The 53,970-nt window shown below is 70.8% G+C and carries 55 protein-coding genes and 3 pseudogenes (1 of these 58 running past the window's edge); 25 read left to right on the plus strand and 33 right to left on the minus strand.

Translation table 11 applies throughout. The features are described from left to right. The 4 genes from ACFY1H_RS16170 to ACFY1H_RS16185 all read right to left on the minus strand — a co-directional run. Nucleotides 1–99 carry the beginning of a toxin gene (locus tag ACFY1H_RS16170; protein WP_366583098.1) on the minus strand. Its footprint begins 432 nt before the window's first position, so 99 of the gene's 531 nt are visible here — the first part of the coding sequence; it begins with the start codon at nucleotides 97–99; the stop codon falls past the left edge of the window. Nucleotides 100–101: 2 nt separating this feature from the next. After that, complete coding sequence (locus ACFY1H_RS16175; RefSeq protein WP_366583099.1) at nucleotides 102–548, minus strand: helix-turn-helix transcriptional regulator; 447 nt, start codon at nucleotides 546–548, stop codon at nucleotides 102–104. A gap of 226 nt (nucleotides 549–774) precedes the next feature. After that, nucleotides 775–1,311, minus strand: coding sequence for a hypothetical protein (locus tag ACFY1H_RS16180; protein WP_366583100.1), 537 nt, complete (start codon nucleotides 1,309–1,311; stop codon nucleotides 775–777). Nucleotides 1,312–1,591: 280 nt separating this feature from the next. Continuing rightward, nucleotides 1,592–2,014: a hypothetical protein gene (locus ACFY1H_RS16185; RefSeq protein ID WP_366583101.1), complete on the minus strand. Its 423-nt coding sequence runs from the start codon at nucleotides 2,012–2,014 to the stop codon at nucleotides 1,592–1,594. A 329-nt stretch (nucleotides 2,015–2,343) separates the two neighbouring features. On the opposite strand from ACFY1H_RS16185, the gene ACFY1H_RS16190 reads away from it, so the two are divergent. Continuing rightward, a complete protein-coding gene (locus tag ACFY1H_RS16190; RefSeq protein WP_366583102.1) occupies nucleotides 2,344–2,985 on the plus strand; it encodes a GNAT family N-acetyltransferase in 642 nt (213 codons plus the stop codon). Beyond that, a complete protein-coding gene (locus ACFY1H_RS16195; RefSeq protein WP_386947161.1) occupies nucleotides 2,927–3,439 on the plus strand; it encodes a TetR family transcriptional regulator C-terminal domain-containing protein in 513 nt (170 codons plus the stop codon). The genes ACFY1H_RS16190 and ACFY1H_RS16195 overlap by 59 nt, the downstream gene beginning before the upstream one ends. Here ACFY1H_RS16195 and ACFY1H_RS16200 read toward each other — a convergent pair. After that, a complete protein-coding gene (locus ACFY1H_RS16200; RefSeq protein WP_386947163.1) occupies nucleotides 3,436–4,170 on the minus strand; it encodes an enoyl-CoA hydratase-related protein in 735 nt (244 codons plus the stop codon). The genes ACFY1H_RS16195 and ACFY1H_RS16200 overlap by 4 nt on opposite strands. A 180-nt stretch (nucleotides 4,171–4,350) precedes the next feature. After that, the gene (locus ACFY1H_RS16205; protein ID WP_386947165.1) at nucleotides 4,351–5,547 is read right to left on the minus strand and encodes a cysteine desulfurase-like protein; all 1,197 of its coding nucleotides are present in this window, start codon (nucleotides 5,545–5,547) and stop codon (nucleotides 4,351–4,353) included. 117 nt (nucleotides 5,548–5,664) lie between these two features. On the opposite strand from ACFY1H_RS16205, the gene ACFY1H_RS16210 reads away from it, so the two are divergent. The 4 genes from ACFY1H_RS16210 to ACFY1H_RS16225 all read left to right on the plus strand — a co-directional run bounded on the left by ACFY1H_RS16210 (nucleotide 5,665) and on the right by ACFY1H_RS16225 (nucleotide 8,845). Further along, nucleotides 5,665–6,231 carry a TetR family transcriptional regulator C-terminal domain-containing protein gene (locus tag ACFY1H_RS16210; RefSeq protein ID WP_364061162.1) on the plus strand — a complete coding sequence of 189 codons (567 nt, stop codon included), beginning with the start codon at nucleotides 5,665–5,667 and terminating at the stop codon, nucleotides 6,229–6,231. 15 nt (nucleotides 6,232–6,246) lie between these two features. Next, nucleotides 6,247–6,873: a peptide deformylase gene (locus ACFY1H_RS16215; RefSeq protein ID WP_366583106.1), complete on the plus strand. Its 627-nt coding sequence runs from the start codon at nucleotides 6,247–6,249 to the stop codon at nucleotides 6,871–6,873. A gap of 68 nt (nucleotides 6,874–6,941) precedes the next feature. Continuing rightward, nucleotides 6,942–7,958 carry an alcohol dehydrogenase catalytic domain-containing protein gene (locus tag ACFY1H_RS16220; protein ID WP_386947167.1) on the plus strand — a complete coding sequence of 339 codons (1,017 nt, stop codon included), beginning with the start codon at nucleotides 6,942–6,944 and terminating at the stop codon, nucleotides 7,956–7,958. A gap of 62 nt (nucleotides 7,959–8,020) precedes the next feature. Then, nucleotides 8,021–8,845 carry an isocitrate lyase/phosphoenolpyruvate mutase family protein gene (locus tag ACFY1H_RS16225; protein ID WP_386947169.1) on the plus strand — a complete coding sequence of 275 codons (825 nt, stop codon included), beginning with the start codon at nucleotides 8,021–8,023 and terminating at the stop codon, nucleotides 8,843–8,845. A gap of 797 nt (nucleotides 8,846–9,642) precedes the next feature. Here the strand turns inward: ACFY1H_RS16225 and ACFY1H_RS16230 are convergent. After that, nucleotides 9,643–11,106 (minus strand): DNA-3-methyladenine glycosylase 2 family protein, encoded by a 1,464-nt coding sequence (locus ACFY1H_RS16230; protein ID WP_386947170.1) that lies wholly within the window; start codon nucleotides 11,104–11,106, stop codon nucleotides 9,643–9,645. Nucleotides 11,107–11,393: 287 nt separating this feature from the next. Between ACFY1H_RS16230 and ACFY1H_RS16235 the strand changes: the two genes are divergently transcribed. From ACFY1H_RS16235 to ACFY1H_RS16245, 3 genes are all read left to right on the plus strand, one after another. After that, nucleotides 11,394–11,777 carry a peptidase inhibitor family I36 protein gene (locus ACFY1H_RS16235; RefSeq protein ID WP_386947172.1) on the plus strand — a complete coding sequence of 128 codons (384 nt, stop codon included), beginning with the start codon at nucleotides 11,394–11,396 and terminating at the stop codon, nucleotides 11,775–11,777. 341 nt (nucleotides 11,778–12,118) lie between these two features. Then, on the plus strand, nucleotides 12,119–13,699 hold the full coding sequence (locus ACFY1H_RS16240) for an alkaline phosphatase D family protein (RefSeq protein WP_386947174.1): 1,581 nt from the start codon (nucleotides 12,119–12,121) through the stop codon (nucleotides 13,697–13,699). Nucleotides 13,700–13,711: 12 nt separating this feature from the next. Beyond that, nucleotides 13,712–14,557 (plus strand): hypothetical protein, encoded by an 846-nt coding sequence (locus ACFY1H_RS16245; RefSeq protein WP_386947176.1) that lies wholly within the window; start codon nucleotides 13,712–13,714, stop codon nucleotides 14,555–14,557. 319 nt (nucleotides 14,558–14,876) lie between these two features. On the opposite strand, the pseudogene ACFY1H_RS16250 reads toward ACFY1H_RS16245, so the two are convergent. Both ACFY1H_RS16250 and ACFY1H_RS16255 read right to left on the minus strand, forming a co-directional pair. Further along, nucleotides 14,877–15,890 (minus strand): annotated as a pseudogene (locus tag ACFY1H_RS16250) (MFS transporter); the annotation flags it as partial. Nucleotides 15,891–15,926: 36 nt separating this feature from the next. Continuing rightward, a complete protein-coding gene (locus tag ACFY1H_RS16255) occupies nucleotides 15,927–17,021 on the minus strand; it encodes a VanZ family protein (RefSeq protein WP_386947178.1) in 1,095 nt (364 codons plus the stop codon). Between the two features lie 121 nt (nucleotides 17,022–17,142). Between ACFY1H_RS16255 and ACFY1H_RS16260 the strand changes: the two genes are divergently transcribed. Then, nucleotides 17,143–17,559 (plus strand): DUF5709 domain-containing protein, encoded by a 417-nt coding sequence (locus tag ACFY1H_RS16260; protein ID WP_386947180.1) that lies wholly within the window; start codon nucleotides 17,143–17,145, stop codon nucleotides 17,557–17,559. Between the two features lie 699 nt (nucleotides 17,560–18,258). Here ACFY1H_RS16260 and ACFY1H_RS16265 read toward each other — a convergent pair. Beyond that, nucleotides 18,259–19,650: a hypothetical protein gene (locus ACFY1H_RS16265; RefSeq protein WP_386947182.1), complete on the minus strand. Its 1,392-nt coding sequence runs from the start codon at nucleotides 19,648–19,650 to the stop codon at nucleotides 18,259–18,261. 69 nt (nucleotides 19,651–19,719) lie between these two features. Continuing rightward, on the minus strand, nucleotides 19,720–21,189 hold the full coding sequence (locus ACFY1H_RS16270) for an aldehyde dehydrogenase (RefSeq protein ID WP_386947184.1): 1,470 nt from the start codon (nucleotides 21,187–21,189) through the stop codon (nucleotides 19,720–19,722). A 356-nt stretch (nucleotides 21,190–21,545) separates the two neighbouring features. On the opposite strand from ACFY1H_RS16270, the gene ACFY1H_RS16275 reads away from it, so the two are divergent. From ACFY1H_RS16275 to ACFY1H_RS16285, 3 genes are all read left to right on the plus strand, one after another. Continuing rightward, nucleotides 21,546–22,736: a S1C family serine protease gene (locus tag ACFY1H_RS16275; RefSeq protein WP_386947186.1), complete on the plus strand. Its 1,191-nt coding sequence runs from the start codon at nucleotides 21,546–21,548 to the stop codon at nucleotides 22,734–22,736. A gap of 312 nt (nucleotides 22,737–23,048) precedes the next feature. Next, entirely contained in the window at nucleotides 23,049–23,588 is a 540-nt protein-coding gene (locus ACFY1H_RS16280) for a sigma-70 family RNA polymerase sigma factor (RefSeq protein ID WP_285973083.1), read from the plus strand. After that, a complete protein-coding gene (locus tag ACFY1H_RS16285; RefSeq protein ID WP_366583120.1) occupies nucleotides 23,589–24,314 on the plus strand; it encodes a zf-HC2 domain-containing protein in 726 nt (241 codons plus the stop codon). It abuts the gene before it with no gap. Nucleotides 24,315–24,442: 128 nt separating this feature from the next. Here ACFY1H_RS16285 and infA read toward each other — a convergent pair. From infA to ACFY1H_RS16305, 4 genes and pseudogenes are all read right to left on the minus strand, one after another. Beyond that, nucleotides 24,443–24,664, minus strand: a pseudogene (infA, locus tag ACFY1H_RS16290) (translation initiation factor IF-1). Continuing rightward, nucleotides 24,654–25,436 carry a GNAT family N-acetyltransferase gene (locus ACFY1H_RS16295; protein ID WP_366583121.1) on the minus strand — a complete coding sequence of 261 codons (783 nt, stop codon included), beginning with the start codon at nucleotides 25,434–25,436 and terminating at the stop codon, nucleotides 24,654–24,656. The pseudogene infA and the gene ACFY1H_RS16295 overlap by 11 nt, the downstream one beginning before the upstream one ends. A 187-nt stretch (nucleotides 25,437–25,623) precedes the next feature. Beyond that, nucleotides 25,624–26,304: a prolyl oligopeptidase family serine peptidase gene (locus ACFY1H_RS16300; RefSeq protein ID WP_366583122.1), complete on the minus strand. Its 681-nt coding sequence runs from the start codon at nucleotides 26,302–26,304 to the stop codon at nucleotides 25,624–25,626. A gap of 25 nt (nucleotides 26,305–26,329) precedes the next feature. Next, nucleotides 26,330–27,757, minus strand: a complete 1,428-nt coding sequence (locus ACFY1H_RS16305) for an FGGY-family carbohydrate kinase (RefSeq protein WP_386947190.1) — start codon at nucleotides 27,755–27,757, stop codon at nucleotides 26,330–26,332. A gap of 35 nt (nucleotides 27,758–27,792) precedes the next feature. Here ACFY1H_RS16305 and ACFY1H_RS16310 point away from each other — a divergent pair, with 35 nt between their 5' ends. The 3 genes from ACFY1H_RS16310 (at nucleotide 27,793) to ACFY1H_RS16320 (ending at nucleotide 30,492) form a co-directional block, all read left to right on the plus strand. Next, the gene (locus tag ACFY1H_RS16310; protein WP_386947192.1) at nucleotides 27,793–28,611 is read left to right on the plus strand and encodes a class I SAM-dependent methyltransferase; all 819 of its coding nucleotides are present in this window, start codon (nucleotides 27,793–27,795) and stop codon (nucleotides 28,609–28,611) included. Nucleotides 28,612–29,084: 473 nt separating this feature from the next. Continuing rightward, a complete protein-coding gene (locus ACFY1H_RS16315; protein ID WP_386947194.1) occupies nucleotides 29,085–29,657 on the plus strand; it encodes a methyltransferase domain-containing protein in 573 nt (190 codons plus the stop codon). Nucleotides 29,658–29,679: 22 nt separating this feature from the next. Then, nucleotides 29,680–30,492, plus strand: a complete 813-nt coding sequence (locus tag ACFY1H_RS16320; RefSeq protein WP_386947196.1) for a class I SAM-dependent methyltransferase — start codon at nucleotides 29,680–29,682, stop codon at nucleotides 30,490–30,492. Here the strand turns inward: ACFY1H_RS16320 and ACFY1H_RS16325 are convergent. The 4 genes from ACFY1H_RS16325 to ACFY1H_RS16340 form a co-directional block, all read right to left on the minus strand. Beyond that, nucleotides 30,476–31,993, minus strand: a complete 1,518-nt coding sequence (locus ACFY1H_RS16325) for an FAD-dependent monooxygenase (protein WP_386947198.1) — start codon at nucleotides 31,991–31,993, stop codon at nucleotides 30,476–30,478. The two genes, ACFY1H_RS16320 and ACFY1H_RS16325, sit on opposite strands and share 17 nt — an antisense overlap. A gap of 35 nt (nucleotides 31,994–32,028) precedes the next feature. Beyond that, complete coding sequence (locus ACFY1H_RS16330) at nucleotides 32,029–32,631, minus strand: TetR family transcriptional regulator (protein ID WP_366583128.1); 603 nt, start codon at nucleotides 32,629–32,631, stop codon at nucleotides 32,029–32,031. A 106-nt stretch (nucleotides 32,632–32,737) separates the two neighbouring features. Continuing rightward, nucleotides 32,738–32,914 carry a CsbD family protein gene (locus ACFY1H_RS16335; RefSeq protein WP_220243533.1) on the minus strand — a complete coding sequence of 59 codons (177 nt, stop codon included), beginning with the start codon at nucleotides 32,912–32,914 and terminating at the stop codon, nucleotides 32,738–32,740. Nucleotides 32,915–32,985: 71 nt separating this feature from the next. Next, complete coding sequence (locus ACFY1H_RS16340; RefSeq protein WP_366583129.1) at nucleotides 32,986–33,546, minus strand: NAD(P)H-dependent oxidoreductase; 561 nt, start codon at nucleotides 33,544–33,546, stop codon at nucleotides 32,986–32,988. A 168-nt stretch (nucleotides 33,547–33,714) separates the two neighbouring features. Between ACFY1H_RS16340 and ACFY1H_RS16345 the strand changes: the two genes are divergently transcribed. Beyond that, a complete protein-coding gene (locus ACFY1H_RS16345; RefSeq protein WP_386947201.1) occupies nucleotides 33,715–35,217 on the plus strand; it encodes an amidohydrolase family protein in 1,503 nt (500 codons plus the stop codon). 1 nt (nucleotide 35,218) lies between these two features. Here the strand turns inward: ACFY1H_RS16345 and ACFY1H_RS16350 are convergent, their stop codons facing one another. After that, nucleotides 35,219–35,365, minus strand: coding sequence for a hypothetical protein (locus ACFY1H_RS16350; RefSeq protein WP_366583131.1), 147 nt, complete (start codon nucleotides 35,363–35,365; stop codon nucleotides 35,219–35,221). A gap of 37 nt (nucleotides 35,366–35,402) precedes the next feature. After that, nucleotides 35,403–36,133, minus strand: a pseudogene (locus tag ACFY1H_RS16355) (DNA glycosylase AlkZ-like family protein). Between the two features lie 387 nt (nucleotides 36,134–36,520). On the opposite strand from ACFY1H_RS16355, the gene ACFY1H_RS16360 reads away from it, so the two are divergent. The 4 genes from ACFY1H_RS16360 (at nucleotide 36,521) to ACFY1H_RS16375 (ending at nucleotide 38,593) form a co-directional block, all read left to right on the plus strand. Continuing rightward, nucleotides 36,521–36,730, plus strand: a complete 210-nt coding sequence (locus ACFY1H_RS16360; RefSeq protein WP_220243528.1) for a molybdopterin-binding protein — start codon at nucleotides 36,521–36,523, stop codon at nucleotides 36,728–36,730. Nucleotides 36,731–36,820: 90 nt separating this feature from the next. Beyond that, a complete protein-coding gene (locus ACFY1H_RS16365; protein ID WP_366583133.1) occupies nucleotides 36,821–37,318 on the plus strand; it encodes a MarR family winged helix-turn-helix transcriptional regulator in 498 nt (165 codons plus the stop codon). A 50-nt stretch (nucleotides 37,319–37,368) separates the two neighbouring features. Beyond that, nucleotides 37,369–37,764, plus strand: coding sequence for a hypothetical protein (locus tag ACFY1H_RS16370; RefSeq protein ID WP_386947204.1), 396 nt, complete (start codon nucleotides 37,369–37,371; stop codon nucleotides 37,762–37,764). A gap of 109 nt (nucleotides 37,765–37,873) precedes the next feature. Next, nucleotides 37,874–38,593, plus strand: a complete 720-nt coding sequence (locus ACFY1H_RS16375) for a hypothetical protein (RefSeq protein WP_386947206.1) — start codon at nucleotides 37,874–37,876, stop codon at nucleotides 38,591–38,593. A 6-nt stretch (nucleotides 38,594–38,599) separates the two neighbouring features. Here the strand turns inward: ACFY1H_RS16375 and ACFY1H_RS16380 are convergent, their stop codons facing one another. Genes ACFY1H_RS16380 through pdhA form a run of 3 tightly spaced genes read right to left on the minus strand, consistent with a single transcriptional unit; the run spans nucleotide 38,600 to nucleotide 41,990 of the window. Continuing rightward, entirely contained in the window at nucleotides 38,600–39,844 is a 1,245-nt protein-coding gene (locus tag ACFY1H_RS16380; protein WP_386947208.1) for a dihydrolipoamide acetyltransferase family protein, read from the minus strand. Beyond that, on the minus strand, nucleotides 39,844–40,890 hold the full coding sequence (locus tag ACFY1H_RS16385) for an alpha-ketoacid dehydrogenase subunit beta (protein ID WP_366583137.1): 1,047 nt from the start codon (nucleotides 40,888–40,890) through the stop codon (nucleotides 39,844–39,846). Before ACFY1H_RS16385 ends, ACFY1H_RS16380 begins: the two co-directional genes overlap by 1 nt. After that, nucleotides 40,887–41,990: a pyruvate dehydrogenase (acetyl-transferring) E1 component subunit alpha gene (gene pdhA, locus ACFY1H_RS16390; RefSeq protein ID WP_386947210.1), complete on the minus strand. Its 1,104-nt coding sequence runs from the start codon at nucleotides 41,988–41,990 to the stop codon at nucleotides 40,887–40,889. Before pdhA ends, ACFY1H_RS16385 begins: the two co-directional genes overlap by 4 nt. Before the next feature lie 150 nt (nucleotides 41,991–42,140). Between pdhA and ACFY1H_RS16395 the strand changes: the two genes are divergently transcribed. After that, on the plus strand, nucleotides 42,141–42,593 hold the full coding sequence (locus ACFY1H_RS16395) for an Lrp/AsnC family transcriptional regulator (RefSeq protein WP_360595072.1): 453 nt from the start codon (nucleotides 42,141–42,143) through the stop codon (nucleotides 42,591–42,593). Nucleotides 42,594–42,597: 4 nt separating this feature from the next. On the opposite strand, the gene ACFY1H_RS16400 is transcribed toward ACFY1H_RS16395, so the two are convergent. Continuing rightward, a complete protein-coding gene (locus ACFY1H_RS16400) occupies nucleotides 42,598–43,425 on the minus strand; it encodes a helix-turn-helix transcriptional regulator (RefSeq protein ID WP_386947212.1) in 828 nt (275 codons plus the stop codon). Between the two features lie 100 nt (nucleotides 43,426–43,525). Between ACFY1H_RS16400 and ACFY1H_RS16405 the strand changes: the two genes are divergently transcribed. Continuing rightward, the gene (locus ACFY1H_RS16405; RefSeq protein WP_386947214.1) at nucleotides 43,526–44,566 is read left to right on the plus strand and encodes an LLM class flavin-dependent oxidoreductase; all 1,041 of its coding nucleotides are present in this window, start codon (nucleotides 43,526–43,528) and stop codon (nucleotides 44,564–44,566) included. Nucleotides 44,567–44,765: 199 nt separating this feature from the next. Here the strand turns inward: ACFY1H_RS16405 and ACFY1H_RS16410 are convergent, their stop codons facing one another. The 8 genes from ACFY1H_RS16410 to ACFY1H_RS16445 all read right to left on the minus strand — a co-directional run bounded on the left by ACFY1H_RS16410 (nucleotide 44,766) and on the right by ACFY1H_RS16445 (nucleotide 52,438). Then, nucleotides 44,766–46,466: a hypothetical protein gene (locus ACFY1H_RS16410; RefSeq protein WP_386947216.1), complete on the minus strand. Its 1,701-nt coding sequence runs from the start codon at nucleotides 46,464–46,466 to the stop codon at nucleotides 44,766–44,768. A 132-nt stretch (nucleotides 46,467–46,598) separates the two neighbouring features. Beyond that, nucleotides 46,599–47,567, minus strand: a complete 969-nt coding sequence (locus ACFY1H_RS16415) for an alpha/beta hydrolase family esterase (protein ID WP_386947218.1) — start codon at nucleotides 47,565–47,567, stop codon at nucleotides 46,599–46,601. Then, complete coding sequence (locus ACFY1H_RS16420) at nucleotides 47,568–48,341, minus strand: amino acid ABC transporter ATP-binding protein (protein WP_366583144.1); 774 nt, start codon at nucleotides 48,339–48,341, stop codon at nucleotides 47,568–47,570. Next, complete coding sequence (locus tag ACFY1H_RS16425) at nucleotides 48,338–49,093, minus strand: amino acid ABC transporter permease (RefSeq protein ID WP_366583145.1); 756 nt, start codon at nucleotides 49,091–49,093, stop codon at nucleotides 48,338–48,340. The genes ACFY1H_RS16420 and ACFY1H_RS16425 overlap by 4 nt, the downstream gene beginning before the upstream one ends. Before the next feature lie 12 nt (nucleotides 49,094–49,105). After that, the gene (locus tag ACFY1H_RS16430) at nucleotides 49,106–49,963 is read right to left on the minus strand and encodes a transporter substrate-binding domain-containing protein (protein ID WP_366583146.1); all 858 of its coding nucleotides are present in this window, start codon (nucleotides 49,961–49,963) and stop codon (nucleotides 49,106–49,108) included. Next, nucleotides 49,960–50,787, minus strand: a complete 828-nt coding sequence (locus ACFY1H_RS16435) for a creatininase family protein (protein ID WP_220243516.1) — start codon at nucleotides 50,785–50,787, stop codon at nucleotides 49,960–49,962. Before ACFY1H_RS16435 ends, ACFY1H_RS16430 begins: the two co-directional genes overlap by 4 nt. A gap of 14 nt (nucleotides 50,788–50,801) precedes the next feature. Continuing rightward, nucleotides 50,802–51,488: a FadR/GntR family transcriptional regulator gene (locus ACFY1H_RS16440; RefSeq protein ID WP_386947221.1), complete on the minus strand. Its 687-nt coding sequence runs from the start codon at nucleotides 51,486–51,488 to the stop codon at nucleotides 50,802–50,804. A gap of 122 nt (nucleotides 51,489–51,610) precedes the next feature. Beyond that, a complete protein-coding gene (locus tag ACFY1H_RS16445; protein WP_386947223.1) occupies nucleotides 51,611–52,438 on the minus strand; it encodes a LysR family transcriptional regulator in 828 nt (275 codons plus the stop codon). Between the two features lie 93 nt (nucleotides 52,439–52,531). Here ACFY1H_RS16445 and ACFY1H_RS16450 point away from each other — a divergent pair, with 93 nt between their 5' ends. Both ACFY1H_RS16450 and ACFY1H_RS16455 read left to right on the plus strand, forming a co-directional pair. Beyond that, nucleotides 52,532–52,978, plus strand: a complete 447-nt coding sequence (locus ACFY1H_RS16450; RefSeq protein WP_386947225.1) for a nuclear transport factor 2 family protein — start codon at nucleotides 52,532–52,534, stop codon at nucleotides 52,976–52,978. Continuing rightward, nucleotides 52,975–53,895: an NADP-dependent oxidoreductase gene (locus tag ACFY1H_RS16455; RefSeq protein ID WP_386947227.1), complete on the plus strand. Its 921-nt coding sequence runs from the start codon at nucleotides 52,975–52,977 to the stop codon at nucleotides 53,893–53,895. Before ACFY1H_RS16450 ends, ACFY1H_RS16455 begins: the two co-directional genes overlap by 4 nt. The last annotated feature ends 75 nt before the right edge of the window (nucleotides 53,896–53,970 follow it).

A 53,970-nucleotide genomic window follows, 5' to 3' on the forward strand; every position in this document is an offset into this window, starting at 1 on the left:
GGTCGGGAGGTCGCAGCCCTCCGGCAGGTCCAGCTCGGCGATCCGCCGGGCGCCCTCCTCGCGCATCCGCTTGAGCTGGTCGCGACGCTCCTCCGCCATGCTCAGCCCGCCGCTTCGTCGCTGACCGGCGGCAGGCCCTGCATCTGGCGGTACTGGTCCATGATCGTGGTGATCGCCTGCAGGTTCTCCTCACGCATGCCCGCCGCGCGCATCGCGACCGCGCGCACGCCCGCCTGCCGCATCGCCTCGATGGCGGCCAGCTCGCTCAGGACGTCGCCCGCCACCTTCTCGTCGAAGAAGTACGCGACGGACACCCCGAAGAACTTCGCCAGCGCCGCCAGCAGCTCCTGCGACGGGTTGGTGCGCTTGCCCGACCGCAGCTGCGACAGGTACACCGAACCGACCTTCAGCTCCGGCGACTCGCGCTTCAGCTCGGTGGCCACCTCGGCGTTCGTCCAGTGCTTGCCCTGCGGGCGCACCGTGCGGAACAGATCGTCGAGCCTGGAGGCCAACGTCGGCCGAGTGTCATCACTCGAGTCACTGGACATGTCCGCCCCCTCCGGTCAGCGACTGATTGCTCTCAGCTAGGTCGACTATCCCAGATTAGCTGACAGTTGACAATCAGGGCTCCCCTACACAAGACTGTGCGCAGGGCGAATTAGCTGATAGTTAACTCGCCAACACAGGCTTAGCGGTAGGCGTTGCACTGCCGCGGGGCGGCGCTGGGGGTGTCGCTCCGCCGGTCCGCCGGCCGGGGCCCGGAGGCAGCCGGTTTCAGCGAACTGCCTCCGGGCCGGCGAGCTGCGCCCATTCGTCGGCCCAGCGCACCGCGCGCCGGTGGTCGAGCACGCGCCGGGCGATCCAGAACGCGCCGGCCAGCAGGCCGATCGCGCAGAGCCACGTGAAGGTGCCCACGAGCACGCCGTTGGTCACCGCGTCGGCGTGGGTGAGCGGGGCGGTCGTCTGCTTGCCGTTGTCGTCCAGCCAGATCGTGGCCTGCGAACCGGGGTTGCCGGCGCCCGCGGGCACCGTCACGACACCGGTCTGGGGCGAGCCGTTCGCCAGCCGCCAGCTGGCGGTCACGCGAGAGCTGTGGGCGATCGGGGCGCTGTCGCCCATCGACGCCGGCTTCGGCGCGGGCGCGAGCACGGTCGCGGTCACCTGATGGCGCGCGCGCAGCTGCGCGTCCGACGCCGCGGTCTCGTGGGAGACATCGGCTTTGCCGAGCATCACCACGAGCGGGAGCGCCAAGATCGCGATCAGCGCGGCCAGGCCGGCGAGGAGACCCTCGATCCGGTCGGAGCGCCGCACGAGCGGATTGCGCGCGAACCCCAGTCGTCGCAGGAAACGGGTGAAGAGAAGAGGTGGTCTGCCAGCCCGGGCCTTGTTCCGCATGAGCTCCATGGTCCTCTTACACGCCCGCGCGCGCTGTGTCCAGCACAACGTTTTCTTTGATTTTCATGGGAAAACGGTGTGTTCCTCAGCACGCTCAAGGTGGTCACCCCACTTGTGGGTGAACGCCGTCACTTCACGTCGCGATCGACTTGCCCGATGCTCGCCGCGCGTTGAATGCGAAGAGTCGAAACCGGTGTCAGTCCACGAGCCGGACGGTCGCCGTGGTGCTGTACGACTTTCGTCGCGTGATGCCGTGCTCGGCCACGATGCTCAGCTGGATCGACCGGTCCGCCGGGGCCCAGTAACCGGTGCGCACGAAGTACCCGTCCATCGTGCAGAGGCGGTTGGCGGTCTTGCGCGAGCTGATCGGCTCCCAGCCCCAGTGCCGTCCGCTCGCTTCCACTCCGTTGCGCCGGACGTACAGGCGCGGGTTGCCGACCTCGCGGCAGTACTCGGCGCCTTCGGCGATGTAGAGCACGCCGTCGACCTTGTAGAAGCGGTTGCCGTCGAGCAGGCTCACCTGACCCGACAGCGTCACGTTCACGCGGCCGCCGTCGTTTCCCTCCATCTCCCAGTCGACGCAGAATTCCTTCGCCGGAGCTTCGATCGACTGGGTCATGACCGCGTCCCCTTCGTGCGCTGTTTGGAGAAGATTCGATTAGAAGATAGGGAAGAATCACGAGGTCGGAAGGTTTTGGGAACGGTTTTCACCCGATAAGGCTCACGGCCTGACGGATTGTGTTCCACGCATGAATTGGCGGCATTTTTCAGCGCACCGGGTGATGGCGGACACGGGAAGTGAAATCGCATTACCCGGAACCGGTCATGTCCCACCGTTCGGCTGGGCGGTGTGGGTCTCGGTCGAGGCTCGCCGTGTCGGGAGCGTGAGCACTCACTATGACGGCTGTCATAGTGAGTCGATCAGGGAAACCGTGCTACCCATGGGTCATGACAGCTGTCATAACGATCGTCGAGCCGGCGACCGCCGGTGCCGTCGAGAGTCTCGTGCGAGCTTGCTCGCCGGAGAGCCTCGCGTGGCGCTTCACGCTGCCCGGGCGCCCGGCGCCGGACTGGATCCTGGTGCGCTACCGCGCGTTCCTGCTCGCCGGTGCCGCGCTCGTCGCGAAGGTCGGCGACGTCGCGGTCGGCTTGGTCAACCTCGTGCCGGAGGGCGAGTGCCGGGCCGAGCTCGGGGTGCTCGTGGCCGACGCCTGGCACCGCCGCGGGATCGCGAGCGCGCTCGTGCGCGAATTGGCCGACGACCCGCGCTGGGCCGGCTGGACGCTGCACGCCGCCGTCCAGGCCGGCAACGCGCCGGCGGAGGGCCTGCTGCGCGCCCACGGCTTCCGCCCGGTCCCGACGTTCGAGCGGGGCGAGAAGGAGTTCGAACGGGTCGTGCCGACTAGCATGACCAGCGTCATGAAGGAGGTCGTCGATGGCGGAGTCGGAGAGGCCGGCGCGGGACCGGATGGTGTTCAGCGCCGCGCAGCTGCTGCGGACGCAGGGCGTCGGCGGTACGGGCCTGCGGGACGTGGTGGCCCACGCGAACGCGCCGCGGGGGTCGCTGCAGCACTACTTCCCCGGGGGTAAGGAGCAGCTCGTCGCCGAAGCGGTCGCCTGGGCCGGCCGCTACGCCGCGCGCCGCGTGCGCCGCAACGCCGAATCGCTGGAAGACGCGACGCCGGGCAACCTCTTCGCCGCGATGGTCGAGCCGTGGCGCTCCGAATTCGCCGATCAGGGATTCGGGAACGGCTGCCCGATCGTCGCCACGGTCGCCGATTCCGCCGCACTGAGCGAAAAGCTGCGGGAGAGCGCGGCCGGCGCATTCGCCGAATGGCGTAAACCGCTCGTCGAAGCACTGGAGCAGATGGGCGTATCTCCCGCTCGCGCCGCTTCACTGGCCGTGCTGATGATCAGCTCGCTCGAAGGCGCGATCGTGCTCGCGCGCGCCGAACACGACGTCGCCCCGCTCGACTCGGTCGTCGAGGAGCTGCGGCCCCTGCTGGACGGCGCCGTGGACAAGCGCCGCCGCAAGCTCGCCTAGCGGCGGCCGAGCTTCGCGCGCAGGTTGGCGACCGTCGCGGGGTCGTGCAGCAGCTTCGCGAAGTGCTGCGACTCCACGTCCATCCGCCCGCGCACGCTGGTGTCCTCGGTGTCGCGCAGCAGCTCGCGGGTCAGCGCCAGCGACGAGGCCGGCTGCGCGGCCAACGCGGCCGTCCGGTCGGCGACTCGGGCCTCCAGCGCCGCCGCGTCGGGCAGCACCTCGTTCACGAGCCCCAGCCGGTGCGCCTCGGCGGCCGGCACGCGGTCGCCGAAGAGCAGCAGCTCGGCGGCGCGCTGCGGGCCGAGCAGACGCGGCAGCACGAAGCTGCTGCCGTACTCCGGCACGAGCCCCAGCGACGTGAACGGGAACTGCAGGTAGCTGCGCTCGGTCGCGTACACGAGGTCGCAGTGCAGCAGCAGCGTCGCGCCGATGCCGACGGCCGGGCCGTCGACGGCCGCGACCACCACCGCGCGCGTGGCCAGCAGGGCTTCCTGGAACCGCCGCACGGGTGTGTCGTCTCCGGCACCGGAGTCGTGCGCCAGGAAGTCGCCCAGGTCGTTGCCCGCGGTGAACGTGCCACCGGCGCCACCGAGGACGACGATCGGCCTGGCCGCGGTCTCCAGCGCTTCGGCCAGGGCCGAGTACATGGCCGTGGTCAGCGCGTTCCGCTTGTCCGGACGGTTGATCGTCACGCTGGTGACGGCTTCGCCGGCCACGACGTCGATGCTCATGCTCCGAGAGTTCCACAACGGAACTCAGCCGGTCAACGCCGTCTCAGCGAGGCTGCTCGCCCGCGCGCTGCCGGGGATGTCCACAGTGGACACCTTCCGCGCCTTGCGGCGGCCGGCAACCCTTCACCGACCCGGCCGCCCTCCACGACATCCGCGCGGTCTACGTGCGCGGCACGGCGGTCACAGCTCCGCCACCGCGCTGACCAGGCGGTCGACCTCGGCCGCCGTCGTATACGGCGCGATGCCCGCGCGGACGGCGCCCGTGTCGCCGAGGCCGAGGTGGCGGGAGCACTCGATGGCGTAGAAGCTCGCGGCCGGCGCGTTGACGTTGTGGCTCGCCAGGTGCTCGTACACGGCCTTGGGTTCGTGGCCCGTCACGGAGAACAGGACGGTCGGCGTGCGTTCGCGGCCGGGGGAGCCGTAGCGGACGACCTGGGGCAGCGCGGCGAGCCCGTCGTCGAGGCGCTGCAGCATCTCCTGCTCGTGCACTTCGAGCGCGGCCAGCGACGTGGCGAGCCGCTCGCGCCGGGTGCCCTCGGCCGGGACCAGGTTCGCGAGGAAGTCGATGGCCGCGGTGGTGCCCGCGAGCAGCTCGTAGGGGAGCGTGCCGAGCTCGAACCGCTCCGGCACGGCATCGCTGGACGGCACGAGCTTGTCCGGCCGCAGCGTCTCCAGCAGCTCGGGCGCGGCCGCGAGCAGGCCGAGGTGCGGGCCGAGGAACTTGTACGCGGAGCAGGCGTAGAAGTCGGCTCCGAGTGCTGCGATGTCCACGGTGGCGTGCGGCGTGAGGTGCACCCCGTCGACGTAGCTGAGCGCCCCGGCTTCGCGCGCCTTCGCCGTGATCGCCGCGACGTCCGGCCGCGTGCCCAGCAGATTGGACGCCGCCGTCACGGCCACCAGCCGCGTCTTGTCCGTCAGCAGCGACGTGATCGCCTCGACCGGCAGCTCACCCGTCGCCGGGTCGAAGTCGGCCCACCGCACGGTGACCCCGCGCGTGGCCGCTGCCTGCACCCACGGCCGGATGTTGGCGTCGTGGTCGAGCCGCGTGACCACGACCTCGTCCCCGGCTTCCCACGTCTTCGCCAGCGTGCGTGAGAAGTCGTACGTCACCTGGGTCATGCTGCGTCCGAAGACCACGCCTTCGGCCTTCGCGCCCAGCAGATCGGCCACTGCCTGGCGTGCTTCCCGCACGATCCCGTCGGCGCGCCGCTCGGCCGGCGTCACGGTGCCCCGGTTGGCGATCGCGGAGCAGAGGACTCCTGCCACGGCTTCCCCCACCACGTCCGGCACCTGCGAGCCCCCGGGCCCGTCGAAGTGCGCGGCGCCTTCGGAGAGGGCGGGGAAGTGCTTGCGGATCGCGTTCACGTCATAGGCCACGGAGCCCAGCATGCCGGAAGCGATCAGGCGGGTGCGAGATCGGCCGGGGATCTCGGCCGGAGCCCTGGTCGGAACGGCTTGGTCGACAGCTGAGACGACCGGTCATATAATTGGTGGATGCCACGTCCCAGCGTTCGTGAGGTGATCGTCGACACCGCGGTCACCGAGTTCCACCGCTACGGCTTCGCCGCGTGTTCCGTCGACACCATCACCCGGGCGGCCGGCGTGCCCAAGGGGTCGTTCTACAACCACTTCAAGAGCAAGGAAGACCTCGGCGCCGAAGTCGTCGCGCGCTACGCCGAGAGCTCCGGCTGGCGTGACGGCCACGGCGACCTCGGGCCGCTCGACACGTTGCGCGCGCGGTTCACCGTGATGCGCGACGTGCTGGTGGACAACGAGTTCACCCGCGGCTGCCTCATCGGCAACATGGGGTCCGAGCGCGCCGACCACAGTCCCGTCATCCGCAAGCAGGTCGGGGAGAGCCTCACGCACTGGTCGGACAGCATCACCGACTCCATCCGCCAGGCGCAGGCCGCCGGCGAGGTCAAGGGCGACAAGGACCCGGAGCTGCTCGGGCGGTTCGTGCTCGACGCGTGGGAGGGTGCGATCATCCGTACCAAGGTGGCCAAGAGCGTCGCCCCGCTGGACGACTTCTTCGACGTGGTGTTCGGCTCCCTGCTGTAGGAAGGTGCCCCCAGCGTGCTCGCCGACCTGGTGGACGAACTGCTCGCCCAGCCGCTCCCGTGGCCCATCGTCCAGGCCGGTGACCCGGTCCTGCGCACGGCCGCGGCGCCGTATGAAGGCGAGCTGAGCGAAGCCGCGCTCGCTGGGCTGATCGAGGGCATGAAGGAGACGATGCACGCGGCGCCCGGTGTCGGGCTGGCCGCGCCGCAGATCGGGCTCCCGCTGCAGCTCGCCGTGATCGAGGACTACGAGCGGCCGAACACGCCGCCGGAGGTGCTGGCGGCGCGGGGGATCGGGCCGTTGCCGTTCCGCGTGCTGGTGAACCCGCGGTACACGGCGCTGGGCGCCGAGCGGGTCGCGTTCTTCGAGGGGTGCCTGAGCGTGAACGGATGGCAAGCCGTGGTCGCGCGGCCATTGCGCGTCCGGCTCGAGGCGCAGGACGAGACGGGCGCGGCCGTCGACGAGGAGTTCGCCGGCTGGCCGGCGCGCATCGTCCAGCACGAGACCGACCACCTCGGCGGAGTGCTCTACCTCGACCGCGCGGAGCTGCGTTCGCTGTCGACGCACCAGGCCGTGGCGCAGCGGTGGGCGCAGCCGACGCCGGTCGACGCCGCGAAGGAACTGGGCTTCGACCTGCCCTGAAAAACCTGGGTGCCTGATTCGGGGGTCGGCGCTTGACAGTGACTAAGACGACCGGTCATATTCGTGACATGACAACTTACCGAGCTCTGGAAGTCACCGGAACCCGCCAGTTCGCGCTCAGCGAGCGGGAGCTCGTCGCGCCGTCGTTCGGGCAGGTCCGGGTCAAAGTGGAGTACTGCGGCGTCTGCCATTCCGACGTGCTCGCGGTGGACGGGCTGCGCGCCGACCCGGATGTGCCGCGGGTGCCCGGCCACGAGATCGTCGGGGTGATCGACGCCGTCGGCGAGGGGGTGCGGGCGTGGCACGTCGGCGAGCGCGTCGGCATCGGTTACCTGGGCGGGCAGGACGGCGAGTGCGAGTACTGCCGCCGCGGCGACTTCGTCAACTGCACCGACCAGCCGTGGACCGGCACGCACGTCGACGGCGGTTACGCCGAATACGCCTATGCCCGCGCCACCGGCCTCGTGCGCATCCCGAGTGGACTGTCCTCTTCGGACGCCGCGCCGTTGCTGTGTGCGGGAATCACCACGTACAGCGCGTTGAGCAAGCTGGACGCGCGACCCGGTTCGCTGGTCGCGGTGCAGGGGATCGGCGGGCTGGGCCATCTTGGTGTGCAGTACGCGAAGGCGCTGGGCTACCGCGTCGCCGCGATCGCGCGGGGAACGGACAAGGCCGACCTGGCCATGCGGCTCGGCGCGGACGAGTACCTCGACAGCACTGCCGCCGACCCCGGCGCGGAGCTGCAGAAGCTGGGCGGCGCGGCGGCGATCGTCGCGACGGCCTCGAGCGGCGCGTCCATGTCGCCGCTGGTCGCGGGGCTTGCGCCGCGCGGGCGGATGGTGGTCGTCGGCGCGGCGCCCGACCCGCTGTCGATCGGCACCGCGGACCTGATCTTCGGCACGCACACGGTGGCCGGCAGCCTCACCGGTTCGGCCATCGAGAACGAGGACGGCCTCGCCTTCGCCGAGGCCCGCGGCGTGCGGCCGATGAACGAGATCGTCCCGTGGACCGACGCCCCGAAGGCCTACGAGCGCATGATGTCGGGTCAGGCGCGCTTCCGGATCGTCCTCGACCTCGCGGCCTGAGCTTTTTGTCGGTGGCCGCTGCTAGCGTCCTCCCTTGTTCGAGTCCGACTGGGAGGGATCACATGGAATCGTTGCAGGACAAGGCAAAGGCGTTCAGAGAGCTGCACGCCCAGCCGATGCTGGTACTGCCGAACGCCTGGGACGCCGGCAGCGCGGCTGTCATCCAGCACGCCGGCGCACCGGCCATCGCCACCACGAGCGGCGGCGTCTCGTGGGCCCTCGGCCGCGGCGACGGCCAGAGTCTCACGCGCTCCGAGATGACGGCGGCCGTGCGGCAGATCACCCGCACCGTCTCGGTACCGGTGACGGCCGACATCGAAGGCGGCTACGGCCCGGACCCCGCCGACGTCGCCACCACCGTCGCCGAGGTCATCGACGCCGGCGCGGTCGGCGTCAACCTGGAGGACTCCCGGGCGGGCACGCTCTCGCTGTTCGCCCCGGACGTCCAGGCTGAGCGTCTGGCGGCGGCCCGCGCGGCTGCCGCCTCGGCGGGCCTGCCGGTGCTGTGGATCAACGCCCGCACCGACGTGTACCTCTTCGGCATCGGCGAGCCCGCGGGCCGCTTCGCCGACGTGCTCGCCCGCGCCCACGCCTACGCCGAGGCCGGCGTGGACAGCATCTTCGTGCCGGGCCTGGTGGACCTGGCCGTACTCCGCGAGCTCACGGCCGCCTCCCCGCTCCCCGTCGCCGCCATGGCCGGCCCGGGCGCTCCTTCCGTGGCAGACCTCGCGTCGGCCGGCGTCCGCCGCGTCACCGTCGGCACGGCCCTGGCCCAGGCCGCCTACGCCGCGGCCCTCCGCTCGACCCGGGAACTCCTCGACGCGGGCACCTACGCCGAGCTGGGCTCCGCCATGGACTTCGGCACGCTGAACGGCTTGTTCGCGTGACGGCCTTCGACTGCGCGGAGGTGGGTGCCGTGTAGCCCCGCGCTTCTGTCCTCACCCCTCTCGGGCGGCCGGGGACGATACTGAACCGCGTGGATCACGCGGGACCACCCGATGCCGATCCCGCGGGTTCGAACTGCGTGGATTTCGGGGGACTGGACCGTGTGGGCCGTGCGGGCCCGAATCGCCTGTACTCCGAGGGCCCTCACCCCGGAGGGTGCGACTCCGGGCCGTGTCGCCTACGGAGGACCTCACCGCGCGGATCAGGCGGTTTCGGACCGCGCGGATTCCGCGGGCGTGGGTCGCGCGGGCGTGGGTCGCGCGGGCCACGCGGGTTCGCGCCCCATGAATCACGAGGTGCCGAACCGCGCCGACCAGGCAGTCTTGGACCACGAGGATTCCGGGTGGACGGATCACGTGGATCTGGAAAGGCCGGCTCGCAGGGATCGTGTGGGTTTGGATCGCGCGGATTCCGAGGGGCGCGACCGCGCGGATCTCAGAGATGCGGACCGCGTGGATCCCGAGGAGCCGGGTCGCTCGGATCATGCGGGTTCGGACCGCGTGGACCACGAGGAATCGAGCAGCGTGGTTCGCCCGGCGCGGACCGACATGGATGACGCGGGGCTAACCGGCGTGGAATATCCCGCCGGGAACGCCGTCGTGGAACCCGGTCACCCGCGGCACCATGATCCCGGCCGACGATGGCTGTCGCCTCTGGGCGGATGCCGTTGGGAGGGTGAGTCGGTCGTTCTGCGTCGCCGGGGCCGTCCTGGATTTCCTCGCCCCACAGCGACAAACACCTACGCGGGCAGATAGTTGATCGGATGATCACCCGTCGCCCACAGGTACTGCACCGCGTAGGCCCGCCACGGCTGCCACGCCGCCGCATGGCGGGTCAGGGCGGAGGGCGACGTCGGCAGTTCCAAAGCAGCAGCAGCCAGCTTCACCCCCAGATCCGTGGGCACAAAAGCATCCGGATCACCCAGCGCTCGCATCGCGATGGTCTCCACCGTCCACGGCCCGAACCCCGGCAGCGCCGACAGCTCGGCGCGGGCGCGAGCCCAGTCACCGCCCGGCGAAAGGTCGAGGTCACCTGCGGCGAGAGCGGCGATGAGGCCCAGCAGCGTCCGGCGGCGGGACTGCGGCATCGCGAGCGTCGAAGGATCCAGGTCCACGAGGTCGGCCGGCGTGGGAAAGAGAAATCCGAGGCCGCCCTCGCGATCGTCGACGGGCGTGCCGTGGGCCGTGACCAGGCGGGCGGCGTGGGTGCGGGCCGCGGCGGTCGACACCTGCTGCCCCAGCACGGCCCGCATCGCGAACTCCTCCGGATCAGTCGTGCGCGGCACCCGGCGCCCCGGGTTCTTCGCGACCAACGGGGCCAGCGCCGGATCCGAGGAGAGCTGCGCGTCGACGGCGATGGGATCCGCGTCGAGGTCTAGGAGGCGGCGGCAGCGGCTGATGGCGGCCGACAGGTCACGCAGGTCGGTGAGGTTGAGGCGGCACGCGATGTGGTCGGGCGTCGGCGCCAGCGAAACGAGGCCGTGGCCGTGCGGCAGGCGCAGGGTGCGCCGGTACGCGCCGTCGCGCCATTCCTCGACACCCGGCACGGCCGTGGCCGCCAGGTGGCCGAAGAGGTTGTCCGGGCACAGCGGCGCGCGGAACGGCAGCCGCAACGACAGCGCCCCCGGCGAAGACGGCGCGCCGGACGCCCGCGCCCGCAGTTCGCTCGGCGTCAGGGCGAACACCTGCCGCACGGTGTCGTTGAACGTCCGGATGCTCGAGAACCCCGCGGCGTGCGCGATGTCGCCCATCGGCATGTCGGTGGTCTCGACCAGCAGCCGCGCCGTTTCCGCGCGCTGGGCCCGCGCGAGCGCCAGCGGCCCGGCGCCCAGCTCCGCGTGCACCTGGCGCTCGAGCTGCCGCACGCTGTACCCGAGCCGCGCCGCGAGCCCGCTCACGCCCTCGCGGTCGACCACCCCGTCGGCGATCAGCCGCATGGCGCGGGCGACCACGTCGGCGCGCTCGTTCCACAGCGGCGATCCCGGCGTGACGTCGGGCCGGCAGCGCTTGCACGCGCGGAACCCGGCCGTCTGCGCCGCCGCCGCGCTGCCGTAGAAGCGCATGTTCTCGACCTTCGGTGGCACGACCGGGCAGCTCGGGCGGCAGTAGATACCCGTGGTGACGACGGCGGTGAAGAACCACCCGTCGAACCGGGCGTCCTTCGACTGCACCGCGCGCACGCAGCGTTCGATGTCCTCGTACACCCCGCCAGTCTGCCCGGTGGCACCGACAGAACCTGGCGGGAATGCGACATCACCCCACCGAGCGTCACACTCGGCGAAGGTAATGCCTCACTTTTTCCCGATCACCGAAACACCATACCGGCTGGTCGGTGACGATCACCACTTCGGCGGTGTGCACCGAAGAGCAGTCGCTATAGTTTTTCGCACTGGCGGGAATTCTGGGGAAGTTCGCCATACGCGTCTGGGGACGTTCCCGCCTGTTCGAATCCGGTCCGTCGGCCGGGTTTTCTCCACCGAAAGGCGATTGAATGAAGAAGCACATTTCGCTGGTCCTCGGCATGCTCGTGGGCGCCGGCTCGATGCTCGCGCTGGCCCCGTCCGCCGGCGCGGCCGGGACCTGCGCGTCCGGGCACTTCTGCCTGTTCGAGGACGACGACTACAAGGGTCAGCACATCGAGTTCGCCTACCGCGCGGGCGCCATCGACCTGTCCAAGACCAAGTGGGCGGGCGGCAACGGCTTCGTCACCAACGGCGCCAGCTCGATGAAGAACAACACCAGCCACGTCGTGAAGCTGTACGACGCCGCCGACTGCGGCGGCAACCAGGGTTACGAGGCCAAGAAGAACTCGGTGGACACCGACTTCTCGAACAACAACTTCGACAACAAGGCCAGCTGCGCACTGTTCGTCTGATCTGAAAAAAAACCACAAATAGTGCCACCGGAAAACAATTCCGGTGGCACTATTTGTCGTCTCCGATGGTCACTCAGCGCTACCGCCGACAACCTTCCCCAGACTTCAGCTCGAATTCACCCCCGTGATCGTTCACGGCGCGCCGGGACCCGGATAACGTGCCCAGCGCGGGACGAACCACGCACGAACCGGCCCGTGTTGAGACGTGTCACCACCCGCTCCACCGGCGAAGAAGCGACTGGGGAAGCCGCCGACGGTGAGCACAACCACCGTGCCGCACCTGTGCGGCCGTCCGCCCTCCCGCGGGCACGACCGCCGGGACCGCACTGGATCGGAGCGACGTGGAAAACCCGACGCGACGCAAGTTCCTCACCGTCACGGGAGCCGCCGCCGCGCTGGCGCTCGCCGGCACCTTGCCCGGCATCATCGCTTCCGGCGCCACCACCGTGGACACCGACCGCGTGCCCGGCTACCCGTTCACGCTCGGCATCGCCTCGGGCGACCCGCTGCCCGACGCGGTGGTGATCTGGACGCGCCTGGCGCCGAAGCCGCTCGATCCGTTCGGCGGCATGAACGACCGCCCGGTGTCGGTGCGCTGGGAGGTCGCCGAGGATGAGCGGTTCCGCCGGGTCGTCCGCTCGGGCAACGCGCTCGCCCGGCGCGAGGAGTCCCACAGCGTGCACGTGGACGTCCGCGGGCTGCGGCCGTGGCGGCACTACTTCTACCGCTTCCACGTCGGCGGCCACACCAGCCCGGTCGGCCGCACCCGCACGTCGCCGACCGCGCACCAGTCGGTGCCCGCCGTCGCGCTGGCGTACGCGAGCTGCCAGGCCTGGTACGAGGGCTTCTACACCGCCTACCGCGACATGGCGGCGAAGGACCACGACGTCGTGTTCCACCTCGGCGACTACATCTACGAGTACGGCGTGGGCGCCGACGGCGGCCTGCGCAAGCAGGACATGGCCGTGGACTTCCAGCGCGAGACCACGACGCTCGACGACTACCGCGGCCGCTACGCCCTCTACAAGACCGACCCCGACCTGCAGGCCGCGCACGCCGCCGCGCCGTGGATCGTCACGATCGACGACCACGAGGTCGAGAACAACTGGGCCGGCGACATCTCCGAGAACAACGACCCCGTCGCGCAGTTCCTCGTGCGGCGCGCCAACGCGTTCCGCGCGTGGTGGGAGCACCAGCCCGTGCGCGTCTCGCAGCTGCCGACCGGGCCGGACATCCAGATGTACCGCCGCTTCCAGTACGGCGACCTGATCCGCTTCAACGTGCTGGACACCCGCCAGTACCGCGACGACCAGGCCGCGGGCGACGGCACCAAGGCCCCGAACCCGGACTCGCTCGACCCGAACCGCACGATCACCGGTGCGGCGCAGGAGAAGTGGCTGCTCGACGGCATGGCGCAGCACTCCGCGCGCTGGGAGGTGCTCGCGCACCAGACCGCGATCGCGCAGCTCGACACCGCCGCGGGCGCGCCCGTGCTCGTGCCGATGGACACGTGGGACGGCTACGTCGCCTCCCGCAAGCGCATCCTCGGCGGCGCGCAGGACCGCAAGGTGCGCAACCTGGTGAGCATCGCGGGCGACCTGCACCGCAGCGTCGCGTCGGAGCTTCGGCCCGACTACGCGGACCCGGCCTCGCCGGTCGTGGCGACGGAGTTCGTCGGCACCTCGATCACGTCGGGCCAGGACGGCATGGACCTCGACGCCGGCGGCCAGACCATCCTCGACGAGAACCCGCACGTCAAGTTCGGCAACTTCCAGCGCGGCTACGTGCGCTGCGAGGTCACCCCGCGCGAGTGGACCGCCGACTACCGCGTGGTCGACAAGGTCTCCATCCGCGACGGCAAGGTCACCACGCGCGCGAAGCTGACCGTCGAAGACCGCGTCCCCGCCATCCACGTCCACTGACAGGAGTTCCCCATGCAGCGACGTCACCTCGCGGTGGCCGCCGGCGCTGTCGTCGTGCTCGGCGTGGCACTCGCGAGCGCCGCGCAGAGCACCCCGGCCACGCCCGCTTTGCAGCTGACCGCCACGCCTGCGCAGATCCAGGTCGTCGGCCTGCCCTGCCTGCCGAGCGCCCTCACCGTCGGCATGACGAACAACGGCAAGGGCCCGGTGTACGCGGACATGGAGCTCTCCGCGCCTCGGCCGCTGTCCCTCGACCGGCGGGTGTTCTCGTCCTGGCTTCCCGTCGGCCAGCCGGTGTCGGTCCGGGTCGGCGTCACCGTGCCGCGCTCCGCCCGCCCCGGCCACTACACCGTGGACCTCTTCTCCGACCGCGCCCACTTGCCCGTCCCCGTCGACGTCCTTCCCTTACCTCCCAAGGGCCCCGGCGACAACCTCCTCCTCGGCGAACAAGCCACGCCCTCCTCGACCAACGGCAGCTTCTCCCCCTGCGGCGCCGTCGACGGCGATGCGAACGGCGACCACTGGTCCACCACCACCGGCTGGAACGACGGCACGAAGTCCGCGTTCCCGGACACCTACGCCGTGACCCTGCCCGCTGCTGCCGCGGTCAGCCGCGTCGTCACCGACACCCTGGACTCCACCAAGTACCCGGCCGCCAAGTACGGCCTCCGCGACTTCGACATCCAGGCCCACATCGCCGGCGCCTGGACCACGGTCGCCTCGGTGCGCGGCAACACCTCGGGCGCGGTGACGTCGACGTTCCCGGCTGTGCAGGCCGATGGGGTGCGGGTTGTGGCTTTGGATTCGAATGATCATGCTTATTCGCGGATCGTGGAGCTGGAGGCTTTCTCGAGCTGAGGGGTTTGAGGCGCTGGACCCGGCTCGGGTTCAGGCGGGGTGATTTCGCTCGGGTCGGGCTCCGCGAAGTCGGCGACACGGCTCGGCGAACTCGGGAAGTGCTGCCGGGACCGGCAAGTGCGGTGGTTACTTCGGCTACAGCTCCCGCACCCGGCTCAACCGGGCAGCGGACACAGTCGCGAGGGCCATCACCGCCGCACCCGTGATCAGGGTGGCGCGGAGACTCACGGAGCCGAGCAGCCCGCCGGGCGAGGGCGCCCAGGGGTTGCATGCCGTAGACGAGGAACCGCCATGTCGCAGTGGCGCGGGAGAGCAGGTCGGGCGCGATGAGGGTTTGACGCAGAGTCTGCTGGTTCACGCCGTACAGCGAGGGCCCCGCGCCGCGCAGCACCTGGCCGGCGACAGCGGGGACGGCCCCACCCCCGGCGATGACCAGACCAGCGGCGCTGGCGAGTGTCATGCCCGCCAGATAGGCGCGGCCGGGGCCGAGGCGGCGCGTGATCGGATGCGCGACGAGCGCGCCGAGCATGCCGGCGGCGCCGGCCACAGTCACGGTGAGACCGACGGCCGCGGGAGAGAACCCGAGTTCTCGCACCAGGTACAGCACCAGCACGGTGTTCTGCAGCTGCCCGGCGAATGCGCCGAGCGTTGCCGACAGCGTGACCACGCGCAGCACCGGATGCCCGAACACCGCGTGCAAGCCTTCGAGGACGTCCTTCACGAGGTGGTGCTCGCGCGCTGCACGCGGCGGGCGGGGTACCCGGATGCGCGCCTTGAGCAGGGCGGCCACGAGGAACGACGCTGCGTCGGCGACTATCGCGAACGGCGCGGTGAGCAATGCGACCAGCGCCCCACCCAGCGCGGACCCGGTGGTGGCGACCGTGGTGGTGCTCAGCATCAGTGCACTGTTGGCGGGCAGGAGTTCCTCGCGTGGCACCAGTGCTGGCGTGAATGATTGCGCCGCAACGGTTTCGAACAGGTTCGCGACGCCGGCGAGAAGCGCGACAACCAGCAGCTGCACCAAGGTCAGCACCCCGAACGCCGCGGCGACAGGGACCGAGCCGATGAGCACCAGTTGCCCGATGTCGGCTGTCACCAAAATCTGCCGGTACGGCAGACGGTCCACCCAAACACCGGCGGGCAGGCCTAGCAGGAAGTGTGGCAGGAGGGCCGCCGCGCCCAGGAGTCCCATGTAGATGGACGAAGCGTGCAGCGTCAGCACGGCCGCCAGCGGCAGCGCGACAGTGGTGACACTCGAACCCAGCAGCGACACCGAGTTGCCGACAAAGAGCCGGCGGAAGTCGGCGTGTCGTTGGAGGATGTGCCGCGCCACGCGGGCGAGATTACGCCGAATCGCGATGAAGCCGGATCACGTGGCCGAAACCCGTTCCCGCTCACGGCGAGCATCCACAACCCGCAACCCCGCCAACAGTCCCGTCAGGCCGCGGTGCCCGCGGGTGAAGATGGCGAACAGGCCGCTCACCACGATCCACACGCCGGTGAACGTCGAAGGCTGTGCGCTGGCCGTCGCGGCGCCCAGGGCGAGGAAATAGCCGCCCGACCCGAAGACGAACCGCACCACCATCTGCAGAGCCGAAGGCTTGTCATCGCCAGAATTCACCACCGTCAGCAGCACCGCGCGTTGTCCAGGTGTCGCGCCGTTGCCGGCCAGAGGGACCATCAACAGCAACATCAACGCGGGCAACCACTCGCCGAGAATCGCGTTCACGACGGGATTGCCCGGCCCGCGGAGGCTGTCCGGGTCGCGCAGGAGCTGGACGGCGACCACGGCGACGTTCAGCGCCACGCCGAGCAGCATCACCGCGATGAGGTCGAGCAGCATGCCGAACAGGCGACGTCCGCTGCGGACGGGGCGGGGGGCCTTGGCGTCGAGGCGTTCGTGGGGGCGGCCGAGGACCGGGGCGACCAGGGCGCCGACCGCGGCGCCGGCGGTGTTGGAGAGGAGGTCGCCCGTGTCGAAGAGGCGGTAGGGGCAGTCGACGAGGAACCAGACGCCCGTGAGCTGCGTGGTTTCGATGAAGAGCGAAACGAGGAACCCGCTGGCGATCGCGAAGGCCGGGCCCTTCCGGTAGAGGCGGCGCATGAACACGCCCCACGGCACGAACAACGCGACGTTGAACAGGACCTGCCGCAGCGCCGGGTTGCTGAGCAGTCCCGTGTGGAACTGTTGCATGTCCGAAATGAACTGCAGTGGGTTCACGACGGGGTGGCGCAGCGACTCGTGGCTCGCGCAGAAGGCGGCGTCGACCACGGGCGTCGGCACGAGCGTGTACGTGATCAACGCGCAGCAGTAGACGAGGAACCCCAACGCCGCGATCGCGCGTCCCGGGCCGAACTCGCCGCGGCGGCGGTAGCTGAGGACGGCGTAGGGCACCACCAGCACGAACGCCAGCCCGAAGCCGCCGAACAGGGCCAGCAACGTCGGCCCGCTCCACTGTGTCACTGACCCCTCCACCTCCGTAGGCGCGCCCGAGGGTAGCGATCTTCGCCGGGACCCACCGTTCGAGGGACACTGGCAGCGGTGCGTAATCTGCACGCGGAGGGCACGGAGAGAGGAGCCGTTCGTGGACGACGACATCGAGGACAACGCCGACACCGGCGTGCTCGACCCCGAAGACACCCTCGAGGACGGCGACCCGTACGACGAGGCCTACTCGCCGCCGGAGAAGCCGCTGGCTGTGCGCGAGTGGGGCATGACCGCCGCGGAGGAGCTCGCCGGCGAGAGCTGGGAGGGCCGCCTCGCGCGCGAGCTGCCGGACCTGGCGTACGACGACAGCGACGACCTCGGCGACACCACCGACACCGACGGCGAACTCCTCGACGACGAAGTCGGCGACGCCCGCGCGGGCCGCCTGGTCGCCCAAGACGCGGGCTTCGGCCCGGACACCGACGAAGAGCTCTACGCCTCCGACGCCGGCATCGACGGCGGCGCCGCGTCCGCCGAAGAGGCCGCCGTGCACATCGTCACGCCCCGCGACTGATCCGGGAGGTGACGGACCGGTCACGACGTGCTCGAGTCGGGTGTCGGCAGGTGGCCGGGGGTGACTTGCCGGGCTGACGTGGGCAGTCGCGAACGGTCCCTTCGCGACGTGCTCGGGTCGGTGACCGGTCTGGGCACGTGTTGGGGAAGTTTCGCGGGCTGATGTCACCGTCGCGAACGGCCTTTTCGAGACGCGCTCGGGTTGGTGACCGGCCTCGGCAGGTGGCCGGGTGTCTTCGTGGGCTCGTCTTGGCCGTCGCGAACGGCCGTCTCGCGACGTGCTTGCTGGGTGACCGGTTCCGGTACGTGTTCGGGGAGCTTTGGCGGGCTGATGTCACCGTCGCGAACGGCCCTTTCGAGACGCGCTCGGGTTGCTGATCCCGGTTAGGCGGGCGTCGGGGTGGTTCGCGGCTGGCTGCCGCCAAGGGGCCTTTCGTGACGGGTTCACGGTTGCTGGGTGGGTCTCGGCGGGTGGTTGGGGTGAGTTGTGGGCTCGCCTTGGCTGTCGTGAACGGTCTCTTCGCAACCGGTCGGATTGGCGAGTGGAGTTCCAGCAGTCGTCGCGCAGGCGGGCGTGACTCTGCGGAGTCGACGGCGTCGTGAAGGGACCGCTCGACCGGGCGGCGGCGGATGGCGGGCGCTTGCGGGGCGGCCGATCCGATCTTCACGAAGTGTCCGAAAGTCCCCACCGCGCTGCCCTTCACAGCTCCGTGGCCCAGATCGAGGCCGGGAGCAGGTAGGGGCGCAGGAGTGCGGTGAGCTCGGGATCCCCACGGTGGTGCAGGGCGTTTTCGGCCAGGCGGCGGGTGACGCCGGCCAGGAAGTCGGCGAGTTGGACGCGCGGGTCGGCGCGGGAGTCGACGAAGTGGATGTCGCGGGTGGGGCCGAGGAGGGTCGCGAGGCGTGCGGGGGTGAGGGAGGGCTGTTCGTCGTGGATGACGGTGGCGGGGTGCCAGTGGGCGACCGTGTCGACGAGGGCCGGCATCAGTGGGTCGAGTGGTGGTACCAGCGATGGGTCGGCGAGCAGCTGATCTCGTAGCTCGGTCAGGTGCTCGCGCGCCGGCGGCCGGTCGATCGGCGGGTCGAGTGACTCGGTCTGCTGCAGCGGTCGGACTTGCGGGTGCCCCGGGTGGTTTGGCTCGGGCCGTTGCTCCGGGTTGATCTGTGGGCGGGATGGCTCGCGCTGTTGGGGCGGTGGGACCTCGGTGTGCTCGGGGTGGTTTGGCTCGTGGCGTTGCCGCGGGTCGATCGGTGGGCGGAGTGACTCGGGCTGTTGCGGTGGCCGGATTTGCGGGTGGTCCGGGTGGTTCGGCTCGGGCCGTTGCTGCGGGTTGATCGGCAGGTGGGGCGACTCGGGCTGCTGCGCCGGTCGGATCTGAGGGTGCTCCGGGTCGTTTGACTGGCGTTGTTGCCAAGGCGCGACCAGCGGGGGCTCGATGCTGATCGATCCGCGCTGCCGTGCCGGTGAATGGGCGGCGGGCTGTGGCGCCGACGAGACAGCATTGGGTAGGGGATCGTCGCGCCGCGGCGCCGACGAAACGCCACTCGGCCGGGGACCACCGTGCAGCGGCACCTGGGCGAGCCAACCCAACACATCACGCTGAGCAAAGAACTCCGCAGGCGTCAGCCCCGGACCACGCCGCTGCGAGGTCCGCAGCAAAGCCGTGAACGACTGCAGGAACTCAACCCACCGCGGCCCATACAGTCGCAAACTCCCCAAATAAAGCGCCAGCGCCCGGGAGTCCGGGCGGCGGGCGAGGCAGTCCGGGTACGGCACTCGGTCGACGAGGAGGTCCACCACCTTTCCGGTGACGAACAGTGCCTTGTCCACCAGCACGACGCCGGCCCGGCCGACCAAGGGGCCCGACGGGCCCAGGAACCACACCAGCGCGGCCCGGTTCTTGGCGCGCAGCAGGTGGTTCGCCTTGTACTCCATAGCCGGCGAGCCGATCCGGTCCCGGAGCTCGCCGACGCAAGCCGCGGCTGCGTCGAGGCCCACCCGGACGCCGGCGTGCGCGAAGACGGCCGTGTTCGCCCCGATGAGGTTGACGCCCTCGGAGCCGGACTCGTCGCAGGCGATCGTCCCGGGCACCGGCAAGATCCTGCCAGGCCCGGCCGGCCGGCGCACGGGGTTTTCGCAAAACAACAGTCCACAAGGGACTCAGCCCAGCGTGAACGGGTCCCGTGTCCCTCCGGTCAGCTCGATCCAGACGGCCTTTTCCTCCAGGTACTCGTCCACGGCGTGGACCCCGTTCTCCCGGCCCAGGCCGGAGTTCTTGAAGCCCCCGAAGGGAACCGACGGGGAGACCACGCGGTAGGCGTTCACCCACACCGTCCCGGCGCGGATTCGCCCGGCGACCCGGTGGGCCCGGTGCACGTCCTTGGTCCACACCGCGCCGGCGAGGCCGTAGGGTGTGTCGTTGGCCAGTTTCACCGCCTCGTCCTCGTCGGTGAAGGTCAACGCGGCCAGGACGGGGCCGAACACCTCCTCGCGATACACCGTCGACTCGGGTGTGACGCCGGTCAGCACCGTCGGCTGCACGAACAGCCCGCCCAGGCCAGGATCCGCGCCGCCGCCGAACGCGACCGTCGCGCCTTCAGACCGCGCGGTTTCCAAGTACGACAACACCTTCTGATACTGCGGCTCGTTGGCCACCGGGCCCATCTCGGTCTCCGCCGCGGTCGGGTCGCCCAGCCGGATCGCGGCGGCGCGCCGGGCCACCAGCCGCACCAGTTCGTCGTGGACGTCGGCGTGCACGATCAGCCGCGACCCCGCCATGCACGTCTGCCCGGTGGCCGCGAAAACGCCCGCCACGATGCCGTTGGCGGCCGCCTCCAGATCCGCGTCGGGGAACACGACCTGAGGCGATTTCCCGCCCAGCTCCAAGGTCACCTTCACGAGGTTCTCCGCCGCTGCCCGTGCGACAGCCCGGCCCGTCGCCGTCGAGCCCGTGAACGCGACCTTGTCCACGCCGGGGTGGCCGGCCAGGGAGGCGCCCGTCTCGCGCGAAAGGCCCGTGACGACATTCACCACACCAGGCGGAAAACCGGCCTCCGTGACCAGCGCGGCGAAGCCCAGCGTCGACGTCGGCGCGTGCTCCGAAGGCTTCACCACCACGGTGCACCCGGCGGCCAGCGCCGGTGCCAGCTTCCAGGTCAGCAGCAACAACGGCGAGTTCCACGGAGTGATCGCCGCGACCACCCCGACCGGCTCGCGCTTCGTGTAAACGAGGTAGTTCGGGTTGGGCGACGGGATCTGCCGCCCCTCGATCTTGTCCGCCAGGCCGGCGAAGTAGTGGTACCAGCCGCCGAGGGCGGTGAGCTGGCCGAGCATCTCGCGCAGGAGCTTGCCGGAGTCGTTGACCTCGAGGCGGGCCAGCCGTTCGGCGTTCTCGCCGATCAGGTCACCCAGCCGGCGCAGCAGCGCGGCCCGGGTGAAGCCCGTGGCGGAGCTCCACTCGCCGTCGAGGGCGGCGCGGGCCGCGCGCACGGCGGCGTCGACGTCCTCGGGCCCGCCGTCGGGGAGCACGGCCCAGGTTTCGCCGGTGTAGGGGTTGCGGGATTCGAACGTCTTGCCGCTGATCGCGTCGACGGCGTGGCCGCCGATGAGCATCTTGAAGTGTTCGGGCATGGCCCACCTCTCCTCGGTCTCGCTTCGGACGGTACGTCCGCACCCGAGGAGGCACCAGACCCGCGGATTCAGCCGATCGGCGAAAGTGTCCACAAAGGACGCAAGGGGCGCCGTGGACCAGGGCCGCCGGGAGTGCGGTGAACGCACCGCACTCCCGGCGGCCGGGCGGTCGGGCGCCGGGGGCGGTGATCCCAGTGCACAGCCGCCGGCGTGGGCCGACCTGGTGAGAGGAGCAGGCTGGGAAGATCACTTCGAACGTAACCCACACCCCGGCGGGCCTGCCAGTACTGTTCCCCGATCGAGGCGGTGTGAACAATGCACGTGTGCTGTCCGATGCGAGCGGCAGGGAACCGAAGATGAGCCAGAACACCGACGCGCCCCTCGGCGCGCCGTGGGCACACCAGCAGCAAGAGGCGCTCCCGCAGGTCCCGGCCCCGCCGCCGGACCCGCAGGAGCCGCCGAAGCGCAAGCGCTCCCTGCGCGCCGTGCTGATCTCACTCGGACTGGTGGTGCTGCTGGCGCTCGTCGGCGTCGCGGTCGGGCACTACGCGTGGGGGCCGAAGACGCCGCCCGCGCCGGCGGCGGCCCCGGTGCGGGTGCAGGCGGCGTTCGACGTCGCGTCGGTGGTCGCGAAGGTGAGTCCCGCTGTGGTGGACATCGACGTGGAGCTCGGCCTCGAGGGCGGCGGCGCGGCGGGCACGGGCATCGTCCTGAGCGACGACGGCCTGGTGCTCACCAACAACCACGTGGTCGAGGGCGCCACCGCGATGCACGTCACCGACGTCGGCAACGGCCGCGGCTACGACGCCACGGTGCTGGGTTACGACCGCAGCCACGACATCGCCTTGCTCAAGCTGAAAGACGCGACCGGCCTGGTCACGGCCACCCTGGGCGAATCCGGCGCGGTCGAGATCGGCGACGGGGTGGTCGCCATCGGCAACGCGGGTGGCCTCGGCGGGCCGCCCAGCGCGTCGCCGGGCAAGGTCACGCGGCTCGGCCAGCAGGTCACCGCGGCCGACGAGGTCACCGGCGCCACCGAGACCCTCACCGGCCTGCTGCAGGTCGACGCCGACATCCAGTCGGGCGACTCCGGGGGACCGCTCGCCGACACCCAGGGCCGCGTGATCGGCGTCGACACGGCCGCGAACGCCGGGTACGTGTTCGACAAGGGCCTGCGCCCGCACGAGGGCTTCGCGATCCCCATCACGGAGGCCGCCGACATCGCGAAGCGCATCCTCGAGCGCAAGGCGTCCGACACCATCCACATCGGACCTAGCGCGTTCATCGGCCTCACCGTGGTCGACGGCGGCAACGGCACGGGCGCGCTCATCAAGTCCGTGGTCGCGGGCGGGCCGGCGGCCAAGCTGGGCCTGAAGGCCAACCTCCTCGTGGTGGGCATCGACGACAAACCGGTCACCTCGGCGACGGCACTGATCGCCCTCATGGACACCCACCACCCCGGCGACAAACTGCGGGTGACGGTCGCCGGGCAAGGCGGCAAAACGGCCACGGTGACGCTGGTCCCGGTGAGTGGTCCGATCGGCTGAGTGCGGCCGCCGGGGACCGGTCGGACGCCCGGGTCGCCCTTGTCACCGAGCGTGATGGCGAGGTCGGCGAGCGCGCCGAAACCGGGTCCGGCAGGGGACGAACGGGCACCGTCCGTGGCCGAAGGTGTCGGTTGCCCCCGGTGATGGCAATCGTCCGTTCAGGGGAAGGGTTGACTGTCGCGGGGTGCGAAGCGGCCACTGTGGGTGGTGGTCGCGGACGGAGCACCTCGTGTGGACGGCCTCGGGTGCTGTCCTACAGTTCTGCGCAGCAGGGCAAGGGTGATCTTGCCGGTTCGGGGAGGGTGGTCCGGAATGGCCGGGTTGAGGACTCGTCACCGCCAACAGGTGGCCGACGAGGCGCTCGTCCGCTCGTTGTTCGAGGAGCACGGAAAGGCGATGCTCGCCTACGCCACGAGACTCCTCAACGACCGCGCGGCCGCCGAAGACGTGGTGCAGGAGGCCCTGGTGCGCGCCTGGCGCAACCCGGACAGCCTCGTCAACGGCAAGGGCTCCGTGCGCGGCTGGCTGCTGACCGTCGTCCGCAACCTGGTGATCGACAAGGTCCGCGCGCGGGACGCACGCCCCGCGGAGGTCGCGGAGTCGCCCACGACCGGTCCGGTCGAGCACGACCACGCCGACCACGTCGTGGACTCGATGGTGGTCCTGTCGGCGCTCGAAGGCCTCTCGCCCGAGCACCGCGAAGTCCTGGAACAGATGTACCTGCACGGCCGGACGGTGACCGAGGCCGCCGAGCAGCTGGGAATCCCGGCGGGCACGGTGAAATCCCGGTCGTACTACGGTCTACGGGCATTGCGGGAGAAGTTCGCGGATCAGCGGGTGGGGGCGGCGTAGATGAGCGGGTTCAGCGAGTTCCCCGAGCACGCGGACCTCGCCGGCTACGTCGCCGGTGACGTCTCCGCGGAGGAGAAGCAGACGATCGAGGCGCACCTCGCCGGCTGCGCGGACTGCCGCGCGGAGGTCGAGTCGCTGCGCGAGATGCAGGAGTTCCTGGGCGAAGTGCCGCCCGAGGCGCTGCTCGACGGCCCGCCCGAGGGCGGCGACCTGCTGCTGCAGCGCACGCTGCGCCAGGTCCGTTCGGAAGCGCGCAGCTCCGCCGGCCGGGGCCGGTTCCTGGCCGCGACGGCCGCCGTCGTGGTTGCCGCCGCGGCGATGGGCGTCGGTGTCGTAGTGGGCAAGGCGGGGTCGCCCGCGGGCCCGGCCGTCGCCGTTCCGCCGCCGCCCGCACCCGTGCCGACGACCGCGTCCAGCACCGTGCCCGGCACGAAGTTCCTCAGCGGCACCTCGGGCGAAACGCGGCTCACCGCGAGCATCGTCCCGGCCGCCGGCTGGGTTCGCGTCGAGGCAGCCGTGACGGGCATTCCGGCGGGGGAGAAGTGCCGCCTGATCGTCGTCAGCAAGAACGGCGACCGCGAAATCGCCGGCGGCTGGCTCGTGTCCCCGAAGGCGGTCCACGACGGTGCGGACCTCAACGGTTCCGCCCTCGTCGACCCCGCTCAGGTCGCTTCGATCGTGGTCGAGAATACCGAGGGCCACCAGTTCGTGGAAGCGAACGTCTGACCTTCGGGCGCTTCCTGCCCCGGCCCGTGGTGTGTTCGGGCAAACCGGGAGCGGGGGGGGTCCACTTCGGACGGTCCCGCGGCGGCCGGCGCGCAGGTGCGCCGGCCGCCGACGGGAACGCCGCCGCCCTAGTTGCGGTACCGGAACAGGATCCGCCCCCGGCTCAGGTCGTACGGGCTCAGCTCCACCAGGACCCGGTCGTACGGCACGATCTAGATGAAGTTCTTCCTGATCTTGCCGCTGATGTGGGCGAGCACGTGGTGCCCGTTGGACAGCTCGACCTTGAACCGGGCGTCGCGCAGGCACTCCACCACGGTTCCCTCGACTTCGATCCCGCCCTTACCGGCCATGGCGCACCAGCTCCAGGGTGCTGTTGCTCCGCCGGGCGCCGAGGCCCTCGAACAACGCCGTCGCCGCTTCGTTGGCCTCGTTCACCTCGGCCGACGCCGTCTCGATCCCCGCCCGGTGCAGAACGCCGAGTGAATGGACGAGCAGCGCACGGGCGATGCCGCGGCGTCGCCGGGAGGTACGGACGGCGACCAGCCCGATGCGGGGCAGGCGCGTCAGCTGGACCACCCGGATCAGGCCCACGTACTCGCCGTTTTCGGCTGCCACGGCGTACTTCGTCGGGTCGACGATCGTGTCGCCGGGCCGGACCAGCACCTCGGCCGGCATCTCGTGCCAGCCGACGGCCGCTTCGACCTCGGCCCGGACGACGCGGTCCAGCTCCCGCAGCGGGCCTTCTCCGGCGGCGCCCGCGGGGACGAGGGTGACGCCCGGTGGTGGCAGGGCCGGGCCGGTGACGCGCGTGGGCACGACGTACTCCCACTCGCGCCGCCGGATCGTCAAGCCGGCTTCGCGCCAGGCGGCCAGCAGTTCGTGGTCGGTTTCGTCGACCACCGTGTGGAGCGGTTGGGGCAGGGTCGCGAGCATCGCGCCGACGAGCTGGTCGAAAACGGAGCGGTGCCAGGCGTCGACGCTGAGGAAGACCCGGCCGTCGGGGCGCGTGGTCGCCTCGGCGCGGCCGGTGACGCGGTCGTCGTCCAGCGCGTGCCACAGCCGGGGCGCGACGCGCGTGATCTCCACCGCGGGTTCGCCCGCGGTGAAACGCAGAGTGTTCATGGTGGTCACCTTTCGGGAGTGCCTGATCAAGGCGCTCCCGGCAACCCCTACGTCAGTCGCCCGACCGTGACGACGAGGGGAGCACCCACATCGAAACAGCGTTCATGGGTCTCACCTCCCGGCGTCGAGTCACGGTCCCCGGAACGATAGCGGCAGGACGGCGGCGTGCCTACTGAATTTCGTGCGCCTAGCCGAACCTGGTGGTGAGCCAGGTGCGGGCGTGCTGCCAGGGTTCGTCGGCGGGCTCGATCACGCGGAAGTGGTCCACGCCGGCGAGCGCGGTGAAGGTGACGTCGTCGCCGGCGGCGCGGGCGGCCTCGACGTAGACGCGGCTGTGGTCGATCGGGACGCGGACGTCGGCGTCGCCGTGGACGATCAGCTGGGGCACGCCGATCGGCAGGCGCGTGAGGGGCGAGGCGGCCGGGTCCGGGGACGGCAGGAACAGGCTCGCGGCGCCCTCGCCGAGGCCTTCGGCGGCGCTGCGGGGGACGTCGGTGATCGGGGCGAGGCCGATGACGGCGGACGGTTTCACGGACGCGGCGGCGAGGAGCGCGAGGTGGCCCCCGGCGGAGTGGCCGACCGCGATCGTCGGCAGGTTCTCCGCGACGGGGACGGCGGCCATGGCGGCGAGGACGTCGTCGAGGGTCTCGGGCCAGCCGCCGGTGTCGCCGTCGATGCGGCGGTACTCGAGGTTCGCGACGAGCCAGCCGGCGGCGACGAGGTCGGCGGCGAGCGCGTCCATCAGGTGCAGGTCGCGCTGGGCGCGCCACCAGCCGCCGTGGAGCAGGAAAGCCGTGCCGCGCGCGGGGTTGTCGCCGTGCAGCTCGACGAACTGGCTGGGTTCGGCGCCGTAGCGGATCGTCCTCATTCCTTCATTACACCAGGGATGAGGTTCACTTCAGCAGCTCGTGGACCTTCGCGAGCCCCTCGTACGAAGCGCGGTACGCCTCGTACAGCCGCGTCAGGTCCGTCTGCGGCTCGAACACGCGCTCCACGGCGACGGTCGCGGCGGCCGCCGTTTCGACGTCCGGCTGCAGGCCCACGCCGACGGCACCCAGCAGCGCGGCCCCGAGCGCGGCGCTGTCGTGCACGCGGAGGCGCTCGACGGGACGGCCGAGGACGTCGGCGTGCAGCTGGGTCCACAGGTCGCTGCGCGCGCCGCCGCCGGAGAAGCTCAGCGACGGCAGCCGGAAACCGCACGCCTGCTCCACCTTCTCCAGCACGTGCCGCGCGGAGAACGCGACGCCCGTCAGCACCGCGCGCGAGAGGTCCGCTCGCGTCGCCGACGAGCTCAGACCGAGGAAGCTGCCCCGCACGTCGGCGTCCCACAGCGGTGCGCGTTCGCCCTGCAGGTACGGGGTGAACACGATCCCGGCCTCGCCGTCGGCCGGTGTGGCGAACACGTCGGGCACCGTCTGTCCCGACGCCTGGGCCCACCACCTCACGGCCTCGCCCGCGGCCTGCGTCGGACCGGCGTGGACGAAGAGGTCGCCGCGCGGCGGGAACGTCACGATGCCCTTCTGGGCGGTGCCCTGATTGGACGCGCCCGCGACGACCAGCGACGTGCCGCACGAGATCATGCCGCGGCCCGGCTCCGTCGTGCGCGTCCCGAAAACCGCGCCGAACGCGTCCATGGTCCCCACGACGACGGGCGCGCCGTTGAGGTGTTTCGCCGGCCCCAGCGGCGTTTCTGGCTCGAGGAGCTCCGGCAGCCGCTCACCCAGCCCGTCGACGAGCGCGACGGCCTCCGGCAGATAGCCCTGGGCGCCCGCAATCCGGACGCCGGACAGCTTGTCCGTCGCGACGCGCCCGGTGAGCCGCGCGCCGATGAAGTCCTTGGGGCTCAGGATCCACCTCGCCCGCGCCCACTTGTCCGGCTCTTGCTCGGCGAACCACGCCGCCCTCGCCCCGACGAACGACGCGTCCAGCGCCACCGGCCCGCCCCAGATCCGCACCTTGTCCTCGGCGGTGAAGCGCGCGTCCAGTTCCCGGGCTATTGCCGCGCACCGCTGGTCCTGCCAGATCAGGGCTGGTGTCAGCGGGGTGAGGTCTTCTTCTGCCAGCAGATGGGTGTTGACCTGGCTGACGATCCCGGCGCCGCTGATGACGACGTCCGGCAGCTCGGCGAGGACGGCGCCGATCGCGGTGACGGTGGCGCGCCACCAGTCCTCGGGATCCTGCTCCGCCCAGCCGGGGCGCGGCCGGGTGATCGGGTAGGCGCCGCTGCGGACGGCGCGCGCCCGGCCGTCGAGGCCGAACGCGGCGACCTTCACAGCGGTGGTGCCGATGTCGATGCCCAGGACCACCTGGTTGTCGTTCATGGGAGAGATGTATCAAATCCCGCTACGGTCGCGGGGTGACGACACCCGCCGAAGCCTTCATGGCCGCGTACCACGACCGGAAACCCCATGTGATGTCCGATCTGATCGATTCGTGCCGGGTGATCGGTGACGGGCGGACGAGTTACGAGGTCCTCGCCGCGCGGGTGTCCGGCAAACGGCGCGTGCTCGACCTCGGCTGCGGCGACGGTTCGCTGCTGGCCGCGATCGACGGCGCGGAAGCCTTGGCGGGCGTGGACCTGTCCGCGGCGCACCTCGACGTGGCGCGGGCCCGGCCGGAACTCGCGCAAGCCGACCTGCGGCAGGCGCGGGTGCAGGAGTTGCCGTTCGCCGACGGTTCGTTCGACGCCGTCGTGTCGCACATGGTGCTGATGCTGCTCCCGGACGCCGACACGGCCATCGCCGAAGCGGCACGCGTGCTGGCGCCGGGCGGCGTGTTCGCCGCGGCCATCAGCGGCGGCGTCACGGGGGCGCTGAAGGTGTTCATCGAGCTGGCGAACCCCCTGTTCGACGAGGTTCCCGCAGAACGTCGCGTCCGCCTGGGCAACCCACGCGTCCGGCGGCGCGACGGCCTCGACGAGCTGCTCGGCGCCGCCGGCTTCGAGCCCGCCTCGTGGGACCCGATCGACCTCGACTTCGGCGGCCCCGAGGCGGACGTCTGGGCGCGCTGCTGCGAGACGTTCTACCCGGTGGACACCCTCGACGCCGCGCAGCTGAAGCGGCTCGAATCGGCGTTCCGGGAGGAAACCCGCGATCTTGTGGAGGACGGTCGATTGCCTGCAGGGATGACCATGCGAATCGTCGAAACGAGGCTGCGGGCCGATCTGCCGCGATAACGTCGGGGCGCCGGAGGGGCGCTGGCCGCGGAAGCTGCTCGGCGTGCGGCGATCCGCAAGTCGTTCCGCAGGCCGCGATCTGTCTCGACGTTGGTGGGCCCGAAGCCCACAGCCAGGCTCGATAACCGCCGCCTCGCGAAGAACGAGCGATTGCGCGCAGAGCTGAACCTGCGAAACGTCCAAACACGCCAACACCCGGCGCAGCCGCGATAACGTCGGGGACATGACGACGCCGGGGGAGCTGTGGCTGCGGGAGTACCACGACCGCAAGCCGGATTCGCAGTCGGTGCTGATCGGGGCCGGGCGGGTGGAGGGGGATGGGCGGACGAGTTACGACGTGTTCGCCGGGCGGGTCGGGAAGGCGCGCAGCGTGCTGGATCTCGGGTGTGGTGATGGGGCGTTGCTGGCGACGTTCGCGAGGCAGGGAGCCGAAAACCTGGCCGGCATCGACCTGTCCGCGGGGGGAGCTGGAGTTGGCGCGAAAGCGGCCGGAGCTGAAGGCCGCGCGGCTGGAGCAAGGGCGGGCGCAGGAGCTGCCCTTCGCGGACAAGACGTTCGATGCCGTGGTGTCGCACATGACGTTGATGTTGATGGTCGACGTCGAGCGGGTGGCGGCGGAGGCGGCGCGGGTGCTGGAGCCGCGTGGGGTGTTCGCGGCGGTGGTGGGTGGGGGTGGCGCCATCGGGGCCACGGCGGTGTTCTTCGAGCTCGCCAAGCCGAGGTTCGACGCGGTGCCCGAAGAGCGCAAACCACCTATCGACGGGGACCGGCGGACGCGCACTGCCGAGGGGTTCGACGAGTTCCTCGGGCCGGTGGGGTTCGAACCTGTTGCGTGGGAACAGATCGTGGTCGATTTCGGGGCGCGGCCGGAGCAGGTGTGGGTCACGTGCTGCGAGACGCTCTACCCCGCCTCGACGCTGGACGACACGCAGCTCGCCGAACTGCGCGCCGAGTTCGCCGGGGCGACGCGTGGGCTGCTGACCGCCGACGGGATCCTGCCCGCGGCCGTGCGGCTCGACATCGCGCGAACGCGCCTGGCGGAGTGACGATCCGCGCTAACGTCTCGCCATGACGTCCGCCGAGGAGTTCCTGCGCAGCTACCACGACGCCCGCCCGGACGCCGCGTCCGAGCTGGCCGGGCGCGGCCGCGTGACGGGCGACGGCAGGACCGTGTACGAGGTGTTCGCCGACCGCGTCGCCACGGCCAAGTCAGTGCTCGACCTCGGCTGCGGGGACGGCGCGCTGCTCGCCGAGCTCGGCCGCCGCGGGGTGGCGAAGCTGGCGGGGGTGGACCTTTCGCCCGGGCAGCTGGCCTCGGCCGGCCGCAGGCCCGAGCTGGCGGAGGCCGACTTGCGCGAGGGGCGGGCGCAGGAGCTGCCCTTCGCGGACAAGACGTTCGACACCGTGGTGTCCTTCATGGCGTTGATGCTCATGGCCGACGTCGAGCAGGTCGTCGCCGAGGCCGCGCGGGTGCTGGCCCCGGGCGGCACGCTCGCGATCGGCGTCGGCGGTGGCGGGCGGGAGGCGATGGAGATCTTCCTCAAGGTCGCGCGGCCGCTGTTCGCCGTCGTGCCCGAGGAACGCCGGGTGCCGGCGGCCGGCGACCCCCGGACCCGCACGCGTGAAGGTCTGGACGAGCTGCTCACCCCCGCCGGCTTCGAACCCGTCGAGTGGGACCGGATGGTCGTCGACTTCGGCGGCACACCCGAGGAGGTCTGGCAGACCTGCCACGACACCTACTACCAGATGGCCACCCTCGACGACACGCACCGCAAGGGCCTGCGCACCGCGTTCACCGTGGCGACGCGCAACCTGGTGACGCCCGAGGGCCGGCTGGCGGCATCCGCGTGCATCGACGTGGCGGTCACCCGGCTGAGGTGACAGTGCCGAACCACCGCGTCAGCGCCTTCTCCAACCCGCCCACGTCCGGCCGGGCGTCGGAGGAAGCCCAGGCGACGTAGCCGTCCGGGCGGATCAGCAACGCGGTCGCGTCGACGCCCGTCGCATCGGTGACCGGGTCCACCCGGTCCGCCCACGCGGCGGCGGCCGAAGAAACCGAGCCGTCCGAGGTCAGGTCGACGAGAACCGGTCGCGCCGCACGATAAGCCGCCGCGACGCCGTCGGAAGAAAGGTCCGGCGCCCACCGGCCGACGAGCGGGTGCGGGTCGTCGCCGTAGCGGATGTCCGCGCCCGACAACAGGTCCGCGAGGTGCTGCGTCACGTCCTGGTGCCCGAGCAGCTCCCCGAACAGCTCGCGCAACGCCGTGACCTCCGGGCCCGGCGCGGTCAGCGCACCCTGCGCCTGCGTCTGCATCACGACGCGCCGGCTGACCGGCCGCCGCTCGGCGTCGTAGGTGTCGAGCAGGTCGGCCGGCGCCCAGCCGCGCACCTCGGCGGCGAGCTTCCACGCCAGGTTGACGGCGTCCTGCAGCCCCAGGTTCAGTCCCGGTCCGCCGATCGCCGAGTGCACGTGGGCGGCGTCGCCGACGAGCAGCACGCGCCCGACGCGGAACTTCTCCGCCAGGCGCGTGTTTCCGCTGGACACCCGGCGCAGCTGGTGCGGCCCGGGGCCGGAAGGCGCGTCCAGCGGCAAGTCGACGCCGAGCACCCGCCGCACGCTTTCGCGCACCTCGTCGAGCGTGGGCGGCACGTCATCGGGCACCTGCGGCCGGCCGCGTTCGGACGAAGCCACCAGCGGTGCGGCGTTCGGGAACGGCGCGAACACGAACAGCCCCGTCTCCGTGCGGAAGTGCCGGAACGGCGGCACCGCGCCGACGCCGTCGAGCCGCAGCCCGCCCGTCGCCGGGTCGCGCACGGAGTCGGGCACGCTTACGTGTGCGGTATACGAAACCGTGTCTTCCCTGGTGACGCCGGGAAAATCGATGCCGGCGAGCTTGCGCACGGTGCTGCGCCCGCCGTCCGCGCCCACCAGGAACCGGGTGTCCACAGTGTACTCACCATCGGGGCCGGAAACAGTGACGTGCACCGAGTCGTCCTGCTCGAACCCGAGCACCTCGTGCGCCCGCCGGATTTCCACGCCCAGCGCCAGAGCCCTCTCCTCCAACGCGCGTTCCAGTTCGCGCTGCTGAATCGGCAGCAGGTACACGGGGTTGACGGGCAACCGGGCCAGATCGAGCGGAAACGCGCCGAACATGTAGTGCGGCGCGGGCGCGGGTTCGGCCTGGCCGGTGAGCCCTTCGTACAGGCCACGGCGGTGCAGCAGCCGCACGACCTGGCCGACGAGGCCGTTGGCGCGCTGTTCTTCGCTGCGTTCGGTGAGGCGTTCCAGGACGACCGGCCGGACGCCGGCCAAGCTCAGTTCGCACGCCAGCATGAGCCCGTTGGGCCCACCACCGGCGATCACGACATCGGTCGCGGGCATGGTTTCTCCTTGACAGAAGAGGAAAAGCCGGAAAATCAGGGAAGTTCGACGGTCACCGCGCCGAAGGCCGCGCGCAGCACCGAGCTGAAGGAAACGGGTGGATCGGCGCGCAGCCAGTGCACCATGGCCGCGCGGATGGCCCCGCCGGCGGCGGTGGCGACGAGCACGGGGTAGAGGTCGTGGTCGGCGTCGGTGCCGGTGCGGTCCGCGATCGCCTGGGCGAGCGCGATTTCGGCGGCGACGTTGGCTTTCTGGAACTCGCCCTGCAGGGCGGGTTCGGCGATCATCAGCTGCACGCCCTGTGTCCACAGTGGATCCGGAGTGGACTCGGCGCGGTCGGCCTCGAACCGGGCGAGCGCGGCTTCGGCGATGGCGTCCCAGAGCGGCTCGTCGGCCGGCCGCGCGCGCAGCAGGTCGGCGATGCCCTGGGCGCGGTCGTGGTGCCGGGCCGCGATGGCCTCGGCCTTGCTGGAGAAGTAGTTGTTCACGGTGCGCGGCGAAACGCCGGCCTCGGTGGCGATGTCCTCGATGGTCACGTGCGCCAGACCGCGTTCGACGGCGAGCCGGATCGCGGCCCAGGAGATCGCGGCGCGCGTCTCCAGTCGGCGCCGTTCACGCAGGCTCGGCCGTTCGGTCATGCCCCCAAGGTAGCGCAAACTTGCGCATCACGCAAAGTCTGCGTGATGCGCAAGTTCGATGGATACAAGAAAGCCCAGGGCCACGTGACCCTGGGCTTTCCGGAACTCAGTCCTTGACGCCCTTCACGGCGTCCTTGACCTTGTCGGCGGCTTGCTTCAAGTTGCTCTTGCCCTGCTCTGCCTTGCCTTCGGCCTGCCACTGCTCGTTGCCGGTGGCGTCGCCGACGGCCTCCTTGGCTCGGCCCTTGAGCTCTTCCGCCTTGTTCTCGGCCTTGTCGGTCATGGTGTCGCCTCCCTTGCTCATTCGCTGGCACTCACCGGCTACCCGGTGGGCGGGAGGCCAAACACCGAGACTCAGGCGTTGCGAAGGGTGGCGAGCGCCTTGCTCCACGCCTCGACCTGGTCGAGGGTCGTGTTGAGGTAGCCGGTGTGCATCTCGGCCGGCTTGAAGGTCGACATGTTCTCGAAGTCGGTGAACAGCGACAGCGCGACCTGGCTCGTCACGTGGGCGACCTGCAGGTTGCTCAGCACGAGGCGCAGCTGCTCCACCGCGCGGACGGCGCCGACGGAGCCGTAGCCGACGAAGCCGGCGGCCTTGTTGTTCCACTCGGCACCCAGGAAGTCGATGGCGTTCTTCAGCGGGCCCGGGATGGCGTGGTTGTACTCCGCGGTCACGAAGACGTAGCCGTCGAACTCGGCGATCTTCTCGGCCCAGCGCTTGGTGTGCTCCTGCGCGTACTGGCCCATGGCCGGCGGCAGCGGCTCGTCGAGGTGCGGGAGCTCGTAGTCGAGGAGGTCGAGGAGCTCGTACTCCGCGGTGCCACGCTGCTTCGCGATGTCGAGGGCCCACTTCGCCACGGCTTCGCCGTTGCGGCCCGGACGGGTGCTGCCGAGGATGATCGCAATCTTGGTCATGTCCGACTTTCCTGGTTCGAGGGGACGGTCATCGGTTCAGTTGCGCTGGTCAGGGCTTGATCCAGAAGTGTTCGATGACGCGTCCGCAATTTAGTCTCCGCTCTGCGGACGTGTCAACAAACCGGGTGCGAGGGTCATTCCCACGGCCGGGTGAATCGGCAGTACCTTGTGCGTGCCGTCGCCCACTCCCAGGAGCGAATCGTGACCACTTCACAGGACAGCTATCCGCTCGTGATCAGGGGCGGACGGGTGCTCGACCCGGAGAGCGGTTTCGACGCGGTGGCCGACGTCGGAATCACCGGCGGCACCGTGAGTGTGGTATCCGCAACACCGCTGCAGGGCGCGCAGACGATCGACGCGACCGGCCTCGTCGTCGCCCCGGGGTTCGTGGATCTGCACAGCCACGGCCAGGCGATTCCCGAGCAGCGGCTGCAGGCGCTCGACGGCGTCACCACGGCGTTGGAGCTCGAGGCCGGCATCACGCCGGTCGGCGCGGCGTACGCGCGGGCTGCGGCGGAGGGCCGGCCGGTCAACTACGGCTACTCGACGTCGTGGGCGCTGGCGCGCATGGCCGTGCTCGCGGGGGCGCCGCTCGAAGGCCCGCCGGACACGGTGCTCACGCACCTGGGCGTGTCCGCGTGGCGCGCTGAGGCGTCGGCGGTCGAGCGCGCGCGGATCTTCGAGCACCTGTCACGGGACCTGGCCGACGGCGCGCTGGGCGTCGGCGTGCTCGCGGGCTACGCGCCGCACCTCGATCCGGCCGAGTTCGTCGCCGTGGCGGAGCTGGCCGCGGAGGCCGGGCTGCCCGCGTTCACGCACGCGCGCCCGCTCGTGGAAGCCGACCCGGACGTGCCGGTCGACGGCGCCGAGGAGATCGCGCGCGTCGCGGGACAGACCGGGGTGCACCTGCACTACTGCCACGTGAACAGCACGTCGGGGCGCCACGTCGACCGCGTGCTCGGGCTCGTGGAGCGCTGCCGGCTGGAAGGCGCCGAGGTGACCACCGAGGCGTACCCCTACGGCGCCGGCTCGACGGCCATCGGCGCGGCTTTCCTGGCGCCGGAAGTCCTGGCGCGCCAAGGCATCCGGCCCGACTCGCTCGTGCTCGTCGGCACGGGGGAGCGCATCGCGGACGCCGCGCGTCTCGCCGAGGTCCGCGCGAGCACCCCGGGCGCGCTCGCGCTGCTGCACTTCCTCGACGAGGACGACCCGGCGCTGGAGCGCGCCCTGCTCTTCGAGGGCACCGCCATCGCGAGCGACGCCATGCCGCTGACGTGGACGGGCACCCGGCCGGACCCGCTGACGTGGCCGCTGCCGCCGGGCGCGCTCGGCCACCCGCGGGGCGCGGGTACGTTCTCGCGCGCGATTCGGCGGCTCTACCGGGAAAGCGGGAAGCTGACGTTGTCCGAAGCGGTCGCGCGCTGCTCGCTGCTGCCCGCGCAGGTCCTGGACGAAGCCGTGCCCGCCCTGTGGCGCAAGGGTCGCCTGCGCGCCGGCAGCGACGCCGACGTGGTGGTGTTCGACCCCGCGCGGATCGCGGACCAGGCGTCCTATGTGGACGGAACGCGGCCCTCGGTGGGGATCGAGCACGTGCTCGTGAACGGCACCGCGGTGGTGCGCGCCGGCTCCCTCGTGCCCGACGCGTTGCCCGGCAAGCCGGTCCGCGCCTGACTCAGGCGGCCTTGTTCCTGCGCAACGCGACCGCGGTGGCGACCGTGGCCACCGCGAGGACGAGGAACACGACCGCGGAGCCCGTCCGGTCCAGCGTCAGGTTCCCGACGAAGCCGATCAGCAGCGCAACGGTGAGGGGCGCCCACATGGCGGATGGTCCTTTCTCGCGGTAATGCTTGTCAAAGCTAAGCTTTACGGTACGGCGGGGTGGGTGTTCCGCGCATGATCAAGTGGCGCAAGGAAAACGTCAATTCCTGATCAGCGTGCACGGCGGCACCCGCGCGGGTCGGCGCGGTGGCCTCGGCGTGGACACCTTCGAGCTCGGGCGCTCGGCGGCGCCGGTCCACGCGCGGGGCGACCTGGCCGATCAGGCGGTCGCCGTGGAGGACGGGCAGCACGTAGTAGCCGTAGCGGCGCTTGGCCTTCGGCACGTACATCTCCGTGCGGAACTCGAATCCCCACAACCGTTGCGTGCGGCCGCGGTCGCAGATGAGGTTGTCGAACGGCGAAAGCAACGTGGTGTGCGGCGTCCAGCCGCCGGCGGTGATCGCCTCCAGCAGCGCCGCGCGACGCCGAGGGCGCGCAGCGCGTACTCCGCGCAGCGCGTCACGATCTCGGTCTCGGTCAGGGGCGTGGGCTCGAGGCCGGCGGGCAGGCACCGGGAAGCCAAGTCCCACAGGCGTTTCCCGCCGGTTCGCGACGCCACCATGATCTCGCCGCGGAACCAGAGCACGTCGAGCATGCGCTCCACGTTGCGCCCGGTCGTCCAGCCGCCCGAGACCCACCCGGCCGTCGATCGGTCCTCGAACGCGCCGGCCGGCAGCGGGCCGGATTCGCGGAGCCGATCGAGGATGTGGTCACGCAAGGCGGCGTTGCCGTGGAGGAACTCGGCGACCCGGCGCCCGTACGCCGACATCTCGGCCGGGTAGGCGCGAATCAGTGCCTGGTGCAGCGGGCTGCGCAGCACGAGGTGGTGGCTGTGCGCGACCACGCTGATCGAGTCGAGTTGCAGGCACCGCAGCGCGCCGAGGACCTCGCACACGTCGCGCGCCCCCGGCCGGCGGGCGTCCCGGGTGCGCAGTTCCACGCGGCCAAACCCAGCGCGACACGCGGGCGGTGAAAATCACAGGGAAATGCGGGTGCTGCTCGGTGGGGGGCGCTGGGCGTGCAAGTGCGGGACCAGGGGGATGAGTGGTGCCGCAGGTCGGTTCGATGGGTGATCGAATCGGCGACGGTGCTCGCGGAAAAGTATTACTGTGGCGGCGTTGTCGTACTTCCACACACCGCACAAAGGACTGTCCACATGCGCCTGTCAACCCGCAACCAGCTCGTCGGCACCGTGTCGGCGGTGAAGCCCGGCGCGGTCATGACCGTGGTCACGGTCCAGCTCGACGGCGGCCAGTCCGTCACCGCCTCGATCACCAAGGACGCCGCCGAGGAGCTGGAGCTCGAGGTCGGCAAGCCGGTGACCGCGCTGGTGAAGTCGACCGAGGTCATGCTCGGCGTCGAGTGACGTTTCGCCAGCTCGCGGCCCGAACCTGCTGACCAGCGGGTTCGGGCTTTTTTTGTGCCCGTTTCCAGTCGTGCGCGCTACGGTCGTTTCATGCCGCAACGAAACGAACGAGCAGACCTGGCCCGCGCGGTCATGGAGCTCATCGACACCGGCCACCGCCGGATCTCGCGGCACCTCGACCTGACGCGGGTGCGCGTGCTGGGCACCGTCGAGGCCCGGCAGCCCGTGCGGCCGAACGCGATCGCGGCCGAGCTGGGGCTCACGGCGTCGGCGACCAGTCGCCACCTCGCCGCGCTGGAGGCGGCCGGGCAGATCGCGGTGGAGCCGGACCCGGCGGACTCGCGGACTTTCCTGGTGCGGCAGACGGAAACCGGCCGCGCCGACGCCGAAGCCACGGTCGCCGCCGGTGCGGCGGTGTTCGCCGACGTGATCTCCGGCTGGTCGGACGAAGACGTCACCAGGGCCCGCGAGCTGATCACCCGCCTGAACCAGGCGTGGTCGACCCGCGGCGACGCAGCTTCGGCGGCGCAGCGCGGGAGTGGGCCGCGCTGGCGGAGGAAACGCCAGGGTGATGAGGGGGAGAAATGACTGCGATAGCTCCGGCCCGAATACCCGCCGTTGGGCAGGTTGCGCGGGGATTGCTGGGCCTCGTGGCGGTGAGTCACCTGGTGGTGCCGCTGGTGATGCGGGCGCGCGAGGGGGCGGTGCGTGACGAGGTTGCGGCGGCGCATCCGGAGTTCGGGGTGGCTGAGGTGGCGCGCGCGGCCGATGTGGCGGTCGGGGCGGCGGTGGGGTTTCACCTGGTGCTGCTGCTGTTGTGCGTGGTGCCGGCGTGGAAGCTGAGGGGCGGGAGAGTGTGGGTGCGGCGGCTGGTGACCGTCTCGCAGTTGGCAGTGGTGCTGTTCAGCGTGTTCTCGTGGTCGTCCTCGGGGATGTTCCACGCGGTCATCCCGGTGCTCGGGGCGCTGCAAGTCGCGTCGGTGGTTCTGCTGTGGGTGCCGGCGGGGCGGGAGTTCTTCGCCGGTAGCCGGTAGCCGGCAAGCGGTAGCCGAGCCGCGAAGGAGGAGGGGTTGACAAGAGTTAAGACGACCGGTCATATTCAAGTGGTGAGGCAGGAGCCACCCGAGGATCGGAGTTACGGACATGAGTGACTTGCTGGACATCGCCGTCGAGGCGCACGGTGGGTTGAAGCGCTGGAACGAGCTGAACAGTGTGAGGGCGCACCTGCGCAACGGCGGGGTCGTGTTTCCGCTGAAGGGCCAGGCTGGGTTGCTCGACGAGATCGACGTCCGCGTCGAGCTGCATCGGCAGTTCACCAGCCACTCGCCGTTCGGCGGGCCCGGGCTGCGCACGGCGTTCCGCGGCGAGCACGTGGCGATCGAGAACGCGGCGGGCGAGGTCGTGGAGGAGCGCGACAACCTCCGCGCGTCGTTCGCCGGCCACACGTTGGAGTCACACTGGGACCGGCTGCAGACGGCGTACTTCGCGGGCTACGCGATGTGGACGTACCTGACCACGCCGTTCACGCTCACCCGTCCGGGCTTCCGCACCGAGGAGCTCGCGCCGTGGCAGGAGGACGGCGAGACGTGGCGCCGCCTGCGCGTGGAGTTCCCCGACGACCTCACCACGCACAACAAGGTTCAGACCTTCTACTTCGACGCCGACGGCCTCATCCGCCGCCACGACTACGACGCCGAGGCGGTCGCCGGCGGCCTCGCGGCGCACTACTCGTCGGAGCACCGCGAGGTCGACGGCATCGTGGTCCCCACCAAGCGTCGCGTCTACCCCGTCGGGGAGGACGGCAAGCCGGTGCCGGAACCGCTGCTGGTGTCGATCGACCTCAGTGAGATCAAGTTCGCCTGAGCAACGCTACAAGCCGCGCAGGAGCCGCAGCGGTGACTCCACGCAGTCCGCGATGAACCGCAGGAACCCGCCCGCCGTGCCGCCGTCGCAGACGCGGTGGTCGAACGCCAGCGTCAGCTCGGTGATCTTGCGCGGCACGACCTGGCCGTCGACGATCCACGGGCGGTCGATGATCCGGCCGATCCCGAGGATCGCGACCTCGGGGTGGTTGATGATGGCGGCGGAACCGTCGACGCCGAACACGCCGTAGTTGTTGATCGTGAAGGTGCCGCCGGTGAGCTCGGCGGGGGCGAGTGAGCCGGAGCGGGCGCGCTCGGTGCGTTCGGCGAGGGCGCCGGAGAGCTGTTCCACCGAAAGCTCGTGCGCGCCGGGCACGACGGGGACCACAAGGCCGCGGTCGGTCTGCGCGGCGAACCCGAGGTGCACGGCCGAGGGGATCACGATCTCGTCGCCGTCGAGGTGTGCGTTGAGCTCGGGGAAGCGACGCAGGCCTTCGACGGTGAACTTGGCCAGCAGGGCGAGGAGGCTGATCTTCGGCGCGCCGACGTCGGAGTTGAGGGCGGCGCGGGTTTCGAGCAGGGCTGTCGCGTCGATGTCGACCCAGACAGTCGCTTCGGGGATTTCCCGGCGCGAGCGGGTGAGCTTGTCGGCGACGGTCTTGCGGATGCCGCGCAATGGGATCCGGCGTTCGTCGGAGGCGGCAGGAGTGACGGCCGCGGCGATCGCTCGCTCGACGTCGGCGCGGCTGATGATCCCGTCGGTACCCGAACCGGCGAGCGCGTGGATGTCCACACCGGACTGTTTGGCCAGCTGCCGCACCAACGGCGACACCACGCGCACGCGCTCGTTCACCGGCCGCGGCGCGGACACCACCGCGGCTCCGGGCCGCCGCGTGCCCCGAGCACGACGGGTCCGCCGCGCCTGAGCCGTACCGGTGCCGTATCCGATGAGGACGTTGCCGCTGCCCTCCGAAGTGGCCGGAGAAGGCGTCACCACCCCCGGCTCCAGAAACGCCGGCGCCTCCTCCACCGTGATCAGCGGGCTGCCGACGGTCAGCACGTCGCCGGCCGCACCGTGCAGCGTCGCGACCCGGCCCGCGAACGGCACCGGCACCTCGACGCTCGCCTTGGCCGTCTCGACCTCCACCACCGTCTGGTCGACGGTCACGGTGTCGCCCACGGCCACGTGCCACGCGACGATCTCGGCCTCGGTCAGGCCCTCGCCCAGGTCGGGCAGCTTGAAGACGGCCATCACGCCTCCGTTTTCGTCAGCGGCGCCGCGTCGGCCCACTGCAGCCGCTCGATCGCGTCGAGCACCCGGTCGACGTTCGGCAGGTGGTGCTTCTCCAGGTTCGGGGCGGGGTACGGGATGTCGAACCCGCCGACGCGCAGCACGGGCGCCTCCAGGTAGTGGAAGCACGTCTCCGACAGCTGGGCCGCGACCTCGGCGCCGTAGCCGCAGAAGCGGCTGGCCTCGTGCACCACGACCGCGCGCCCGGTCCGCCGAACCGACGCGGCGACCGTGTCGAGGTCGAACGGGGCGAGGCTGCGCAGGTCGATCACCTCGGCGCTGTAGCCCTCTTCCTCGGCCGCCGCGGCGGCTTCGAGTGTGGTGCCGAGCGCGCCGCCGTAGGAGATCAGCGTGACGTCGGTGCCCGAGCGCCGCACGACCGCGCGGTCCAGAGTGGACGATCGGTGGTCGAGCCGCACGGTCTCCTTCTCCCAGTAGCGCCGCTTGGGCTCCAGGAAGATCACCGGGTCCGGGCTGTCGATCGCCTGGCGCAGCAGCGCATACGCGTCAGCGGGCGAAGCCGGCGTGACAACGCGCAGGCCCGCCGTGTGCGTGTAGTAGACCTCGGAGGAGTCGCAGTGGTGTTCGACGCCGCCGATGCCACCGCCGTAGGGGATCCGGATCACGATGGGCAGCTCGACGGCGCCGCGCGTGCGGTTGCGCAGCTTCGCGAGGTGGCTGGTGATCTGCTCGAACGCAGGGTAGGCGAACGCGTCGAACTGCATCTCCACCACGGGCCGCAGGCCGTTCATCGCCATGCCGATGGCCGTGCCGACGATGCCCGACTCGGCGAGCGGGGTGTCGAACACCCGCGTCTCGCCGAAGCGGGCGGCCAGCCCGTCGGTGACGCGGAAGACACCGCCGAGCGTGCCGACGTCCTCCCCGAACACGAGCACGCGCTCGTCCTCGGCCAGCGCGTCAGCGAGGGCGCGGTTGAGCGCGCCGGCCATGGTGACGGTGTCCGGTTCGGTGGCGGTGCCCGAAGTGGACTCCAGGGTCGCGGTCATTCTTCGGCTCCGAAGGAGAGTTCGACGGTGAGGTCCTCGGCCTGGCGGCGCAACGCGGCCGTCGGCTCGGCGTACACGTGGCGGAACAGGTCCGCCGGGTCGAGCACGGTGTCGACGTTCATGCGCTCGCGCAGCGACGCGGCTTCGGTCTCGGCGCGCGCGGCGATCTCCTCGCGGGCGGCGTCGTCGAGCAGGCCGCGGTCGGTGAGGTAACGCTGCAGCCGCGCGATCGGGTCGCGGGTGAGCCAGGCCTCGACCTCCGCGCGGTCGCGGTAGCGGGAGGCGTCGTCGGCGTTGGTGTGCGACTCGACGCGGTAGGTGAGGGCCTCGATCAACGTCGGCCCGCCACCGGCGGCGGCGCGCGCGACGGCCTGCTCCACCACGGCGTGCACGGCGGCCGCGTCGTTGCCGTCCACCAGCACCGACGGCATGCCGTAGCCCACGCCCTTGTGCGCGAGCGAAGGCGCCGCGGTCTGCTTCGAAAGCGGCACGCTGATGGCGTAACCGTTGTTCTGCACCAGGAACACCACCGGCGACTGCCACACGGCCGCGAAGTTCAGCGCCTCGTGCGTGTCGCCTTCGCTGGTGGCGCCGTCGCCGAGCAGCACCAGCGCGACGGTGTCCTCGCTCTTGGTCTTGGCGGCGTGCGCGAACCCGACGGCGTGCAGCGTGTTCGTGGCCAGCGGCGTGCACTGGGGCGCGACGTTGGCGCGGTACGGGTCATAGCCGCAGTGCCAGTCGCCACGCAACAGCGTGAGGACCTCGACCGGGTCGACGCCGCGGGCGACGACGGCCATCGAGTCGCGGTAGGTCGGGAAGAGCCAGTCTTGCGGACGCAACGCGAGGATCGAGCCGATCTCACCCGCCTCCTGGCCGCGGGCGGACGGGTACACGGCGAGGCGGCCCTGCTTGGTCAGCGCGGTGGCCTGCGCGTCGAAGCGGCGGCCCGACACCATCGCGCGGTGCAGGCGCAGCAGCACGTCGTCGGCCGGCATCTCCAGGTCGGGGTCGGCGACGGGCGCGCCGTCGGCGGTGATGAGGCCCAGGGGCTCGTCGCTCGGGAGGAAGAACGACGCGGCGGTGCGTTCCGTGGTGGTCACCGGCAGCTCCGATCGACGGGGAACAGGGGAAGACGTCTAACGCCGATCTTCGCTCCGCACCGATCAGGGATCCAGGTATCCACGGCAAGTGTGGAACAATGGCTCACCTGCTCACAGTGAGCCGGATTATTGGCTTCGGGAGGTGCCGGGATGTCCGAGCCGGGTGGACGAATGGCGGCGGCCCTCGACGAGGTCGACCTGAAACTCATCGCCGAGCTCAAGGCCGACGGGCGCGCCTCGATGCGGGCGCTGGCCGAGCGCGTGCACATTTCGCGAGCGGGCTGTTACACGCGGGTGGAGCGGCTGCACCGCGAAGGCGTGATCACCGGGTACGCCGCGGTGACCGATCCGCGGCGGATGGGTCAGGGGCTCGCGGCGTACGTCTACCTCAAGGTCACGCAGAACTCGTGGCGCACGGTGAGCGCGGCGCTCAAGAGCATCCCCGAGATCGAGCACGGCGGGCTCGTCTCGGGGGACAACGACCTCATCCTGTTCGTCCGCACGAGCGACGCCGACAGCCTGCGCGACCTGGTCTTCGAACGGCTTCAGGCGATGCCGGACGTGCTTTCGACGCACACGGTGCTGGTCTTCGACGAGCTGTGAGGCCTCAGGAGACCAGCGAGTCGAGCAGCTTCAGCCGCTCGGCCGACGGCGAGCCGGGATCGGCGCCGGAGAAGATGATGCGCTGACCCGTGTCGTCGGGCATCCGCAGGCTCTCCTCGTTGAGGGTGAGCCGCCCGACGAGCGGGTGGTCGTACTCGCGGACCGAGTGCAGGCACTCCGCCACGGGGTGCGAGGCCCAGATCCGCGCGAACTCCGGGCTGTGGATGCTGAGCTCGCCGATCAGCTCCGCCATCTTCGGGTCCTCGGTCTGCTCGCCGGTGGCCATCCGCAGGTAGGAGGCCGCGTTGCGGGCCTGGCGCTCCCAGTCGACGACGAGGTCGCGCATCGCCGGCTCGAGGAACATGTGCTTGGTCAGGTTGGGCCGCGCGGTGCGGTCGATGCCCAGCAACGCGAAGCCGAGCCGGTTGCCACCGAGCAGGTCGGTCCGCCGGCCCACGATGATCGCCGCCTGGTCGAGGTTGCCCTCGACCAGCGCGAGAACCGAGTCACGCACCATTTCCGGGCCTGCCTCCCGCCGCATCACCTGGGCGGGCCAGGCCAGGCGCAGCAGGTGCATCCGCTCGCTCTCGTCGAGGCGCAGCGCGTTGGCGATGGCCTCCATCACCGAGTCGGACATCTGGTGGCTCTCGCCCTGCTCGATGCGGGTGTAGTAGTTCACGCTCACGCCGGCGAGCTGCGCGACCTCTTCCCGTCGCAGCCCGGGGACGCGCCGCGGAGTGCCGTAGGTCGGGACCCCGGTCTCCGCGGGCGTCAGCGCCGCCCTGCGGGAGCGCAGGAAGTCCCCGAGTTCGGTGTTGCGCTGCTCGCTCATGACCCGATTCTCCTTCGGCGGCTCGCCCGCTGCCGTCCCCTCGTGTGGGTACCCAGCGCGTGGCGAGGTGCGGTTGCCGTGGTGGTTACAACATCGGGGCATGACGAAGTATTCGGTCACCCTAGGACTGGACACGTTCGGGGACGTGCTTTCCGACGACGGCGGCACCCCCGTCAGCCACGCCGAGACCATCCGCGGCCTGGTGGAGCACGGCGTGCTCGCCGATCACGTGGGTCTCGACTTCTTCGGCATCGGTGAGCACCACACGGTGGACATGCCGCTCTCGGCGCCCGACGTGGTGCTGGCGGCCGTGGCGGCGCGCACGTCACGCATCCGGCTGGGCTCCGCCGTCACGGTGCTGAGCTCCGACGACCCCGTGCGCGTCTTCCAGCGCTACTCGACCCTCGACGCGCTCTCGCACGGACGCGCGGAGGTGATCCTGGGCCGCGGGTCGAGCACCGAGTCGTTCCCCCTGTTCGGCTACGACCTGGGCGACTACGACGAGCTGTTCGACGAGAAGGTCGACCTGTTCTCCCGCCTGCTGGAGGAGAAGCCCGTGACGTGGTCCGGCCGGCTGCGGCCCTCGCTGAACGGCCAGGAAGTGGTGCCGCACACGGAGACGGGCCCGATCCCGGCGTGGATCGGCGTCGGCGGCAGCCCCGAATCGGTGCTGCGGACGGCGAAGTACGGCATGTCGCTGATGCTCGCGATCATCGGCGGCCCGGCCGCGCGGTTCAAGCCGTTCGCGGACCTGTTCCGCGATGTGCAGCGCCGGCTCGACAAGCCGCAGAAGGCGATCGGTCTGCACATGCCCGGCCACATCGCCGACAGCGACGAGGACGCGATGGAAGAGCTGTACCCCCACTACGTCGACGTGCTCACCCGCGTCGCGCGCGAACGCGGGTTCCGGCCGCCGTCGCGCGAGCAGTTCCTGGAGGAGGTCTCCGAACGCGGCGCCTGGCACGTCGGCTCACCGGAGACAGTGGCGCGCAAGATCGCCGCGTCGCTGAAGACGGTGGGGGCCACGCGGTTCGACCTGAAGTACGGACTGGCCGGGCTGCCGCGCGGGTCGGTGCTGCGCAACATCGAGCTGTACGGGACTCGCGTGGCGCCGATGGTGCGGGAGCTGATGGCGGAGTGAGCCGTGGCCGCGAAGGTGCCGCGGCTCAGTCCGCGGCGCCTTGGTCGTAACCCACCAGGAAGGCCATCGCCCCGGTGAGGGTCGTCCTGCCGAGGAACATGCCGGTGCGCCGGGCGAACTGGGTGAAGTACTCGCGATCGCTCATCTCGAGCAGATTCGGCATCCCCCGGTTCTGCCTCAGGAGCGCCGGTCGCGACCGTCAGACTTGCGGCGGGAGGGCCGGGCCCGTGGTGCCGAGTTGTTCCTGCGCCACCACTTCCGGCACCGGCCACGTGATTCCCGGCGGCGGGAACTTCTGCCCGGTCTTGGCGAGGAAGTCGGCGGGCGGTTCGTACATCGGCGGCTGGACGCCGTCCGGGATCATGCTCTTCCAGTTCGCGTCGCGGGTGCGTTCGGTGAACTCCTGTTGCATGCGCCGGAGCAGCTCGGGCTGCGTGATGAGGTCGACGGCCGTCGCGGCGAGGTACTTCGCGGCGGAGAGCGCGGCCTGGTGGCCGATGTTGGTGGCCGCCGTGGCCGTGACACCCCAGTTGTGGTTGGGCAGGCCCGGCGGGAACGTGGCGATGAGCGCGGTGACCTTCGGGGTCCGCCAGCTCACGTCGGCGGTGTCGACGGACGGGCCGCCGAGGAACACCGGGTCGGGTGCGGTGAGCGGCACGAGTTCGGTGGGCATGCCGATCTCGGGCTTGCCGAGCGAGCGCTGCAGGGCTTTCGCCAGGTCGTGGTCGGCGGCGGTGAACCGCGGCGGACCGATCTTGGTCATGTTGTCGTTGAGGACCTCGGCCGCGACCTTGTTGCCCAGCGAGTTCCACGTGCCGGAGTGGAACTTGTGGATCAGCTTCGTCTGGCTCGCCTGCGCGGCGGCGTTGGCGCAGGCCACGATCTTGTCGTAGAGCACCTGCGCGCGACCCGGGCTGCCTTCGCGCACGAAGAACCAGATCGAGCACATGTCCGGCGTCACGTTGGGCGCGCCGCCGCCGTTGATGATGGCGTAGTGGAAGCGCCCGGACGCCGCGACGTTCTTCTCGCGCAGGAACTCGCTCATCGTCGCCATCAGCAGCGCGCCGTCGAGGCCGCTCTTGTTGCCCAGCGGCGTCGCGCCGTGGCCGGCCGCGCCGAGGAAGGTGAACGTGGCCGACATGAGGGCCGACGTGGTGCCCCAGTCGGCGCGGGTGACGGTGAACGGGTGCCAGTCGAGGTACCCGTCGAGGCCCTCGTAGAGCCCGGCTTTCGCGCTGTACGGCTTGCCGACGAGTTGTTCCTCGCCGCTCGCGCCGAACACCTTGAGCGTGGCGACGAGCCCGTTCTGCTTCATGGCCTTGCTCACGGCGATGGCGGCGCCGATCGAGCCGGCGCCGAGGGTGTTGTGGGCGTCGCCGTGGCCGGCGCCGTAGCTGGGGCCGTAGGCGTCATAGTTGTAGACCAGCGGGTCGTGCGTCGAGACGCCGGTCTTCTGCGAAAGGCCTGGTAGCGCGTCGTATTCGGCGTTGAAACCGAGGACGGGCTTGCCGGAGCCGTAGGTGGCCACGAACGCGGCGGGGAAGCCGCCGGCGCCCCATTCGATCGTGAAGCCGTTGCGCCGCAGCAGCTCCGCCGAGTCGAGCGCGGAGTTCCACTCGCGCAGCGACAGCTCGGCGTGGGACCAGACCTTGTCCGACAGGCCGGTCACCGCGCTCGCGTTGTCCCGGAGCCAGTTCAACGCGGTCGTCTTGCCGGGGCTGTCCTGCGCCACGCCCGTCGGCGCGGTGTACGTGGCCGGGTCGACGCCGATCTTCTCGTCGTAGCCCAACGTCGCACCGAGTACCGGATCGGCGGTGTACATGGCCGCCAACGTGGCCGCCCCCGTGACCCCGAACGCCTGCAGTGCTCGGCGGCGTCTCATCTGGTAGTCCGAACCCATGACTGTCCCCTCTTCGACTTGTGTGACGAGCCAAAGAGATCTGACCGGCAAGCGATCCCGGCGACAATGGTCCGGACAAAAGAAGTGCCCGGCCGGGCGCGGTTGCGCGCCCGACCGGACATCACCGCGGGATCAGCGGAACAAACCAGAGCCGAGCGTGTGGCTGTTGAAGAAGTTCCAGATCACGTCCTGGGCCTTCACCGTCTGCGTCGCCGAGCCGGGGCCGCTGTCCACGAGCTCGCCGGGCCAGGTGTGGCCGGCGCCGAGGATGCGGTAGTGGGTGACGGAGGCGTTGACGGCGCAGTTCTGCCACGAGAATTGGATCACGTCGGAGCCGATCGGGGTGCTGACCGGCGTCGCGGTGCAGTGGTTGTGGTTCGCCCAGTTCTGGGCCCAGTCCATGAGGTTGGGGATGGGCTCGCTGTGGCTGGTGCCGCCGTTGTACTCGATGGTCGGGTCGGCCGTGCCGTGGAAGTCGACGATCGGGGCGGGGACGCTCGACGAGCAGCCGACCGTGGTGCCGGGGTAGAAGGCGCCGGCGATCGTGGCGAAGGCGGCGATGCGCATCGGCAGCTGGCAGGCCAGCAGCGAAACGAAGCCGGCGCCGTTGGACTTGCCGGTGGCGAAGATGCGCAGCGGGTCCACGCACAGCGTCGCCTGCAGGTGGTCGAGCAGGTCGCCGACGAAGCGGACGTCGTCGACGCCCGGCGCGGCGTACGGCGCGCTCTGCCAGGCGCGCTGGTCGGCTTCGCCCTTGGCGCCCACGGGGTAGACGGCGATGGTGTCGAGGCCGTCGATGCCGGAGAACTCTTCGATGTCGCTGCCGTCGCCCTTGCGGCCGTGGAACGCCATGACCACGGGCTTCGGGTGACCCGGCTGGTAGTTCGCGGGCAGGTGGATCAGGTAGTCGCGGGAAAGCCCGCCGGAGGTGATGGTCTGCGTGACCGTCTGCCCGAGCGGCAGGGAGGTCGAGTGCGCGGTGCAGCCCGTCGAAACCCGGGGGTAGTTGCGCACGGAGGGGGTCGCGGACGCGGTCTGCGGGACGACCGCCGTGGCGGTCAGCGCAAGCGCGGCGACAGCGGCGAGCTTGGCGAATCTCATTCAGAGCACCTCGTCGAGGAAGGACCGGAGCCGGTCACTGCGGGGGGACTCGAAGAACTCGGTGGGGTGGGCGGCTTCCACGAGCCGTCCCTGGTCGAGGAACACGACCTGCTCGGCGACCTCACGGGCGAACCGCATCTCGTGCGTCACCACGATCATCGTCATGCCGCGGGAAGCCAGGTCGCGCATCACGGCGAGCACGCCTTTCACGAGCTCGGGGTCGAGTGCGGACGTCGCTTCGTCGAACAACATCACCTCGGGGTTCATCGCCAGCGACCGCGCGATGGCCACGCGCTGCTGCTGGCCGCCCGAGAGCTGGGAGGGCCGGCGGTTCTCGTACGCCGCGAGCCCGACCGCGGCGAGGTTCGCCCGCGCGGTCTCCACAGCTTCGTCGCGAGACACGCCGAGCACCTGCTGCTGGGCGAGCGTCACGTTGTCGAGCACCGTGTGGTGCGGGAACAGGTGGAAGTTCTGGAACACCATGCCGACGCGGGTGCGGATGCGGTCGACGTCGGCGCCCTTGTCGGTGATGGCCTGGTCGCCGATGAAGATGCGCCCGGCGGTCGGGATCTCCAGCAGGTTGGTGCAGCGCAGCAGCGTCGACTTGCCGGAACCCGACGGGCCGATGATGCACGTGGTGGTGCCGCCCGGGGCTTCGAGCACGATGTCGTGCAGCACCGGGGTGTTCCCGAAGGTCTTGTCGATGTGCTCGTAGCGGACGGTCGTCCCGGTGGTGGTCACGGCGTCGGCCGCCGCGGTGCTCGCCCGCGTCATACGAGAGCCTCCTCGGTGCGCACGGCCGCCGGCGTGGTCGCCGCGGCGGGCCGGCCTTCGCGCATCCGCTTGTCCCACTTGTTCACCACGTAGGTGAGCGGCACGGTGATCGCGAGGTAGAACAGGCCCGCGGCGACCAGCGGTGAGAGCGAAGCGTTGTTGGTGGACGTGTCCTGGGCGATCGCGAACATCTCCCGCTGCCCGGCGGCGAGGCCCAGCAGGTAGACCAGGGCCGTGCTCTTGATGACCAGGATGAACTGGCCGGTGAGCGCCGGCAGCACGCGCCGGAACCCGATCGGGATCACGATGAGCCGCATGGTCTTCGTGTGCGACATCCCGAGGCTGCGCGACGCTTCGACGATGCCCTTGTCGACGCTCTGGAAGCCCGAGCGGAAGATCTCCGCCATGTAAGCGCCTTCCATGAGCCCGATCGCGAGCGCCGCGTAGCCGTAGGTCCAGTTGCCGAACATCGTGAGCCCGGCCAGTGGCAGGCCCTGGCCGATGAGGTAGATGCTCAGGATGTGGGGCAGGCCGCGCAGGATGTCGACGTACCAGCGGCAGGGCAGGCGCAGCACGCGGAAGCGGGACATCAGGCCGCTGGCGAGGAAGATGCCGACCACGAGGCCGATCGCGCTCGCGAGCACGGTGAGGAACAGGGTGTTCAGCAGCCCCTCCTTCAGCAGCGTGGGGAGCGTGCTGCCGATGAGGTCGAGGTCGAAGAACGTGTCCCAGATTTGTTTCAGACCGTCCATGGCGCTGTCCTTTCAGGACCCGTCGGCAGCGGTGACGCCGGGGCGCTGCTGCATGCCGGGGTAGGCCTTGAGCATGTCGTCCGGGATCGCGACGCCCTTGGGGTTCCACTTGTCGAACAGCTTCGTGTACGTGCCGTCGGCGATCACGGCCTTGAGCGCGTCGTCGAGCGCTTTCTTCAGCTCGGGCTTGTCCTTGGCGACCGGGAACGCGGTCATGCCGCTGGTGATCGCCGGCGAGGCCTGGTAGTCCGGGTGCTTCTCCAGGAGGTCGTTCGTGGTCGCGACGCCGGTGAACAGCCCGTCGACCTGTCCGGCGGTGAGCGCGTTGGAGCTGGCCGCGATGTTGGGGAACTCCTTGACCGTCACGGTCGGCACGCGCTTCTTCACGAGCGGGATCAGCTCGCTGCCGCGGGTGATCGCGATGGTCTTGCCACCCGAAGCGTCCACAGTGGCCAGTGGCGCGCTCTTGCGGGAGATCAGCTGCGCCTGCCCGTAGTTCACCGCGGTGGTGAAGTCGGTGACCTCCTGGCGCGGCGGCGTGACGAGCGTGCCGAACGCGGCGGAGTCGTACTTGTGGTTGCGGATGTTGGGCAGCATGCTCGCGAAGTCGGTCGCGGTGTAGTCGGCGGTCAGGTTCATCTTCTGCGCCATCGCCTGCGTGAGCTCGATGAGGAAGCCGGCGGGCTTGCCGCCGTCGATGAACGACGTCGGCTTGTCGTCGGAGCGGAAGGCGAAGTGGACCTTGCCGGGGGTGGCGGTGCCGAGCGGGTTGGCGGCCTGGTCGTCGCTGCCACCGCAGGCGGTCAGCGTGAGGCCGGCCGCGAGCACGAGGGTGGCCACTCCGAGACGGCGTCGGGTCGGGGCGGTCATGGCGTCTCCTGGGGAATGCGGGTGAGGGTGGGGGCGGACTGGCGTTCCGGCAGGTCGAGGAACTCCTGCAGGAAGCCGCTGATGCGCTCGACGGTGGCTTCCACCAGCCGAGCACCGATCTCGACGGACGACTTGGTGGCGTCGCCGAGCGTGCCGGTCTTGCTCAGGTCGTGATAGGACTGTGGAAAGTGGATCCCCGGCCGCGAGCGGCTGAGCTTGCCCGCCTGGTCGAGGTCGTCGAAGGTGGAGCTGCCGGGGGTGAGCCGCTCGGGGAGCACGAGGTCCGGGTCGGCGAACATCGCCTGCGAGGTCTCGATTTCGCTGGAGTGGCCGCCGATCCGGCTTTCGGACAGCTTCGACACGAGGTCCGAGACCACGGGCGTGATCCCGCTCCACGCGATGTGCAGGTCGGGCAGGTCGGTGCGCAGCCGCGTGACGGCGACCTCGACCGTGGCGTTGTTGCCGCCGTGGCCGGTGAGCACGTAGACCTTGCGCCAGCCGTGGCGGTGCAGGCTGGTGACGAGTTCCACGATCACCTGCTGCAGCGTGATCGGCGACAGCGTGAGCGTGCCGGGGAAGGCCATGTGGTGCTCGGAGACCCCGACGGGGATCACCGGGGTCACCACGACCTTCGGCGAAAGGTGTTGCGCCACAAGGTCTGCGACGACTTCGGCCCGGGTGGTGTCGGTGCGCTGCGCGAGCCCGTGGCCGTGCTGCTCGGTGGCTCCGAGCGGCACGATCGCCACGGGGGCGTGCGGGCGCAGGTCGTCGATCTCGGGCCAGGTGAGATCGGCGAGGCGGTGTGAACGTGGTGCGATCGGCATGGTGTCTTTCCCGGTCATTCGGCCCGCCCGAGCTGGCGGGCCACTTCGGTGCGGAGTTGTTCGAGGTGGTGGCGGGTGTGTTCCTCCGCGGCGGCCGCGTCGCCGGAGCGCACGGCGTCGAAGATGGCGAGGTGCTCCTCGTAGTCGCGCCGGCGGTCCTCGATGAGGGCACGCAGGGCTTTCTGCTCCCGGCCACGCGCGGCGAGCAGCGAGTCGACGACCTCGAAGAGCACCTGGTTGCCCGAACCGCCGGCGAGCTCCCGGTGGAAGTTCAGGTGCGGCCGGTGGTCGGTGCTGTCGCGCTTGGCCGTGTCGAGCGCGAGCTCCAGGCGCTGCAGGCTTTCCTCACTGCGGTTGATCGCGGTCAGCGCGGCGATGCCGGGCTCGATCGTGAGCCTGGCGTCGACGAGCTGGAGGATCAGCTCGTCCTTCATCGGCGCGGAGTTCGGGTTCGGCATGAGCGTGCGGTGGATGCCGTCGCCCACGTAGATGCCCGAGCCGTGGCGCATGCGGACCGCGTCGGTGGTCTGCAACCGGCGCAGTGCTTCCCGGATCGTCGGCGTGGTCACGGAGAACCGCTCGGCCAGCACGCGCACGGTCGGCAGGCTGTCGCCCGGCGCCAGTCGCTCGTCGGCGATCAGCTCCAGCAGCCCCGCCACGAGCTGTTCGGACAGCCCGGGTTTCGGGTGCGCTTCGGTCATCGGTGACTCCGTTCTGCGAGTGAATTGACTAAATCACTCGCTCAATTTGAAGTCAAGGATTTCGCGACGAACGTGCATAAGCGCAGTTCGGGAGGGTTTGGGGCGATCTTCGAGCGCGCGGGCTACGCCGTGCCGGCGGTGGCGAGGCGCCGCGCGGCGACGTCCTTCGCGGTGCGTTCGAAGGCCTTCAGGTCCGGCGTCGGCGTGCCCGCGGCGCGGCCCAGCACGAGCGTGGTGCCGGCCTGGCCGACGACCGGAACGGCCACCACGGCGTCGCCGATCCGGCTCGCGGCGCTCTCGCCGACAACGACGACGAGCTGGCCGAGCGCGACGCGGTCGACGATCTCGTCGAGCGACACCGGCGGGCACGTCGCGCGGTAGGCGTCGACGCGGCGCAGCTCGTCGAGGGGGACGGCCGCGCGCGTCGCGAAGGGATGGGACGCGGGCAGGAGGGCGACCGGCGATTCGACGGCGAGCTCCGTGGTCGCGAGTCCGGTGGTGTCCGAGGACGCGCAGAGCACGGCGACGTCGGCGGTGCCTTCGCGCAGCGCTCGGGTCTGGTCGGTGGTGAACAGCAGCTCGACCGGTGCGGCGGAGGGGCGGTGCGCGTAGGCCTCGAGCAGGTCGGACAGCAGGCCCGCTCCGGTGCCGGAGCGGACGGCGACCACGAGGCTCGCCGGCCGGGCCGCGCGCTGGGCGCGCCGCACCGCGGTGTCCACGGCGGCCAGCGCCGCGCGGCTCTCGGCGAGGAAGACCTCGCCGGCTTCGGTGAGGGAGACGCGACGGCTCGTGCGGTCGAACAGCCGCACGCCGATGCGCCGCTCCAGCCGGGCGATCGCACGCGAGAGGGGCGGCGCGGCGATGCCGAGCCGCTCGGCGGCACGGGCGAAGTGCAGCTCCTCGGCCACCGCGACGAAGTAGGCCAGCTCGCGCGTCTCCAGGCGATCCATACCTCCAGGGTAATGATCGTCGCCCGGACGGTCATCGTTCCGCAGGTCACGCGGGGGTTGGCTGGAACCGTCCCCCAGAGAAAGGCCATTTCCGTGAGTGACGAACGCGCGGTCCAGGAGGTCCTGGCCCGCTATGTCCGCGCGACCGACCGGCGTGACGGCGCCGCGCAGGGCGCGCTGTTCACCGACGACGCCGAGGTCCGGATCCACGTCCGGACCGGCCCCGGCACGTACGAGCAGATCGGCGAGCCGTTGATCGGCGGCGCCGGGGTGCGGTACGCGGTGGAGAACTTCATGAAGCCACACCCCGAAGGCGGCACCGGGCACCACGTGACGGCGGACCACCTCATCGAGGTCGACGGCGACCGGGCGCGGTTGTCGGCGCAGTACGTGGTGTTCGAGACGCGCACGCTGCCGTCGCCGGTGGTGCGGCCCATCGAGTCGGGCTACTACGAGACCGAGCTGCGCCGCGTCGACGGCGAGTGGAAGATCTCCCGCCACGACGTGCTGGGCGATCTTCCGCTGGAACCGGAGGCGTGAAAGCCGTGGTGCACCACCGGTTCGGCGGGCCGGAGGTGCTGGAGCTCGCCGAACTGCCGGACCCGAAGACGAATCTCGACGGCGTGCTGGTGCGCGTGAAGGCGGCGGCGTTGAACCCCGCGGACCTCGGCGTGCAGGCCGGCGCGATGGCCGACGCCCTCGAAACGTACTTCCCCGCGGTGCCGGGGTGGGACATCGCGGGCGTCGTGGAGCGAGCGGGTCCGGCGGCGCCCGAGTTCTCCCCTGGCGACGAGGTGATCGGGTACGTCCGCGGGGACGTCGCCCATCGCAATGGCGGGTACGCGGAGAAGGTGGCCGCCGACGTGCGGATGTTGGCGCGCAAGCCTTCTCGGCTGTCGTGGGCCGAGGCGGCCGGGTTGCCGCTGGGTGGGCTGACCGCGTTGCAGGCGGTTCGGGCTCTCGGCTTGTCTTCGGGTGAGACGCTGCTGGTGCACGCGGCCGCGGGTGGCGTGGGTTCGCTCGCGGTGCAGCTCGCGGTTTCGCGGGGGGTGCGGGTGATCGGGACGGCTTCGGAGGCGAATCACGCGTACCTGCGGTCGCTGGGTGCCTCGCCGGTTCGCTACGGCTCGGGTCTTGCCTCGCGGGTCCGCGCGCTGGCTCCGGGTGGTGTCGACGCCGTGCTCGACACCGCAGGCTGGGGCGCCCTTTCGTCCACTCCGGACCTGGCCGCGCCGGACGTGCGGGTCGCGTCGATCGCGGAGTTCTCTTTCCCCGGCACGATTCCGGTGTTCGCTCGCCTCGACGGGCGGGACCTGCTGACGTTGGTGGAGCTGGCCGAGGCGGGCACGCTCTCGGTGCGCGTGGCGCGGACGTTCCCTCTGGACCAGGCGGCCGAGGCGCAGCGGTTGCTGGCTGAGGGTCACGCGCCGGGGAAGGTCGTGCTGGTGTGCGACTGACCCGGCGAGGCGGCGCGGACCGGGGCTGTGGTGAGGGGAGTCAGGCGGAACACGCTTCCTGAAGCGGTGATCGCT

The organism is Amycolatopsis sp. NPDC001319, assembly GCF_042896185.1.
Lineage (GTDB): Bacteria > Actinomycetota > Actinomycetes > Mycobacteriales > Pseudonocardiaceae > Amycolatopsis.

Excerpts from the sequence above, each read along its gene's own strand:
- ACFY1H_RS16235 (WP_386947172.1), top strand. The coding sequence starts at position 11,394 with ATGAAGAAGCACATTTCGCTGGTCCTCGGCATGCTCGTGGGCGCCGGC.
- ACFY1H_RS16360 (WP_220243528.1), top strand. The coding sequence starts at position 36,521 with ATGCGCCTGTCAACCCGCAACCAGCTCGTCGGCACCGTGTCGGCGGTG.
- ACFY1H_RS16280 (WP_285973083.1), top strand. The coding sequence starts at position 23,049 with ATGGCCGGGTTGAGGACTCGTCACCGCCAACAGGTGGCCGACGAGGCG.
- ACFY1H_RS16420 (WP_366583144.1), bottom strand. The coding sequence starts at position 48,341 with ATGACGCGGGCGAGCACCGCGGCGGCCGACGCCGTGACCACCACCGGG.
- ACFY1H_RS16365 (WP_366583133.1), top strand. The coding sequence starts at position 36,821 with ATGCCGCAACGAAACGAACGAGCAGACCTGGCCCGCGCGGTCATGGAG.
- ACFY1H_RS16415 (WP_386947218.1), bottom strand. The coding sequence starts at position 47,567 with ATGAGATTCGCCAAGCTCGCCGCTGTCGCCGCGCTTGCGCTGACCGCC.
- ACFY1H_RS16440 (WP_386947221.1), bottom strand. The coding sequence starts at position 51,488 with ATGACCGAAGCGCACCCGAAACCCGGGCTGTCCGAACAGCTCGTGGCG.
- ACFY1H_RS16175 (WP_366583099.1), bottom strand. The coding sequence starts at position 548 with ATGTCCAGTGACTCGAGTGATGACACTCGGCCGACGTTGGCCTCCAGG.
- ACFY1H_RS16430 (WP_366583146.1), bottom strand. The coding sequence starts at position 49,963 with ATGACCGCCCCGACCCGACGCCGTCTCGGAGTGGCCACCCTCGTGCTC.
- ACFY1H_RS16335 (WP_220243533.1), bottom strand. The coding sequence starts at position 32,914 with ATGACCGACAAGGCCGAGAACAAGGCGGAAGAGCTCAAGGGCCGAGCC.
- ACFY1H_RS16405 (WP_386947214.1), top strand. The coding sequence starts at position 43,526 with ATGACGAAGTATTCGGTCACCCTAGGACTGGACACGTTCGGGGACGTG.
- ACFY1H_RS16300 (WP_366583122.1), bottom strand. The coding sequence starts at position 26,304 with ATGAGGACGATCCGCTACGGCGCCGAACCCAGCCAGTTCGTCGAGCTG.
- ACFY1H_RS16350 (WP_366583131.1), bottom strand. The coding sequence starts at position 35,365 with ATGTGGGCGCCCCTCACCGTTGCGCTGCTGATCGGCTTCGTCGGGAAC.
- ACFY1H_RS16410 (WP_386947216.1), bottom strand. The coding sequence starts at position 46,466 with ATGGGTTCGGACTACCAGATGAGACGCCGCCGAGCACTGCAGGCGTTC.
- ACFY1H_RS16185 (WP_366583101.1), bottom strand. The coding sequence starts at position 2,014 with ATGACCCAGTCGATCGAAGCTCCGGCGAAGGAATTCTGCGTCGACTGG.
- ACFY1H_RS16190 (WP_366583102.1), top strand. The coding sequence starts at position 2,344 with ATGACAGCTGTCATAACGATCGTCGAGCCGGCGACCGCCGGTGCCGTC.
- ACFY1H_RS16330 (WP_366583128.1), bottom strand. The coding sequence starts at position 32,631 with ATGACCGAACGGCCGAGCCTGCGTGAACGGCGCCGACTGGAGACGCGC.
- ACFY1H_RS16295 (WP_366583121.1), bottom strand. The coding sequence starts at position 25,436 with ATGAACACTCTGCGTTTCACCGCGGGCGAACCCGCGGTGGAGATCACG.
- ACFY1H_RS16400 (WP_386947212.1), bottom strand. The coding sequence starts at position 43,425 with ATGAGCGAGCAGCGCAACACCGAACTCGGGGACTTCCTGCGCTCCCGC.
- ACFY1H_RS16225 (WP_386947169.1), top strand. The coding sequence starts at position 8,021 with ATGGAATCGTTGCAGGACAAGGCAAAGGCGTTCAGAGAGCTGCACGCC.
- ACFY1H_RS16200 (WP_386947163.1), bottom strand. The coding sequence starts at position 4,170 with ATGAGCATCGACGTCGTGGCCGGCGAAGCCGTCACCAGCGTGACGATC.
- ACFY1H_RS16210 (WP_364061162.1), top strand. The coding sequence starts at position 5,665 with ATGCCACGTCCCAGCGTTCGTGAGGTGATCGTCGACACCGCGGTCACC.
- ACFY1H_RS16340 (WP_366583129.1), bottom strand. The coding sequence starts at position 33,546 with ATGACCAAGATTGCGATCATCCTCGGCAGCACCCGTCCGGGCCGCAAC.
- ACFY1H_RS16275 (WP_386947186.1), top strand. The coding sequence starts at position 21,546 with ATGAGCCAGAACACCGACGCGCCCCTCGGCGCGCCGTGGGCACACCAG.
- ACFY1H_RS16320 (WP_386947196.1), top strand. The coding sequence starts at position 29,680 with ATGACGTCCGCCGAGGAGTTCCTGCGCAGCTACCACGACGCCCGCCCG.
- ACFY1H_RS16385 (WP_366583137.1), bottom strand. The coding sequence starts at position 40,890 with ATGACCGCGACCCTGGAGTCCACTTCGGGCACCGCCACCGAACCGGAC.
- ACFY1H_RS16305 (WP_386947190.1), bottom strand. The coding sequence starts at position 27,757 with ATGAACGACAACCAGGTGGTCCTGGGCATCGACATCGGCACCACCGCT.
- ACFY1H_RS16325 (WP_386947198.1), bottom strand. The coding sequence starts at position 31,993 with ATGCCCGCGACCGATGTCGTGATCGCCGGTGGTGGGCCCAACGGGCTC.
- ACFY1H_RS16425 (WP_366583145.1), bottom strand. The coding sequence starts at position 49,093 with ATGGACGGTCTGAAACAAATCTGGGACACGTTCTTCGACCTCGACCTC.
- ACFY1H_RS16380 (WP_386947208.1), bottom strand. The coding sequence starts at position 39,844 with ATGGCCGTCTTCAAGCTGCCCGACCTGGGCGAGGGCCTGACCGAGGCC.
- ACFY1H_RS16285 (WP_366583120.1), top strand. The coding sequence starts at position 23,589 with ATGAGCGGGTTCAGCGAGTTCCCCGAGCACGCGGACCTCGCCGGCTAC.
- ACFY1H_RS16220 (WP_386947167.1), top strand. The coding sequence starts at position 6,942 with ATGACAACTTACCGAGCTCTGGAAGTCACCGGAACCCGCCAGTTCGCG.
- ACFY1H_RS16245 (WP_386947176.1), top strand. The coding sequence starts at position 13,712 with ATGCAGCGACGTCACCTCGCGGTGGCCGCCGGCGCTGTCGTCGTGCTC.
- ACFY1H_RS16395 (WP_360595072.1), top strand. The coding sequence starts at position 42,141 with ATGTCCGAGCCGGGTGGACGAATGGCGGCGGCCCTCGACGAGGTCGAC.
- ACFY1H_RS16375 (WP_386947206.1), top strand. The coding sequence starts at position 37,874 with ATGAGTGACTTGCTGGACATCGCCGTCGAGGCGCACGGTGGGTTGAAG.
- ACFY1H_RS16270 (WP_386947184.1), bottom strand. The coding sequence starts at position 21,189 with ATGCCCGAACACTTCAAGATGCTCATCGGCGGCCACGCCGTCGACGCG.
- ACFY1H_RS16445 (WP_386947223.1), bottom strand. The coding sequence starts at position 52,438 with ATGGATCGCCTGGAGACGCGCGAGCTGGCCTACTTCGTCGCGGTGGCC.
- ACFY1H_RS16435 (WP_220243516.1), bottom strand. The coding sequence starts at position 50,787 with ATGCCGATCGCACCACGTTCACACCGCCTCGCCGATCTCACCTGGCCC.